Consider the following 57,671-nt stretch of genomic DNA (forward strand, 5'->3'; position numbering starts at 1 on the left):
TTCGATCGTACCTTCGAAAAGCATGGCCTGAAAATGAAAAGCTATGTGGCTGTCCAAAAGAAAATTCTAACCACCATCTACGCATTATGGAAAAACAACACCCCATTTGAAGATGATTATAAACCCCAAATATCCAAAGAACAGGAGCTGGAGCTTCCCTCTCCGGTCAGCTTTGCAAAAGCTGAAAAAAGTAGTGCCGATCAAGTCGGCACTACACAAGGTAAACATCCAAGTGAACGATCACTGTATGCTTCCTCTCCGGTATCGTAAAGGTAAAAATTTTCACAAAACTCTTGTTTCGAAAGATAGTACCTTGCGCCAATCAAGTTATTTCATTTTCAAATTTTTCAATCTCCCTCCCAATTCCGTACCTTTGCAGCTTACCAGCCAAAGGACATGATTTTCTTCTTTGAATCCCCTCAAAAAACCGTTTACGCTGTACAATCTCCACAACCTTTCGCGCCCGAAGACCTAGAAAAGCTGACCTGGCTTTTTGGCGGAGCAACAGCCATCTCTACACCTTCACTTTCGGGGAAATACTCAGGACCACGCAAGGAAATGATTACCCCATGGTCAACTAACGCCGTGGAAATCACTGCAAACATGGGGATCCCCGGCGTGATCCGTATCGAGGAGTTTTTTCCGCTCAACGAAGGAGATCAGATCGACCCCATGCTCCAGCATGCCTTTGAAGGGCTGGATCAGGAGATTTTTGACATCCACTTGCAGCCGGAAGCAATCGTAGAAATCCACGATATCGCTGCCTATAATAAAGAACACGGATTGGCGCTTAGCCAGGTAGAAGTGGATTACCTGGACAATGTCTCCAAGCAATTGGAACGTCCACTGACGGATTCTGAGGTTTTCGGGTTTTCCCAGGTGAACTCAGAGCATTGCCGACACAAGATTTTCAACGGTACTTTTATTATAGACGGAGTAGAAAAGCCGCAGACGCTTTTTCAACTCATCAAAGAAACATCCAAAGCGCATCCCAACCGGATCGCTTCAGCTTACAAGGACAACGTGGCCTTTGTAGCCGGACCAAAAGCCCAGCAATTTGCACCGAAAACAGCCCATCAAGCCGATTTCTTCGAAACCCGCGAGATCGACACGGTTATTTCCCTAAAAGCTGAAACACACAACTTCCCAACTACCGTGGAGCCTTTCAACGGCGCCGCAACCGGAGCTGGTGGAGAAATCAGAGACCGTATGGCGGGCGGAACGGCCTCCATTCCTTTGGCAGGAACGGCGGTATATATGACTTCTTATCCTAGATCTGAAAAAGGAAGATCCTGGGAAAGCAAACTGGAAGAGCGACCTTGGCTGTACCAAACGCCAATGGATATCCTGATCAAAGCTTCCAATGGGGCTTCTGATTTCGGAAACAAATTCGGTCAGCCGCTGATCTCCGGATCTTTGTTGACTTTCGAACATGAGGAAGACGGCAAGCATCATGGGTTTGACAAAGTAATCATGCTGGCTGGTGGTGTAGGTTTCACCAATGCCAACTACACGAAAAAAGACGCACCAAAAGCTGGTGATCAGATTGTGATCATGGGCGGTGACAACTATAGAATCGGCATGGGCGGTTCGGCGGTTTCTTCCCTCAACACCGGTGAACTTTCCAACGCCATCGAGCTAAATGCCATTCAGCGATCCAATCCTGAGATGCAAAAGCGTGTGTCCAATGTGATCCGCGCAATGGCTGAGAGCGAAAACAACCCAATCATTTCAATCCACGATCATGGAGCTGGCGGACATTTGAACTGCCTTTCTGAATTGGTGGAAGATGCCGGGGGAACAATCCACATCGACAAATTGCCGGTGGGTGACCCTACCCTTTCCGCTAAGGAAATCATCGGAAACGAATCCCAGGAGCGTATGGGGCTGGTGATCGGCAAAAAAGACGTAGATACCTTACATCAGATCTCTGACCGGGAGCGTGCACCATTCTACGTGGTGGGCGAGACGACCGGAGATATGCATTTCAAATTCGAAAATGGCAAAACCGGAGAAAAACCGGTGGACTGGAACCTGAGCTACATGTTCGGTTCTTCGCCTAAGACCATTTTGGAAGACGATACGACCAACGCAACTTTTGCGGAAGCAAACTACGAAGCTGACCTGATCCAAGCCTATGTACGCGAAGTACTTCAGCTGGAAGCGGTGGCGTGTAAGGATTGGTTGACCAATAAGGTAGATAGATCCGTGACGGGACGTGTGGCTACACAGCAGACCGTCGGTGAGATCCAACTTCCGCTGAATGACGTGGCTGTAATGGCCCTTGACTTCACCGGAAATAAAGGCATCGCCACTTCCATCGGTCATGCGCCGGTGGCAGCTTTGGCAAACCCTGAGGCAGGTAGCCGATTGGCGATTGCTGAGGCGATGACCAACTTGATTTTTGCACCTATTCAGGATGGTTTGCAGGGGATTTCCCTTTCTGCCAACTGGATGTGGCCTGCCAAAAACAAAGGCGAAAACGATAGATTATACAGAGCGGTAGAAGCAGTTTCGAAATTTGCCATAGATCTGGGTGTGAATATCCCTACGGGAAAAGACTCCCTTTCCATGACTCAGAAATACCCTGACGGAAAAACGGTGTACTCTCCAGGAACGGTGATTATCTCCTCCGTCGGCGAATGCTCTGATGTGAAGAAAACAGTTAAAACTGCTTTGAAGCCTATCAAAGGAAGCAGAATCCTCTACCTAGATTTCTCCAAGGACAATTTCAAACTGGCTGGTTCCAGTTTCTACCAGGCCTTGAACAAGGTAGGAACAGAAACTCCAGACGTAAAAGACCCGCAGTATTTAGCGAAAGCATTTACAGCTGTTCAGGACCTGATCGACCAGACTTGGGTGATGGCTGGCCACGATATCTCTTCAGGTGGATTGGTAACAGCGCTTTTGGAAATGTGTTTCCCGGTACAGAACATTGGATTGAAAGTAAAACTAGATCGTCTGCATGAGCCGGATATAGTGAAAGCCTTATTCGCTGAGAATCCAGGTATTCTGATTCAGGTAGCTGATGATCATGCGGTGGAAGCCTTATTGGTGGAAGCTGACGTGGATTATGTGGAGCTGGCGAAAGTGACTGATTCCGGAAATATTGAATTTGCAGGAAAAGACGTGACACTGGACATCGCTGAGCTTCGTGATGTATGGTTCAGATCCTCTTATTTATTGGACAGAAAGCAAAGCGGAGAGAAACTTGCAAAAGACCGCTTTGACAATTATAAAAAACAACCACTTGCATTTGAGTTTGCTGAAGGCTGGAAAGGTGACTTTGCCGCAGCAGGTCTCGATCCATTCAGAACTGCCAAAGGCAAAGCGAAAGCAGCGATTATCCGTGAAAAAGGGGTGAATGGCGATCGTGAGATGGCTTACTCACTGTGGTTGGCAGGATTCGAAGTAAAGGACATCCATATGACCGATCTGATCGCAGGTCGTGAAAACCTGGAAGATGTACAGCTGATCGTCTTCGTGGGTGGATTCTCCAACTCCGATGTACTGGGTTCGGCCAAAGGCTGGGCAGGTGCATTCCTCTACAACCCTAAGGCTAAGCAGGCGCTGGACAACTTCTACGCTAGACCTGACACCTTGAGTTTGGGCGTATGTAACGGTTGCCAACTGATGGTAGAGCTTGGCTTGGTCACTCCTGATCATGCCGACAAACCAAAGATGCTGCACAATGCATCCCATAAGTTTGAATCCACTTTCGTGAATGTAACCATCCCACAAAACGAATCTGTGATGCTAGGCTCACTTAGCGGACAGAGACTGGGCGTATGGGTAGCGCATGGAGAAGGAAAATTCTCACTTCCACAAGCTGAAAGCGACTACAACTTCGCGATGAAATACAGCTACGAAGCCTACCCAGGCAATCCTAACGGTTCCGATCATGCTACCGCAGGTATCGCTTCCGCAGACGGACGTCACTTGGCTATCATGCCACATATCGAGCGAAGCCTTAAGCCTTGGAACTGGGCACATTACCCTGATGATAGAAATGACGACTTTACACCATGGATGGAGGCTTTTGTGAATGCACGCGTATGGGTTGAGAACCATGGTTCTTAAACTTCGACATTCATTATTCGATGTTTATCATTCGATATTATTCAGATTGAGAAATTGGAATATTGGAATAACTAGTCCGCCCTGGCGGATTGAAAAAGTAAGGTGCAGCATCAATATTTTCGCTTCAAAGTCAATATTTCGTACTTCAAACATTCAAAAATCCCTTAGAATATTCTAAGGGATTTTTTTTGTTAAGATTTTAGGATATCTTGACCTAGGTATTTAGAAAGGAGGGCTAAATTTCAATCTTCTTCGGGAATATCCCCAAAACTTGGGTTTGACAAAAGGCAATACTTGTGTTATTATGAATTGGAAAAGAAAAGTTAAACATTACATATAGAACCACAAAAGTAACATCTAGGACGACCCTAATACAAAATTCGGTTAAATACTTACAAAAGAACAAACATAAACATTTAATAAATGGATAGTCAACTTCAATCAATTTCAAAAATATTTACTGAAAAAATATTTCGTATCCCAGATTATCAAAGAGGATATGCTTGGACGGAGAAACAGCTAAAAGACTTTTGGTCTGACATCATTCTATTAGAAGAAGACAAAAACCATTATGTTGGAGTACTAACTTTAGAAGGTGTCCCTCAAAAAACATACGATAATTGGGGTGATGATAATTGGATAATAAAATCAAAAAACTTCGAGCCATATTACATTGTTGATGGGCAGCAAAGATTAACAACTACAATCATACTAATTCAATCTTTAACAGAAGTAATTTCAGACCAAGAAGTACTTAATTACACAACTGTTGAAGAAATAAAGAAAAGATTTATTTTTGACTCAAAGGATAATGGTATTTCCAGGTCATATATTTTTGGTTATGAAAAAGATAACCCTTCATACGAGTTCCTGAAAACAAAAGTATTTAATGAAACCTCAACCAGTGGTTATAATAATGAAATAACTATTTACACACACAATTTAGAATATGCAAAAGAGTTCTTTGTAAATAAATTAAAAGAACTAACAAAAGAAGAACGAGAGATTATATTCACTAAAATAACCCAAAAATTATTATTTAATATTTACACAATTTCAAGTGATATTGATGTATTCATTGCCTTTGAAACGATGAATAATAGAGGAAAACCATTATCAAATTTAGAACTTCTGAAAAACAGACTTATATATTTATCTACTAAATTTAATACCGAAGATTCAGAAAGAAATAAATTGAGAAAGATAATAAATGATGGATGGAGAGGAATATATCACTACTTGGGATTAAATAAAGACAAACCCCTAAATGATGATTATTTTCTAAACAATCATTGTTCAATATACTATGGACATGAAATTTTTCCCTTTGATGAAATTGAAACGAATAGATTAAGAAGAATAAGCCACCACTTAAGGGAAAACTTGGAAGATTTTCTTCTAGAAAGTAAGTTTACACTTAAGAATATAACAACCGACAATAAACTCACAATAACTTCAATAAAAGAATATGTGGAAAGCTTACAAGACTCAGTTGTCGCCTGGTTCTATTTTTACAACCCTACATTATCCAAAGATTATACAGATAATGAAAAACTTATTTTAGATAGATTAAATAGGATTGGTCTTGCAAATTTTTCATCTTTAATTCTAGCGATCTACTTAAAAAAACCAAAAAATGACTTAAAAATTAAACTATTGGCTAGAATCGAAAAACTAGCGTTTCTATACCTACTTCTTTCTTACAGAGTATACGTTAATTATATAGATTTTTCCATGGTTGCTATTAAAATTCATAAAGGAGACATGTCGCTAACGGACTTATTGAAAAGTTTAGATCTTCAAATAAAAGAAATTTTAGATAAACCTGATTTACTTGATAGACTAATTGAAAATTTTAAGAGCCAAGGTTTTTATGGTTGGAGTGGGATTAGATATTTTCTTTATGAATATGAATTAAGCATAAAAGGAACTTCTAAAACTAGAAAAAATAAGATAGATTGGTTTGAGTTTAGAAATGAAAAAGATGATTATATCACTATAGAACATATTTATCCGCAAACACCTAGAACAGAATGTTGGACTAAAGACTTTAACTCATATTCTTTAAAAGAGCGAAAAATATTAAACAATTCCCTTGGAAATCTATTACCATTATCTAAACCTAAAAATTCAAGCTTACAGAATAAATGTTTTATTGATAAAATTGACAACGGGAAAAATTACGTTGGATATAAGTATGGATCTTATTCAGAAAATGAAATTTCAGGTTTAACAGAATGGACACCACAGAATATTTTAGATAGAGGGATGAAACTATTGAAATTCATGGAACAGCGTTGGGAGTTAAATTTTGAATCTGATGAAAGAAGAAAGGAGCTTTTAAATTTGACATTTATAAAAACGAATACACCAACTAGAAGACGTATAGTTAAAAAATCAAATTTAAATACCCCGTCTAAGTAGTCAGATCGCTCGTCTAGCGTAGTTCGCGCCGTCTGGGTGTAGGCAGTTTGCACGGGAATCACCCTCGCTGTTATATACTTACAACAGCCTCTATGCCGTAGTTTATTCTTTTCTCGATCAGTCGCAAAAAGGCGCTGGACTAGGGCTCTAAAAAGTCCAAAACCATGTTTTTTCAACTAAGTTTACGCTATTATTAAAATTGTTCATAAAATGGAAGATACCAATAATTTATCTTTAATAGAGACTGTAATTACACACACATCCAGTATGGCCTCTATTGCCAGCATCCCACTAACCCTTTACATTGCTAAATTGGAGTTGAGTAGAAAAAAAGAAGAAACCAAGAGAGAAATTATTCAAACCCTAATGAGCAGAATATCCAAATCATCATTGGATTTTGATGAATTTTTTAACATAATTTCCTCAATCCTAGAAAACAACAACATTTCAAATAAGTCATTAAGACTTTTAGACATTCATTCCAATTTTGTTCTAGAAATAAGCAGAAATTCCTTTATTTCCGAAAAAAAAAGAAGCCAAGTGCTATCAAATTTAAAGGATTTGGGTGAACAAATTAAACAAAAATTAGACATGAAAACCGGAGTTGCTAGAGCTTATGGACATATGACCTCTGGAAACGGAAAACATACGACATATTCAGAATCAAGATCAGTAAGTTTCAGTTCGAATTATAGTTATTTATTCAATTCTAGAAAGACCAGTCTTTTGCCGAGCAAAATAATCCATTATTTTATTTCGTGGATACTTGGATCAGCATTTTCTATTTTGTTTGATTTTGAAATTTTTAATAAGATTCTAGGAATTCTGACTATAACCTCCATATACTTGCTAATTATAGGGAAAGTGGAAAATGGGCTGCCAAAAAATACGAGAAAACAGTGACTCCTGCTGTGCGTAGTCAACTCTCCCGCCTTGGAAGTAATCTTTACCACCTGAGCGTAGTTTGATAACAGTGCCCTAAGCGTAGTTCCGTACAGTTCTCGGAAGTAACTACGCCTTACTATTATATAGAATTTATAATTCTCAGCATAACCAAAAAAACTACTAGATCCAAGAAATACGCTGTTCCTATTTCTCCATCATCTTCTTCAACAACTCCACCTTTTCTTTTTCAGATTCCAAGAGTCGCTCGTATAGTTTCTTATTTTCGTCAAGTGCTTCGACCCACTTTTCAATTGGATTCACATTGAATGTGGTATGATAATTTACACCACTGAATTGACCATTGAATGAAGAATTAAAAAAATTGATGGCGGATTCCTCATTAAAACTCTTAATTGCCTCCGCCGGAACCTTTAAAATCTCAGCTACCTGACGCAAGAGCTCCTCCTCCACTTCTTCCTTTTGCTCCAGCAGGCTTATTTTCTTCTGGGACCAGTCAGGTCCGAGTTCGAAGGCCAGTGACTCCTGCTTGATGCCCATCATCTCACGAAAACGCTTGATATTCCTGCCGTGGTGGATTTTTTCGTTCATAGTCTGAAGTATTAGAAAGGGAAATTAACAAAATCTCCCCAAAGTCCTTGGACTAATTTATTCCTTAGGGAGGAGATCAGCAAGGAATTCTAGGTATTGCCTGATAAATCGAGACAAAATGTGTCGGGATAGATGATTCTTCCTTGCGAGTTTGGCTGCTTAAAGGGCTGAGGATGACGAGGCGATATCATGCTCCTGATGATATCGGCCATGCCTACGGCATTCTGCATACTATCATCCATCTTTAATTCCAGCCATTGAAATGGCTGGCTAGGTGATCGGTCATGCCTACGGCATTGATTGGAATGGAAATCGTCATTATTATCTGATCATATTCACTCGGCTAACTAAATTATAGTCCATGACTAATCACAATATCACAAGATCTATTTCTTATCAGTCCCATAGGGACGGCTCATCTCCTAGCCAGAGGTTTCAACCTCTGGAATTTGAATGATAACATAGCCCGCAAAGTCCCAGCGGGACGGCCGATCTATTAATCACCAAATCCAATATTAGATTGTCATTTGCAAATATCGGTTATGCCTATGGCATTTGTAAACCATGCTATCATCATTTTACCAGCCATTGATGGTTCGACCTCGCTCACCAACCATGGCTGGCTAAAAGATCGGGCATGCCTAATGGCATTGATTAGAACAAAATCTCTCATTCTTGCCAATCTCCAGTACAGAGATCATGAATATTGTAAAATTATCCGGCAAATTAATCAAACTTAACCCACCCTACAGGCTGGCTGCTCACTAGATTTGTCCACTGGACAAATCTTTAACGCTCGCCCCTCAGCGGGACGAACCATCTTATAGCCAAAGGTTTCAACCTCAGGAATTTGAATGACAACATCGCCTGCATAGTCCCAGAGGGACGGTCGATATCTATGCATCACCACATCCAATATTGGATTGTCATTTACCAATATCGGTCATGCCGATGGCATTTCACAACCCATTATCCAACTTAAATTCCAGCCATTGAAATGACTGGCTAGATGATCGGTCATGCCTACGGCATTGATTGGAATGGAAATCCTCATTATTATCTGACCATATTCACTCGGCTAACTAAATTATAGTCCATGACTAATCACAATATCACAAGATCTATTTCTTATCAGTCCCATAGGGACGGTCCATATCCTAGCCAGAGGTTTTAACCTCTGGAATTTGAATGACAACATAGCCCGCAAAGTCCCAGCGGGACGGACGATATATACCTGTTAATAATTGGCCATCAGTTTTCAAACTCGAATAAAATATTCGCTTTCCAGAATGAGCTATTCCTTTCTAGAATAGTTCATCCCGGTGAATCCTATGAATTTGAGTGCATGTTCAATTCAAAAATCCAACTCTATGAACAATGTCACTAATTACAACATAGGAAATGGGAGCAGAACAATTATTGCTTCTGAAGTCAACACTTATACTACTGTGCAGTTGTTTATTCCACAGCACCTATCTAAGGAAGAACAACAAAACCCAATACAGGTATTCTCCCAGTTCTTTGAGAAGGAATATCCACTACCTAGGGCAAAAATGGCTATAGAAGATATGGCTTTAAAAGTTGCTTATGACATCCCACCCCTTTCGTGGAAAGTAAAAGAAGAAAGCATCTATTTCATTCTCCAATTTTCACGTCTTTTGGAGGCTGCTTATCTTATCCGAAATGAATCAAGACCATGCTGGAAAGTTGAAAAAATTTCCAAAGAAAATATGGTTCCAAAGGAAGTTCTTAACAAAGGCAGGAAACTTGAAACAATTTTCCCTTATATACTGAATTCTCATGACCCACAAGACGCAAAAGATCCCTGCCTAAATCTGCAAGTCCTATTCTATGACACCCCGATTCAAGAACTACTGGACACCTTTAAAACTTGGGGCAAATGTGTCTCGGCTAATTTAAAAGTGGATAAAACCCATCACTGGAATTCACATTTAGATTTAAGAATCTTTACTATTATCCTAGAATCCTGCCACCTTATCTATGTGCGAAGTCAAAATGGTAACGATAAAGTTCCTCCAGGCTAAGCTAGCACTATTCATTCTCCTCCCTTACCTGCCATCTCTCCTACCAGTGCTTTATAAATCCAGCCATCAAAAGGGATACATTTCGTATAATAAAACCATATCATGACCAATACAAAACCAATATTTTAACAATCTTAGATCATTACATTATTGCTCTTTAAATGTATATACTATGCTAAAAATTAATTTTTATTTAGCTTTTATTGGCTAATATTCTTGAGAGATGCTATATTATACTGTAAATCAACTACTAAGCATATGGCACGAATTACTAACACAATCCTAGCTGGGCTATCGGGTAATTTGGGAGATCTGGTTTTTTATAAAGTGGGCGGAGTAACATATGCCCGCAGGAAGCCCGGCAAGCAAAGTAAAACTACCAAAGCAAGAACTTCTGAAAGAAAGCGTAATTCCCAATCGGTGAGTACCCAGACGCAAAAATTCCTGAAGAACATCAAGCATATCTTACGCTTTGGCTATCAAAGCTTCGAAAACGGAGCAAGCAGACCTTATCATGCGGCAGTATCTTATACTATGAAAAATTCCTTCAAATTTGTAGGAACCTCAGCATCAAAAGTACTGGATATCAGTTTGGTGAAAGTGAGTAGAGGAAGCCTGCTGGGCCCTCAAGATCCTAAAGTAGAACGGGTTCCTGAGGGAATAAAATTCACCTGGACAGACAATTCCTGGCAGGCAGCTGCAACACCCTATGATAATGTGTTTGTATTCCTCCTCTCTGCTGAAGAAAACGGCAGCAGTACAGAATGGGAGTTTCTGGGCAATACAAGAGATAAAGGAAGCCACACGCTACTACCTCCTAACACTTCTACCAAATGGCATGCCTGGATTGCCTTCAGCCAGAAAAATCCCTGGACGAAAAAAAGGGAGTTGTCGGATTCTGTTTATTTGGGGGTAGTGTAAATTGAATAAACACGCCTAGGTACAGTCAGATCGTTAGTCTAATTGTGAATTTCAACTACGCCCTCATATTCCACCCAATTTGAATTAATTATGATATTTGGATGAATTTGCAAACTGCACCCAGTGACTGTTACAACCACATCTATTCCACAGGACATGTACCTAGATCAAAAAGAAGCCGAACATAAGGAAAAGATTAAACGAAGGGGTAGCAGAGTAATCATGTTTTCTTTTATAGGAATCTTCATTCTTATCATGGTCTTATTTAGAACCGGAACACCACTCCAACGAGATACGGAAATCAAAGGAAGAGTGCTTTTTAGTTTATATAATCATGGAGACTATTTAATCGTTTTAACGAACCAGATAATTTCGGCTCAATCTATGGGGGATGAACTCCAAGGGAACTTTATTATAGGGGATCAACTTCAAAAAAACTCAGGTTTTGACACTTTAGTAGTCAACTCTAAATCACGAATTTGGCTGAACTTTAAAAACAAAGAGAAATGATTAAAATACCCTCTCGGCGTAGTATTATAGCTCGTGGGAATGGGTGTAATTAGCCTGCCCCCTCTAGGCGTAGTTTACTCTCTTTCAGTTTGAAGTTAACATAGGCGCTGGAAATATAAGGGGTTTTTATTGTTCAGAATTTAGAAATATTGACTCAGGATATCGGCCATGCCTACGGCATTGTGTAAACCCATTATCCAACTTTAATTCCAGCCATTAAAATGACTGGCTAGAGAATCGGTCATGCCTACGGCATTATTTCGGGAATAATTTCTTATCAGTCCCAGCGGGACGGTCCATATCCTAGCCAGAGGTTTTAACCTCTGGAAAATGTGATGAAGATAAGGTTTAGCAAAGTCCCATAGGGACGAACGATATCTATTCCAACTCCTTAAAAAGGTATTCTGGCGAAAAATCGATTTTATGAGCCTTTAGCATCATAAGGTATTCCTCTCTAAAGGTCATTGTTTGATGGTGCTTTTCCTGATTTTTCACATAATCAAAAATACTGGCCACCTCCCTTTCACTGTAAGTAAAAGCGCCAAATGCAACCTGCCATTCAAACCTATGATCAAGCAACTTGGATTCATTTAACCACTTGGAAGATTTTGATTTTGAACTTTTCATGATCTCAGAAACAGCTTGCTTGGGGTAAAACTGGAATAGGCAATGAACATGGTCAAAATGACCGTTAACAATAAGAGTCTTCGCTCCCGTCTCATTGATCAGATTTCCTATCACTCCATATAACTCGCTCTTAAAATTATCCTGAATAACTGCTTTTCTGTATTTGACCGCAAAAACTGCCTGACAATACATCTTTGAATAGGTGTTTGGCATAATAGATCATATTTATAATTCAAACTAATTTAATCAATATCGGCCATGCCTACGGCATTTTATGATCCCATTATCCAACTTAAATTCCAGCCATTGAAATGACTGGCTATATGATCGGCCATGCCTACGGCATTATTTGAGAAAAATTCCTTATCAGTCCCAGCGGGACGAACCATCTTATAGCCAGAGGTTTCAACCTCTGGACTATTTGAGCATCATGTGCTCTGGCAAAGTCCCAGCGGGACGGACGATATGAATTCAACAATAAATTTGTTTTGAGGAAGTCAGTGGCCAATGCATTACCTGTTAAAGCGATCCGACAGCACCCACATTCACACAATTAAATTTTGATTAAGATATTAGCAAAAAATTAAAATCCTCAGCAATTCCCACCCATGCCACTCGAACAAACTATACACCAACTTGGCGAGCTCTACGCACCTTTATCCGCAGCATGCCAGCAAGATCTTATTGCCAATTCCAAACTCAGCACATTTAAGAGAGGTGAGATCGTAGTCCGGGAAGGGCAATATTCTGAAAAGGCATATTTGATCGTGGAAGGATGCGCCAGGGCGTATTATTTAAAAGACGGAAAGGATATTTCTGATTGGTTTACCTTCGAAAATCAGTTTATGGCTCCCATCGTCAGCTTTTTCAGTGCCAAACCTAGCCCGCATTACGTAGAGTTTGTGGAAGATTCAGTGGCTTACGAGTTCTCAAAGGCTACGTTTGACAGTCTTTCTCAGAAGCATCATGACTTTGAGCACTTTGTGAGCAAAGTAGTCACCGAAACCATGCTGGGGCTATGCGAAAGGCTTTACACCATCCAATTCAACAGAGCCGAGGATAGATTTAAGCACCTGATCAGCATCTACCCGGATATCACCAACAGAATCCCGCTTACCCATATTGCCTCCTATCTGGGAATCACTTTGGAGACCCTGAGTAGAATTAGAAACAAAAAATCCACCACTTGATCTAGATCAAATGATTACGCTTCCATTTGGATAATCTTTGTCAAAAGGATCAAAAAATGGAAGAAAACAAGCAACCCAAATCGATTTGGGGGAAATATTGGGAGCCTATCCGTAAGTGGTTTTATCCCGGCTGGCTCGCCTACGAAATCACAGTTAGTTTTTACGACTACTCGAAAGCTGTTTATCACTTTTTTACAAAGCAGCAGGATTTTATTGCGGTCTATATTGGCAAGCTTGGCAGCCTAGTGCTAACTGCTTTTAGTAGCCTCGCCACTTTTGCGGTTTGTACTGCCTTCCTAACTATCCCAGCATGTTTTGCCCTTTACCAATTTTTCAAAAAAGAAAATTTGACAGGAGCTGCCTTTGAATCAAAATTTAAACCCTTGTTCTAATCACTATGCAAAAAATACTGATCATCAACGGCCACCCGGATGCAGAAAGCTTCAATTTTGCACTTTCAGAAGCCTATAAGAAAGGAGCTGCTAAAGCTGGCGCTGAAATCAAGCAAATCAATATCAGAGAGTTGGATTTTAACCCAAACCTACAATTCGGATATAGGAAAAGGACTGAACTGGAACCGGATTTATTGGAAGCACAAGAAAAATTGAAATGGGCTGAGCACCTCGTCTGGATATATCCAGTCTGGTGGGGTTCTGTACCAGCAATGATGAAAGGTTTCCTGGACAGGGTCATGCTTCCAGGTTTTGCCTTTCAAAAAAGAGAGAATTCCCTATGGTGGGACAAGAGCCTTACTGGCAAAACCGCAAGAATCATCTGCACCTTAGACCAGCCGGAATGGTACTACAGATTGGTTTACCGAAGCCCAAGCCATCATGCCATGAAAAGGGTGACTTTGAATTACATAGGAGTGAAAAAAGTACGGATAACAGCCATCGGCCCCATTCGGCTTTCCAAAAAGGAGTTTAGAGAAAAATGGCTGAAGAAAGTCCAAAAGCTAGGAGAAATGCTGAAGTAAACTGAGACTGTGGAATCTTAGAATTAATAGGTGAAGTTCTGAAAAAGAAAACATCCAACCCTATTCGATAAAAATCCGTATCTAGTGCTGCCTTTTTTGATGGCTTATGCACACATTGGGAAATTTACTAATATTGCAACGTGATTCTTATCCTAAGAAATAGCGCATTTGTAAAACTTTTATGGGTACTGATGGGGCTATATATTTTCAACCTCAGTGCAGATACTCCTGACCCTGAATCCGCGCATATCGCTGAAGATCTATCTATCAACGATCAGGAAAGTATGGTTGAAGTTTTGGTAGAATCTATTTTAGGTTTTGAAGATACTTTTGAGGAGTATGAAGATCCTGATGGGGACGATCAAAATAAGAAAACCACCCAAAAGGTAGTCTTGGCACTTCATAACCCTTTTTATCAAGGACTGCTTTTCGATTCATCTTATACAGCTGAAAACAAATTTCCAGACCCTAGAATAGTTCTAACTCTAGGATTTTATCGACTAGATTCCCCACCTCCTAACAGTTGATTGATAGTTCCAAAAATCACATTCAACTACCATTCAGGATAAGTCTCAACTTAGAAAACACAATTATCTCTTGAGGCTGACTCTTAAATGCAATTCCACATTTCTTTGAATTGACCGGTTTGCTACCTGTCAGGGGGTTGAATGACTAATTCTATATCAACCAACAAATTCGATCACGCGGTGAAAATTAAATATATAATTACCATCGTAACTCTTTGGGTTACGATCAGCTATTCCTTTGCTCAAATTACAAATACAGAAAAAGACAGTCTCTATATCCTCCAGACTGAGGAACTGAAAGAACCTGACAAGGTGCTCCATGCCGAGCCTCTCTACATAGACTTGATACGCGACCTAGGCGCACGGAAAGGTGAAAAAGAATGGAATCTTGGATTAGGATTGACTGACAATCTGAGTTTTGACTCGTATGAAGCTCTTGTAGAATACGAATGGGCACCCGTCAACAGACTCGGTCTGGAAGTGGAATTGCCTTTTACGTTCTATGCGCCTATGAAAGGTACAGAGAGAGATTCAGTCCCATCCAATCAATTAAACAGTCTTAAACTTGCTGCGCAGTGGACCTTTCTTGTGAATGCTGCTCATGCTACTTCGATGGCAGTGGGATACATCAACGAATTTGAGCTCTCTGATTTCAGAAATTTTGGCAGTCCCATGATAAGGGGAAATGTGTACAACCCCTTCCTAGTAGTTGCTAAGCGCTGGGGTAGTAATTACCATACGCTTATCTACACTGGGCCAATGTTTCATCAGAATTTTAGCAATAAAAAAATGTACACTACCTATGACATCAATACCAGTTTTCACTACATGATTACCGGTACGAGAAATTTCATTGGAGTTGAATTAAACCAGACGCTTGACAATAAAGAGCTCAAAACCGTGATGCGTCCTCAGATGCGCCTGGGAATCAGTGAAAACCTAATGGTTGGAATTGTGGCCGGCATCCCTGTTCAGAAAGGAAATGAGCGCCTCAGTTCTTTTGTGAGGTTAATTTGGGAACCAAAGCATAACTAGAAAAAGTGGTTACCCCTAAAGATACCAATAGGCTCAATTTTCTTAATTAGCAGGGAAGATTGCAGATGACTCTCTCAGTGTCATGACAGGCTTAAGTGGCCTCAGGCCTTACTTTAACCTTCCCCTCTTGCTTTTGCCTCCTTACTAGTTGAATTACGAATAAAGCAAAAGGCTATTATTGTGATCGGTAATTATAGCGCAATTTATATAGCTCCAGAACTAAAAGCATGCTAGGATAAACGTAGGGATTATAGCCTAAAAAATTCCATTTCCCTCCGCTTCGGCGGAGGGAACTTCAAAATTAAACTTCTAGCAATAAGTCAACTTAATTGCGTGCAACTAAGCAGATAAATACAATTATTTAAATCCTCCAATTGCAATCACAGTAGTCACCCACACAATCACGCAAGAGATGAAAATCCCGATGGTATTTGCCAAAAAGGCCTTCCTCTTTTGCATACCAAAAAGATAACCTGCGATAGTACCGGCATAGACCCCAGTTCCCGGGATGGGAAGTAAAACAAAAAACATCAATCCCCAAAAACCATATTTCTGAACGTTTTTGCCTGCTCCCGACTTAGCCCTGCGGCCCACAAAAATTGCGGCTTTTTTGTAAGGGTGCCATTTAAAAAAATAACGATTGACTACATTCAAAAAAAATGACATGATGGGAAATACCAGCACATTCGCTAAGAAGCATAGTGCAAAGGCCAGATAAATATTGATATCATTCAGAAGGGCGTAGGGGATCCCTACTTTCGCCTCTCCAAAAGGAGAAATACTCCATAAAATGGAGATTACTATGTCCAGAAACATGGTGTGGTGATTAGAAGCTGCAAAAGTAATCAAAATCGTTAGTGCTATCACAGCGTATAACTCTAAATTATCCCTACAAACGCTTTCCCGCTAAAAAGGATTTTATTTTTAACAGGAAAATTCTTCTACATAGCTTTCATTTATATGTATATGCGCCTTTCTGCCAGTAAGGAAGCAAAAGCAGCATAGGATATGCTAAACTTAAGAATTGAGGGCACTTCAGCCTGTCCCGCTCCTGCGGGAGTCTTCGGTCACCCGATAGCTATCGGGAGGTCTTCTGGCCGCTTGAGCAGAGAAATATTGGTTACTGGCGTCATTCCGTATATTCAAATTCATTTATTTCACAAAAAAAGCTGCTTCCGATTGAAAGCAGCTTTCCTAAAAATTACCTTAAACCCACATATTAATCTTTCTCAAATACCCTAACATAATCCACCGCCAATTGTTGGGGGAAGACGGTTGAATTATCAGGACTTCCAGGCCAATTGCCTCCAACAGCCAAATTGATCAGAAGAAAGAATGGTTTTCTGAACTCATCCATCGCTGCAGCAGAAATATCCATTTCATGAAATGCCTCATTGTCCACCAGCCAAGTGATGGTAGTTTCATCCCAAATAATGGAATAAACGTGGAAATTGTCTGCATACTTGGCTCCGCCAGAAAGCGTCTTTGTACCGGTTTCGTAGGCATAGTTGCCATTATTATCCCAATGTAAGGTCCCATGGACGGAGTTATCTCTTCCGCTTGCATCTCCTCCTATCATCTCCATGATATCAATCTCCCCACTAGCCGGCCAGCTGATCTCCGAAATATTAGCGCCCAACATCCATAGTGCAGGCCATATTCCCTGACCTTTTGGCAAGGCAGCACGAATGTCAATTCTACCATATTGAAACTCTTGTTTCCCTTGAGTTTTCAGCCTAGAAGAAGTATAATTCTTACCTCCCATACTCTCCTGCTTGGCAGTGATGACTAAGTTGCCATCCCTTAGCTCCGTATTTTCTCTGCGGTAAAACTGAAGTTCATTATTTCCCCAGCCGCATATTCCCGGACAGCCATCACCCAACTCAAAAACCCAATCGGATGACAAGGTTTCTGAATTGAATTCATCATTCCAAGACAAGGTATATCCCTCATATTCCAGAGGAGATTCAAAGCCTGTGGTAGGCAATCCGATTCCCAAGATTTGCTCGGTGATAAGGACCTGTTCCTCTGCTTTGATGAAATCTGCTTCAGTACTATGTGCTTGTACAGTGATAATATATTCTCCAGGCTCTGTGTAGCGATAGGTAGCCTGACCACCCGTCGCAAGAGCTGGAAGCTGTGAGTCCACTCCAAAGCCCACCCGGTAGAAATTGGCTTTATCCGCGGAAAAATTCACATTCACGACACCGTTTTCAGCTATTTCTACATTCACTTCCAAATTAGTAGGAAGTACAATTTGCTGTTCAGCATCTTCCTGGGTACAGGAAGATGCCGACATCAGCATAAATAAAACTCCTATAGTATGATAAATCTTCGTTAACATCAACATATCTAGTTATTGTCTGGAATAAGTACGAAGGTCCAGAAAACTCCACCAGAGTCTGTAACATCAATGGTAATGGTTAGTTCCTCTACTCCGTCCTCGTTTTTGTATCCTATTACATCATAAGTGACTGCCTTATCAGCTTCGGGAGGCCCTGCGCTGTATTCACCTGCATTGAAGGCTTTAGGCAAGGCAATGAAAGCCCCGGTTCCAGTCACTGTGATTTTTGCATTAGAAGACTCGGTGCCTTCGGCAAAGCTAAACTCATGTGTTCCTGCTCCCCATGCAGCTCCAGGTGTTCCGGCCAGATTATCCACTGACTGGCAGCCTTCTGCCTCCACGCCCATGTATAGCTCTGCGAAGATATCTCCCTGAGGATCGTAGGAATAGGTACCATCTTGGTTGAAAATGAACAGGTCATTGAATAAACATGCTCTATCCCCTGAAATATCAGTTCCATTAGGGAAATACTCGTCACTTCCTGCACTTGGACCTACACCAAATGCTCCTGCTGCTGGCTTTAGTTTCCAGGCTTTGGTTCCGTCACCGACTAAGTCCTGAAGTCTAAACTCTCCCGGCACCACAGGTTCTGGCTCCGGTTCTGGCTCAGGTGTTTCCATATCCGGTACAAAACCCTCTGGAATCAACCTGATATACCATGCAAGTTCGTTATTAGCCTGGTCCACAAACCTCAGTAACATCTCATTTTCTTCAATGTTAACAATCTGGTAGGTTCTTCCGCCAGCGAAATATCCCAAAAATCCTCCCTGAGAAATTGTCAACTCTGGATACCCGCCTTCTGGCTCTGCCATACTCCATTTTAATCCATCCGGAGCTTCATAAGGCGCAGAAAGATCACCAACTCCTGGATCAAATGCACCTGGGAAATTGGATCCTTGGGCTGCATTCAAATACACGAAGCCGTTTGTCTCCATCGTAAAGTTAAAGCTGTCCAAGAAGAAGGTGTATCGGTCTGTGTACATTCCAGAACCCGCCTTTTCGTTGGGCTGCGCCTGATACCACTCTGGGAAATCCCCCGCAGCTGAAGAGGGGTTTGGTCCTACGCCAAAGTGTCCCACGCGGGTAGCATCTACCTGCCAGGTTTTGCCTTCTACTGCCTCAGCACCGCCTGTAAGGTTATTGAAAAGCGGCTTATCCAGCAGTAGCGGATCGGTTTCATCGATGATGATTTCTCTACTAGCGCTTACACTGCCTCCCTTGTTGAACACCGTTAAGGTGACGGTATAAGTACCTGCTGTCGGGTAAGTGCCAGTCACTGTTTTGCCAGAACCAGAACTCCCATTTCCCAAATCCCAATTCATCAGGAAAAAGTCACCGTCAGCAGTAAATTGAAGGATATTATCACTTTCTGCTGTAGGCTGAAAGCTAAATCCCGCCTGCTCTGCTGTTGGAGGAGTATCATCTAGTGTATATTCCTCCATGCATGCTGCCAATGCGAACAAGGGCAGAACATACATGATGTATCTTATAAATTTCTTCATTTGAGTTTATGTTTAATATCCAGGATTTTGACTCCAATTTCCACCAGCCAAGTCAATCTCTACTTGTGGAATAGGAAACAATTCATTCTTTCCTACTACAAAGCCATCGATACGATCGGCAGCTTGCCCTGTTCTCACCAAATCGAAGAATCTGTAACCTTCTCCAGAAAGCTCAAACCTTCTTTCTTCCAAAATCGCCTGATACAAAGCATCACCTGAACTAGTGATCGCTGGCATATCCACCCTTGCTCTCACTTTGTTCAACTCAATTCTTGCTCTGTCGTCATTGCCTGCTTGTTGGAAGGCCTCTGCAGCCATCAGCAAGACATCTGCCCAACGGATCACGCGATAGTTCAGAGGACTGGTCAAATCATCATCCGGCAAACCTACTTCTCCTTGTCTTTTGATGTATTTGTTGTTGAAAAACCCAGTATGACCACCAGCACCAATCCCGTAAGTAATCTCATCTGCATTTGGCTGAGCCGCGATAAACTCGTCCAAATTCAAAACGGAGGCATCACGTCTTATATCTCCTTCTGCAAAGGCATCATACAAATCCTGAGTAGGCAAGTTATAGGCGTTGCCATCTGCATAGAAAGGTCCGGTATATTGCCTGATACCCTGAAAGCCTACTGCAGCATTCCCGTTCAAACAAATCAAACAACCATAATCTCCACCTTGCAAACCACTGAACTGTACAGTGAATACATCTTCGGAGATATTTTGGTTTGCGGCGTAAAACAGAGTAGTATAATCATCAAACAAAGCATATCCACCAGGATTGCTATCGATCAGATTGCCAAGAACTGTACTGGCTTCAGCGAATTTCTGCTGATACAATAAAGCCTTGCCGAGGAGAGCCATCGCTGCCCCAGAAGTCAATCGTCCTACTTCACTAGCGGTAGCAGGTAGCACATCCACTGCCTCTTGCAAATCAGATTCTATCTGCGCATAGATTTCAGCTCTTGGTGCTCTTGGAGTGCTTGGAATTTCGTTGATAGAAATTCTTCTATCCACCACCAGCGGCATATCTCCAAAATAGGTCACCAGATTGAAGTAGAAATATGCACGCATGAATTTGGCCTCTGCCAAAATCAGATCTTTACCTTCGAAATCAATTTTATCCTGGTTTTCGAAGATGTAATTAGCCCGAGAAATCCCGGTGTAATTCACCCGCATCACCGCTCTCAACTCCTGATTGACACCACCGTGGGTCATGTTTTCGATTTCGTGAAGTCCTCTGGTATCATTGACACTTTCTCCTCCAGCGATGGAGTTGTCAGAGGCAATTTCCCCAATCCAGATATTCAAGTAAGCCGGCTGCATCATGTCATAGACACCGATGATTGCCCTGTCAAAATCCTCTTTGGTGTTGAAGAAATTTTCTGCATCCTGTGTGAACTCAGGATCAATATTCAATAAGCTATCGCAAGCGGTTGCCATCCACAAAGTCATGAATAGAAACCATTTTGTTATGTTTTTCATACTTTCTAGAAATTAAAATTTAAACCGGCCATGAATGAGCGTGCCTGAGGGTAAACCCCACTATCCACGCCTGCAAAAAGAGGATTTCCTGATCCCACATCCGGGTCAAATCCTTGATACCTCGTCAAAGTGACTACGTTGTTGGCGGCTAAATAAAACCTGAAAGACTGAACGCCAATTCGTTTGGTAATAGCATTAGGAATAGTGTATCCCAATTGCACATTTCTCAGTCTCAAATAGGATCCATCTTCTACATAGAAATCCGAGAAAACGTTGTTTCTGGTCGCTCCGGTAGTCAATCTAGGTATCTCAGTACTGGTGCCTGGACCCGTCCAGCGATCAATGTTATAGGACAACTGATTAGCAAAAGTCTGCTGCCGCTCATAGTTTCTGATGATTTCCTGACCCAAAGCCGCATACACATTGGCTCCCAGATCAAACCCTTTGAAATCTACGCTCATGTTGAAACCCATGACCACGTCCGGTATAGGAGAACCTATCATTCTTCTGTCAGAGTCATCACCGAAGTTGATCACTCCGTCTCCATTTTGATCCACAAATCTCAAATCTCCTGGCTGTGCACCTGGCTGAGATACTGGATTGGAATTGATTTCCTCCTGGGTTTGATAGATTCCATCTGTCTGATATCCGATAAAGTATCCGATTGGAAAACCTTTTTCAAAACGGGTGGCTACATTTCCTCCCACGCTAAATCCAGCTCCGGGAATAAATTCAAAACCTGCCGGAACTGCCGTTACCTCGTTTTTGACGAACGTGACATTGTACCCAAATCTAAAATTGGCCCCTGTGCTGTTGTTTGTTGCGTAGTTCAATTCCAATTCAAGTCCTGAGTTTCTTACGTCGCCTGCATTGATGACAGGAGGTGAACCGCCTGGACCATAAGAACCTAAAATCGCGGACACATCAGGCTGAAAAAGCAAGTCTTTCGTGTTTTTTATAAAGTAATTTGCCGTGAAATCGAAGTTATTGAACAGGGAGAAATCAAGTCCAATATTGGTCTGATAGGTCGTTTCCCATTTCAGGTCAGGATTGCTGGTATTGCCAATGGCAGCTCCGTTGATAATGAAATCATTGAACACATAAGTAGCCGATCCATTCAACAAGCCTCTGTATCGGAACAACCCGATTTGATCATTTCCTGAAATCCCGAAACTTGTTCTAAGTTTCAAGAAATCGATGGCATCTACGTTGAAAAAGGATTCGTCAGATATCAACCAAGCTCCTGAAAGTGCTGGAAAATAGCCTATTCGGTTGTTTGGGCCAAAGTTAGACGATCCATCTCTTCTTAAGATCGCGGAAATAAAGTAGCGCTTCTTGTAATCGTATTCTCCTCTGACAAAAGCTGAGGTTAGACGCTGTGAACTTTGGAAGGAACCTGTATTGTTCAGAAATCCTCCTGTAGCTTGATTTGCAGATATATCTGCGAAGTTCAGGTCGTTGTTCGGAATATTGAAACCTGTTCCGTTCAGCCCTTCGCTTCTATTTCCCACGAGGGAAAGTCCAAAAGTCCCTTTAACACTGTGGTCCTCAGCAAACGTTTGGTTATAGTTCAGGAAGGTTTCCAGGTTAAAATCCAAATAAGTATTTCTGGATTCATACACATTGGCTCCTCTTTCGATTTGAACCCCTCCAACATCCACCAATACCGGATCCAGGTTTTCGTTTGCAGCTGAATTGGCAAATTTCCCCTGACCATACCAAACCAGTGGATTAAATGCTTTGTAGTCCACCATGGCAAAATTATATCCTGCGCGTCCTGTCCAGGTGAATCTATCGTTGATTTCAAATTCGATTTCCTCTTTTCCTACTAGCTTATTGACCCAAGAGTCATTGTAGGTATTTTCCATTTGAGCCAATGGATTGATAATATCATTCACATTGTCCAAATAAGAATATCTATCACCGACGCGAATCGGCTCAGTAGGATAGGCATTGATGGTATTATATAATACAGAACCTATGCCTCCCTGCGCCAAACTGTTACTCAATTCCCGGGTAAAAAGTGTCACATTGGTGAATTTCAGCCTAGGAGCAATTTCAGTGATGAAATTGATTCTGGCATTCATCCGCTCAAAACTAGCTTTTGGACCACCCACTATTCCTTCCTGTGCAAAATAAGATGCCCCGATGGAATACGAGGTTTTTTCAGATCCTCCATTCAGCGTCAGGTTGTATTCCTGAATAGGTGCGTCCTGAAAAACGGCATCCTGCCAGTTGGTCCCTTCGCCTAGTTCCACATTGTTGAATGGCATGGCCTGACCACCTGCTGCGAACGCTTCATTCTTTAAAATTGCATATTCGCGGGCATTCAGCAAATCCAGTTTCCTTGCAGTTTGCTGTATTCCGTAGTAAGCATCAAACCCAAGTCTTGGTTTTGTACCGAGACTGCCTTTTTTGGTTTCGATCAGGATCACACCATTGGCAGCCCTAACTCCATAAATACCCGCAGTACCATCTTTCAGTACATTGACTGATTCGATATCATTTGGGTTTAGTGAATTCAGACCAGCAGCATCGTAAATGACACCATCCACCAAAATCAAGGGATCATTGTCTCCGAAAGTACCTATGCCTCGTATTCGGATGTTTGACGTACCGCCTGGGGCACCTGAGTTAGTGGAGATATTCACGCCAGCAATCTGCCCTTGCAGGGCCTGATCGACTCGGGGCATATTCATCTTTTGCACATCCTCACCGCCGACTTGAGAAGTAGCCCCTGTGAGTTCCCTTTTAGTAGCAGAACCATAACCAATCACCACTACTTCATCCAGATTGGTCAAGTCGTCTGTCAATACAACATTGATCTCAGTAGAACTGCCAACCTGAATGGTTTGAGCTTGGAAACCTAAAAAGGAAAAACGCAATTCATCACCAGTTCCAGCGCTGATGGAGTACAACCCATCAAGATCTGTAACTGTACCCTCGGTGGAATTCACCTTTAAGATACTCACTCCAGGCAGTGGTTCGCCTGTGGCATCCACTACTTTGCCTGTGATCACAGTTGATTGCGCCCAAACCCCAAAATGGAGCGCTAGCGCAAAGCACAGCAATAAAATTTTTTTCATAAGTTTTGGATTTATTGTGTCACTAAGGTGAAAGTAAATTCACAACAAGCAAAAATCCCAAGTACAACAATACTACATCATGCACATTTTTGGACTTTCACAAAAACTCAACATCCAAGAGATAAATATTGTTTTAGAGTTATCTAAAGGCACTTTTTGTTTTGATCAAAATCTCATTGCTTTTAAAAACCAATTACATCAATTTGAAAAAACCTATATTGCCAATCTCAACATGAGGTACACAATCCGTGAAAAGACTTTCTTTTAGCTTGGTTCTGTTTTTCCTAGTCAATTGCGCTTTTGCACAATCGATAGGCTTGCCGTTTTCCAGGTATTATTCCAGTCAGGAGTACCAAGGAGGAATTCAGAATTACGCCATCACCCAGAATGCTGCCGGGATGATCTATGTTGCAAATAACTATGGCCTGATAGAGTTCGATGGTACCACCTGGAGAAGATATGCCTTGCCAAATGGTGCAAAAGTGAGGCATGTTCAAGTAGATGCCGATGGCGCCATTTTCATTTCTGGTCAAGGTGATTTCGGAGCCTTTCTCCCTGATGCCTCCGGACAATTAAGCTTCGAATCGCTAAAAACTGGACTTCCTGAGGAAATAAGGAACCTGGAAGAAGTCTGGAAGGTGTTCATCACGGAAGAAAATCTGTTTTTCTGTACCTACGAGCGCATACTGGTTTTCGATAGAAACAGAACCTTCCAATACAGCTTGGAAAGTGAAAGTAGCTTCGAAAGCTTTCACCTAAGCCACAATATCCTAATGGTAAATGAAACCGGCTCTGGGATCAAAAAACTACAGGACGGAGCACTAGTCGGCTTAAATAATGTAGATTTTTTTGGGAATTTGCTAGTTACCGGAATCCTCCAATTAACCCAAAACAAGCAGTTGATCTTTACCCGGGATAACGGCATCTTCACCACGAATGGTGCAGAAGAAGAACCCTGGGGCACTAGTTTAAACTTGACCATCAATGCTGCTTTGATGCTGAGGAATGGCACGATTGCACTTGCCACGCAGCTCGATGGGCTTATACTGCTGGATCCCAACGGGAAGGAAATCATGCGGCTGGATAATGAAAATGGACTCAATAACAATTCTATCATTTCACTTTTCGAAGATCTAAGCGGAAACCTCTGGCTGGGGCATAACAATGGGATTACACTAGTACAGCTCAGCTTGCCCTTCACCAAAGTCAATCAGTTTTCTGGTCTTAATGGCACAGGATATCACGCCACATTTTTTGACAACAAGTTCTACTATGGTACCAACAATGGCGTCTATGTACAGGAAAAAAGTACGAGCGGCCTATCTGATATCTCACAGATCGCAAATTCCGCTGGTCAGGTCTATCAGATCAAAGCCATTCAAAACAAGCTCCTGATTGCACATAATGATGGCGCATTTCAAATTGAGCAAAACGCTGCCCGTAGGATCGAAGGTCCAGGTGGGATCTGGAATTTTCAGACGCTACGCGGACATCAGGATTTGTTGCTTGTAGGCTCGTATATTGGACTTCATTTATTTGAAATCAATGGAGAAAAGGTAATATACCTGCGGCAAATCAAAGGCTTCAACGAGTCCAGTAGGATTATCGAGCAAGATGAGAAAGGCAATATCTGGGTTGCGCATGGCTACAAGGGGCTTTTCAAACTCCAGCTGGACTCAGCACTGGAAAAGGCCACTGTGACGTACTTTGGACATGATTCCGGATTGCCCACCACTATGCTGAATAACGTCTGGAAGATTAATAACCGGCTGGTTTTCACTACTCAAGCAGGTATTTTTAAATACAATGAGGTTGAGAACAAATTTGAAAGGGATGATTTTTTTACACCCTACTTTGATGAGGGATTTTTGGCTCATTACCTCATAGAAGACCAAATGGGGAATATTTTTTACATCGGTGAAAGTGAAAGCGGGGTTTTGGAGAAAAAAGTGGATGGTAGCTATACCAAGCATTTTCAGGTTTTCAACAAGCTGCTGCCCATCCTCAATGATGATTTACAGAATATTTCTACCATCCAGGGAAATGAGGTTCTTTTCGGAGCCAACGAGGGCTTTATCCGATTTAGCCTCAACGAGAATACCTATCAGCCATCCACTTTCCCTACGCTGATTCGGGCAGTCTATTTAACGGGTGTCACGGATTCTCTGATTTTTGGAGGAAACAACTACCCAATCCATACCAAAAGCCAAAATGAAATTCTAAAAATCCCGTATCAAAAGGCTAATATTCGCTTTGAAAGCAGCAATCCCGTCCCGAATAATGAGAAGGACCTACAATTCCAATATTGGCTGGAAGGGCTGGAGTCGGGCTATGGAGACTGGATAGACAAGCGCGAAAAAGCCTATACCAATCTCCGTGAAGGCAACTATACTTTCCACGCAAAAAGCAAAAATCTCTATGGAGAAATCAGCGAAGTAGCTTCCTTTTCATTTGAAATTTTGCCCCCTTGGTACCGGAGCAAAGCTGCTTATTTCGTGTATTTCCTAATCCTTGGGTTGCTCTCCTTTGTGGTTTATAAAATCATAGAAAAACGCTACCAGAAAAAGGAACAAATGATCAAATCTGCTTCTACTAAAGTCATTCAGGAAAAAGAAACTGAGCTTAAGAATACCCAGGCTGAGTTTGAAAAACTGAAGACCGAGAAATTAAAGCAGGAAATTCAACTCAAAGACAAGGAGCTTGCGACCGCTACCATGCATTTGATCACTAAAAATGGATTTATCGATCATATGCGAAACAACCTCAATGCGATCACCAAAAAGAGTAAAAACCAGGAGGTCAAAAACGAAATCCAGAAAGTAATCAAAAACATAGAAAAGAACTTTGCAGGGGACCAAGACTGGGAGCAGTTTGAAATTCACTTCGATCAGGTTCATGGGGATTTTATGAGCAGATTCAAAAAGGAATACCCTAGTTTAAGTCCGCAGGAAATCAAACTGAGCGCGTACTTGAGAATGAATCTCTCGACCAAGGAAATCGCTTACCTAATGAACATTTCTGTTAGAGGAGTGGAAATCGCCCGCTATCGCCTTCGTAAAAAACTCCATCTGGAAAGAGCTGAAAATCTACAGGAATACATTTTGAAGTTTTAAGGGTTTTAATCGTGATTTAATTATCCTTTTGGAATGATCGCTAGGTAGTAATTCTATGTGCTTTGGTGGACCGATGAGCGAAGCAATTTAAAAGCCAGCCTTAAACCTCCTACTTCCCTCCTCTAAACTTCCAACTTCCTGACCTTAAAATAGAGAATGCCTCTCCCTGTTTTCGGAATCGCAATGAAAGAACTAAAAACTGACTAGTGGAGAGATTTTTTTTTATCCACCATTTATATACTTTCGGTATCAGGATATATCCAAAACCTCTAACGTTTAACCCATTACCGGATGCAGGATCAGGAGCGTACGACGTTTTGCAAAAAATGTGAAACCAAACTAATTGGCACTTATTGTTTCAACTGTGGCACAGCCGTAGAGCTAAGGAGAATAGATAGGCAATACGTTTTCAGTGAGATTGGCAGCGTGCTTAATTTTGACAGGGGTATTCTCTATACGATCAAAGAGCTATTGATACGTCCAGGAAAAACCGTACAGGAATTTATCCAAAAGGACAGGAATCGAATCGTAAAACCCATCGTCTTCATCATCATCAGTTCATTGGTTTACACTCTTATTCAACAGCTCTTAAATTTTGAAGATGGGTATGTCAACTATTCTGAAGCAGACGGATCTACCAACTCAAAGATTTTTGAATGGGTGTCAAACAACTATGGCTATGCCAATATCATAATGGCATTATTTATAGCGCTTTGGATCAAAATTTTCTTTAAAAAATACGGGTATAACTATTTTGAAATCCTGATTCTTCTCTGCTTTACCATGGGAATGGGAATGCTTTTTTTCGCGTTTTTTGGAATAATCGACAGTTTGGTGAGTGTGAAAATAATAGACAAAGGCATGCTTTTGGGTATTATTTACATTGCCTGGGCCATCGGTCAGTTCTTCGATAAAAAGAAGATCTTCAACTACATAAAAGCATTTATTGCATATCTCCTGGGCTTCCTAACTTTTGCAATCACAGTATTACTGATCGGTTTCCTGATTGATTATGTGAAGTAAACAAAGTTGAATCCACATTTCAACCAAAAACCTCCTATCCTCCAAACTTCCAACCTCCTACTCCAAGCTCTTCTTAGACTTTCTATAGGTATAATTTGGGTAAATGGCTCGCTTGGCAAAGCGGTTGATTTTGTCGCTATTGATCATTTTTTGGAAAACCTGTGGCGTCACGCCAAAGTATTCGTAGGTATTTCCATCCACAAAAGTGACCTCCAAGACCATTCCTTTGTGATGATAATCAGCAATTCCGGCAACGTTTATCGTCTCAGTATAAGATTCTAAGTTGGCTGCATGGGTCTCGGGCGCGATACTCACCAAAAAATGATACCCATCAATAATCCTTCTGCTTTGCAACTCCGCCTCCACTTTCATCGCATCTCCATCCTGGAATTTGTCAGGATGCCACTCCTTCACCAAGTTGCGGTAAGTCTTCTTTAGCGTAGCCAAGTCGATTTCTTTTTCCACTCCAAAGAGCTTCTTGTATTCGTTGATGCGTTTCATGTACCTTCAATTAATGCGGGCGCAAAAGTAGGTCTTTATTTATCGGTAATTCCTATTCCTTAAACATTATATTGTGACTGAACTCGATTACCAAAACCCTTAATTGCTGCAGGCAATTCATCAGATCCAAAGTTCCCATAGTCCACCCAAGATTTCAACCTTGAAATACTTATATTAATAGCCCTGTAGTTAGAGGAAAAATAAGTTTTGATAAACAACAATTCTTCATCAAGGTTTGAAACCTAAAAACCAAAAGAATAATGAACCTTTAACTGAAGATTAGTTGGAAAAAGATTTACTGAAACCTGACTTTTAACAAAAAAAATATGAAGGATTTTTTCATCAGCTATACTGCTAACGACGTGAATTGGGCTATCTGGATCAGCAAAATCCTAGAGGAATCCGGTTTCTCCACAGTTTTGCAGGCAAAAGATTTTCGTCCGGGGGCAAACTTTGTCTATGAAATGTTCAAGGCAGTAGAAGCCGAAAGGACAATCGCTGTTTACTCAGCCGACTATTTTGCCTCATTATTTACTATGGCAGAGTGGGGTGCGGCGTTTCAAGCAGACCCAAGAGGAGAAAAGAGACCTATCATTCCCATCAAAGTAAAGCCCTGCGAGGTCCCCAAAATGCTGAAGTCTATCGTCTTTGTGGATGTAGTTGGCAAGGATCAGGAAACTTCCAAGCAATTGATCTTGGATGCTGTGGCCAATGAAAACCCCTTTGATTTAAGTAAAGCTGAGTTTCCAGGATCAAAAGTGAGCCATCAGAACCATCTTGCTCCCGATCTATCAACTAAGGAAGCCGCGAAAAGTTTGTTAGAAATTCTGGATACGGCCTGGGCTACTTTCCAAGCCCAGGTAAAACTCCGAAACAAACTTGCCCAAAAGGTCAAAGACCGAATTCAGAATACCAAGCACCTTCAGTACGAGGAATTCTTTCATGAGTATTTTGATCAGATGACAGCGGATGAACTCATTCTTCATCGCACGATTCGTGCTTATACCTCCACTGTTTTAGCGGAATACAACCAATCGGCTTTGGATCTAATCAAACAAAACAGGGCACTCAGTTCTGAACTCCCCCGACTTAACGAACTAAAGTCGCACTTAGAATTATGGCTTGCCAAATTCCACGGGATATTCGAAAGCACTCCCTCCAGCTGTTTGATTTATGTAGGCGTGGAAGAGAAAAAAGGCTTTCCTGTAGGGATAGAAGAGGAATTGCGGGCTTACTTGGGTTAACAAGAAAAGAATTTTCAATGCTTGATTTTTGCTGAGTCCACTAGATACGTAACTTTTGAAATCCATGTAACTAAGTAAAACTTAAAAAAACGCACCTTTTCTCCTTACCTACGTTTCAATCAATGTGAAAAAATTTATTATTCCTATTATCGCATTCTTAGTTTTCATAGCCGGACTCGTGTGTCTGGCGCTACCATTCATCCCACTGGGATGGTTGCTTATTGCACTTACCGCCTTGCTATTAGCACCTTACCTTAAGTTCATGCGTACCTTTATCGGATGGCTTGTGAAAATAGACAAGACAGGATTTGTGGAGAAAGCTGGAGAAAAAGCTGCCAATTTATTCGAGTGGGCAGGTGATACCAAAAGAGGAGAAAAGCTCGAAACTATAATAGAAGAAAACAGCAAAAAACCCACTAGTACAAAAAACTAGTGAGTTCATAACAACTGCTTTTTATAGCCTTGTACATGCTGGTACTAGAACTAGATTTAGTGCTAGCCTATCGGATCATTGATTTTAGCGCTTGTTTTTATCACGCTCTTCATTGTCAACTGTTTCTTCCTGCACATCTTTCTCACGGTCATTTTCCCGTTCTATTTCATTGAAATCTTCCTTTTTAGGAGGCCTTGCTCCACCTGAGTCTCCTGGTGTTTTTCTGGTAGTTCCTTTATCTACATCCTCTTCTTTCTTTTTGCCAAAAAAGTAGCATGTGGGAGTAGAATTTGAGGATTTTATGGATTGTTGCATGTTAAGAAGGTTTAGTGGTTTACTTTTTAATTTCTAAGAGTTTACTTTCTAAAGGTCAAAACCTTGTATCTCATCTACAGCCACACGTTTGATAAATTCATCATAGAATTGATTATCCTCATCGGAATAGGTGCCGTAAGCGTTCAAAAGAAAGCCTTTATCATCGTTCAAACCGTGAAGCAAATAGATCACGGCCATATCTGAAGGATCAGACTCACCCTCAAACCTATAGGTTTTAACAATTTTCAAATGGTCTGGCTGATAGAGAGTCTCCGAATTATCGAATCTTGCTCCCGCTCGGAGTATATGTAGCTCACTGCCATAACCTCTGGAAGGAAGCATGTTCAACACTTGGGAATAGGTAGTCATTGATTTTGAAGTGCTCATGGTTTCTAGGGTTTAACGTGAATAATACTTCTACATATAAACCCATGCAAGTCCAAGACCAAAAGGTGAAAAATAGGGATTGGGCATACTAGAGCCCCTTCAAGCTATCTGAACCTTGATTTCTAAAAAATTTTGATCAATAAATTGCGGTTATCTCACCCCTAAGTGAGGCAATCTAGTGAATACTTGTTTTACCGGAAGCACATTGATGACTATGCATCCAGAATCTCACTTTAATCCGGATTGCCTACATTAAAATACAAGTAATCTCCCGAAGGTTCTACCATTCTCCACCCAACAAAAAGACCGCCCCACTAAGGACGGCCTTTACTAGGATTAATTCGTCGTCAAACACTTCAATCCTTAACTAATGGCATTTATCTTTTCTTACTTTCTTCACCTTGAAGATTAATGTAAGCGATCGTCTGCTCCACCCAATCTGATTCCTGGTTCAGCTTCACATCGGGCTGAACCCCCACCTCTTCATAGTCGATAAATTCACGCTGTCGCATATCCGTGGGATAAAAATTAAACAGACCAGAAGGGGAATTATAGCTTCTACCATAATTTGATCCATAGCTAATTGCACCGTAGGTTCTCTGTCCCAGTTGGATGGCATCAAACTCATCCTTCAGGCGTACAGTGGTCATTTCGGCATTGGATCCGGTGAAGAAATTGGTAATCACATAGATGTTAGCTTTCTTTTTCTTCAGTTCCTTAAGTATGGGAAGGGAGATTTTATCCGCTCCGCCTCCATTATTCCTAAGATCAACAATCAGATTTTTTGCGGTAAGATCGGTCTGGATCTGTGCGATAAGCTCATCCCGTTGCTCAGACTTGGTCACTCGGTTGAAACTGTTGAGCCATATGTATTGAATATCATCGGTCAAGTTTGAAAGCTGATATGATTCCTCCTCATCCTTATCTATCCAAGCGTAATTGTTTTCAAGATCCTCCTTCAACACAGAAGGGAAAAGCATCCCATGGTCGAAGAATTGGGCTTTCGAAAACTTGAGATTTTTCTGACTCGTTCCATAGTGAATGATGTCGTAATGCGACTCGATGTTGGAATGCTTGAGGTAAGCGAAGATTTGCCCGGGCTCCCAAGTCTCCACTTGGGATATTAGAATTACCCCCACCAAACTATCGGAGGAGACGCGATACACTCCCATCTTTAGCTTGCTGCCTATAGTATAAATGCCTTCTACCTCATCCAGGCTTTTCCCTTCCAGACTTTTAGTCAATTCAGCCACACTTCTGTCGGTCTTAGGAAAATTTTTGAATCCCTCACTTTCTCTATACCCAGCTATAAAACTAGAATCCTGAAGACTTTCCTCGGTAAGATCTGAGGGATTCTCGGTGAGCGTGGCATGTTTATCCTGGACCATGGCCATGAGTTGATTCAGTTTCCAAAAGCAATCCAACTTACTCTGCTTATTAGTCATCTGAGCTCTTAGGTCTTGGTACCTCTCCTCAAATCTGGCTCTATTCTCGCCTTTAATCTGATCCTTGAATGAGGCAGTTGTCTGGACTTGCTCATAAACAAAATTCAGTTCGGATGCGCAATCGCAGTTGACTTGTGCAGCAAGTTTTAAGTTAGAACTTAGAAGCAGAATTAAGATGAATACCTTTTTCATAGAGATTGATTTTTGTGTTTGACTGATTCAAACCTACAAACTCAAATCGACCTCTGGAGGCAATAAATAAGCATTGTGGTGAAACTGCGCTATTCTGTGGTGAAATTTACCGCCGCTTTCAATCCCTCTAGGTAAGTCTTGGATACGGGAACTTCTATCCCTTCACTCAGGCGGACAAATAATTTTCTATTGCCTGTTTTCCATTGAGTGAAATGGACTGGATTTATCAAAAAAGAACGATGCGTTCGGATCAGTTCTGGGAGTTGCTCCTCTATGGTGGAAAGCTTATTTCGGATCAATTGCGTTTTTATTTTTTCCCCTTCTTTGAAAAATACCTCCACGTAATTATCCGAAGATTGTATGTAAATCAAATCCTTCCATTGCAATCGCAGCCCTTCAAAATTCCCAACTCCACGAATTTCGATTTTATCTTTTTCAAGTTGCTTCTCTTTGTATTTACCAAAAGACCAACGGCCGATTGCTAGGATAGGAAATACCGTCAAAACAGCAGGCAGATAGATGGCTTTCGCAAAATAGTCAAGGGTGTAAGCGTAAGGGTTTGCATCCATCACTATATAAAAATAAACCAACCATGCAGCTGCAAAGCCGATCAAAATCAACGTGAACATGAAGATAACCTCTGAGCGAAGAAGCCATTTTCTTTCCTTTCTAGCCAGCCAAGATTGAATAGGAAGGCAGAGTAAATATCCAGCCGCTCCAAAGAGCCCGTAAATTGGCAGAAATTTCAGTTGATCGAGATCATCAAGCTGCCCAACATCAAGTGGCTCAGTGAAATACAAAAAAATAAATATCCAGACTGCCAGGCCAAGAGCGATTATCAGGTGATGTTTGATGGAAGGGTCGAAAGGATAGACGTTTTTCAATTTTCTCTTTAAGCTAAACTACTATTTAATTACCTAAGACGGAGTTTACAAAAAATTCTTAGGTGAGGGTGTTACACATCCAGTGTCCACCTTGCCTTTTCATCTATCCTGAGTAGAGTTTCCTCAGTGATATACTTTTTCTGATCAATCTGCTGAGGTTGCTCCCTGCTACAGAAATAGCTGTGGATACTCCTTCGCACCTTTTCAGTTTCATTCGTGGTACCTCCATGCCACACGTGTGAATTAAAGATAAATACCGAACCTGCCGGGGCAATTATTCTAATTTCCTCTGAATGTTTATCTAGAGGATCCGACATGACTTCATCGGGCAAGGAGCTCAATTTATGAGATTTTGGAACGATGCGGGTGGAACCATTATGTTCGGTAAAGTCGTCCAATAGCCAAATGCTATTACAGACTTTGTACGCTCCATTGACTACCGTATTTTTCCAATCTACATGAAGTTTCTGAAGCCCCAATCCAGGCTTCGCAGCCCGGTAATTGAGCGAAGACAACTTGTATTCCTGTCCCAATACCGCTTCAATACCTGCAAGCACTCGAGGATGGGTATAAAAAATATCGAAAATATCCCCCTTATTCACCAAATCGGCTAATCGATCCGCTCCCTCTTCCTTAGGATGCCGAATGTATTTTGACGCTGCTAATTCAGCACCGGCATTTTCTCCCTCCACGTGCATCAAATCAGCTATTCTATCATTGATTAACTCGACTTCATCGGCAGTCAGAAGCTGACCCAAATTAAGATAGCCATAGATGTCTAGAAATTTGATTTCTTGGGTTGTAAGCATAGTTAATCATAGTAAGGTATTTTATTCTAAAATAATCAGATAAAATCAAGAAAGTACCACCGCTTGAATATTATGCTGAATCTGAAAAAAGCTTTTTGGATTTACTATCTTATCTTCACTTTTCCCACCACAACCAACACCCATGAAAATTACCTGTAGCTTATTTGCCGCTCTCTTATTTTTTATCGCCTGCTCATCACCAGAAAAATACGATGTACTAATCAAAAATGGTCAGATCGTAGATGGCTCTGGCAGCGACTCATTTATTGGAGATATAGGAATCCGCGCAGACACAGTCGCGGCAATCGGAGATTTGTCCGGTGCCAAAGCAAAATCAGAAATTGATGCCACTGGTTTGGTGGTAGCTCCGGGATTCATCAATATGCTCAGCTGGGCAACTGAATCTCTGATCGAAGACGGAAGATCTCAAAGTGATATTCGGCAAGGTGTGACTTTGGAAGTATTTGGTGAGGGCTGGTCCATGGGGCCACTCAGTGAGGAGATGAAAGTAGATGAGGAAAAATCCCAAGGAGATATCAAGTTTCCAGTTTCCTGGACAAGTTTGAGTGAATACCTGGATTTCTTGGTGGAGAAAGGTGTTTCCACCAATGTTGCCTCTTTCGTAGGTGCTACCACAGTGAGAATCCATGAGCTCGGGTATGAAGATCGAGCCCCAACAGTCGAAGAAATCGAATCCATGAAATCCTTGGTAAAACAGGCCATGGAAGAAGGTGCATTGGGAGTGGGATCATCCTTGATATATGCACCTGCCTTTTACGCAAGTACAGAAGAACTTATAGAGCTCTGCAAAGTGGCCGCAGCCTACGATGGCATGTACATTTCTCATATGAGAAGTGAAGGAGGAAGGCTTTTGGAAAGCATGGACGAGTTGATTCGGATTGCTGATGAAGCCAAAATCAGAGCGGAAATTTACCATCTGAAAGAAAGTGGCAAAGCCAATTGGGGAAAATATGATGCAGTAGTATCCAAGATAGATTCAGCCAGATCGGCTGGATTGCACATCACCACAGACATGTATAATTATGTTGCCGGAGCCACAGGCTTAGACGCCGCCATGCCGCCTTGGGTGCAGGAAGGTGGATACGACAAATGGGCCGAGCGCCTGCAAGATCCGGCTATTCGCAAAAAGGTTTTGGAGGAAATGAAAACTCCTACAGATGAGTGGGAAAGTCTGATGCAAGCTGTGGAAGGCCCTGAGAAAATGATATTGGTTGGGTTTAAAAATGACAGTTTGAAATACCTCACTGGAAATACCTTAGCGGAGGTAGCAGAATTGAGAAATCTTTCCCCTGAAGAAACAGCAATGGATTTAGTGATTCAGGATGGAAGCCGGGTTGGAACGATTTACTTTTTGATGTCTGAGGAAAATGTAAAAAAACAGATTGCATTGCCTTATATGAGTTTTGGCTCTGATGCTGGCTCCTACTCTATTGAAGGAGTATTTCTCAAGTCTAGTTATCATCCTAGAGCATTTGGGAATTTTGCGCGGATTCTGGGCAAATATGTTCGTGAGGAGAAGGTCATTTCTTTGGAAGAGGCTATTTACAAATTGACTACTTTACCGGCCACAAATCTAAAAATCAAAAAGCGCGGTGCTTTAAAAGAAGGGTATTTTGCTGATTTGGCGATTTTTGACCCGAATAAAATTCAAGATCATGCGACTTTTGAAGAACCTATGCAATATGCCACAGGGATGGTTCATGTATTTGTAAATGGAACTCCGGTGCTCAAAGATGGGGAGCATACTGGCGCATTACCGGGACAGGTGGTCAGAGGGCCGGGATATAAAGAATAAAGCCTGATTTACTGAATGACAAAGGACTGATTCATAAAAATTAATGCCCAATTCTAGCAATAACTAGCAGGAACTAAAACTGTGGCGATATTCGGCAATCGTTGTTTCATCTTATCACCCTCTTGTCTTCAGTGATTTTATCTACCACCAACGCAATGGCTCCATCCCCTGTCACATTACAAGCTGTACCAAAACTGTCCATCGCAATGTAAAGTGCGATCATCAAACCGATCATTTCCTCACTGAAACCAAGCATCGACTGTAGCACTCCAATGGCGGCCATAATGGCCCCTCCTGGCACTCCCGGAGCTGCAACCATCGCAACACCCAACATAAAAATAAAGCCAGCAAACATCCCAAAATCAAAGGGTACACCTTCCAAAATCATCAATGCCATCGCACAAGCTGTGATTTTCATGATACTACCAGAAAGGTGAATGGTGGCGCAAAGCGGAATCACGAAGCCTGCGATTTTAGGCGAAACCCCATTTTTCTCTGCTTGCTCTAAGGTCACTGGGATGGTGGCAGCAGAGGATTGGGTTCCCAAAGCTGTGAAATACGCAGGCATCATAGTAGCCAACAGTCGAATCGGATTCTTTTTGACAATCGCCCCGGTGATCACATATTGCAGGATCAGCAAGAAAATATGCATCGCGAAGATTACGCCGATGATGTTTAAGAAAACAGAGAGTATAGAATAGACCTGTCCACTATAAGCCATATTGGCAAAAATGCCCAAAATGAAAATTGGTAAAAAAGGAATGATCACATTCTCGATCACCTGCATGATGATAGTTTCAAAGTCCTTCACCACTTTTTTCAAAGTAGAATTCTCCTGATAAGAAAGCCCCAAACCAATCACAAAAGCCAAGACCAAAGCGGACATCACGTCAATCACAGCTGGAATCGTAATACTGAAATAGGGCACTAGATCGTTACCACCTTCCGCGACTTCTGCGGCTTCACTGACATGTGAGGCTAGAAGAGACGGGAAAATAGTAGAAGAGGTGAAATAACTCATAAAACCCGAAAACAACGTAGATCCATAGGCGATCGCAGCGGTGATCAACAATAACTTTCCAGCTCCTTTCCCAAGATCAGAAATTGCTGGCATGATCAACCCCAAAATGATTAGAGGAATCGCAAAATTCAGGAATTGCCCAAAAAAGGCATTAAAGGTTGCGAAAATTCTATTAACAGACTCTGGTAAAAATAGACCGAAAACAATTCCTAAAACAATAGCGATAAATACTTTAAATAGGAGATTGGAGAATAGTTGTTTCATTTATACTTGGGCTTCATATTGGAAAGGATGATTACCTTTTAATTTTTTGAAATGCTAAGATATAAGAATAGGATGTTAGAAATGTGCCGATTAAAATTTATTCAAGAATCCAGATATGTGTTGAAAGAAATAGCCCTTTCGGTTTCGCCTAGAATCTCAAATACGAAGGACATGCCAGATTTTAGCTTTTCAATCCTATATAGGCAGGAAAATTAACTACTCTTCCTTTGGGTCAGCCTTATTTCTTAAAAACCAGATAATGTTGTATAGGCAAAAAATCGCCATTTTTCACTAATTCAAACCCATTGGCTTTCAACTCTTTTACCGTCTGTTTTTCGGTCATTTTATGAAGGGGCTTGATCGGGATGCTAGGATCCTCACCCTTATATTCGAGTAACAAGATTTTCCCATCGGGTTTCAGGGATTTATAAATCGCCGAAAGCATCTCCTGTGGGTAGGACAGCTCATGATACACGTCCACCATAATCACCAGATCCAATTCTCCTTCAGGAAGATTTGGGGATTTCTCAGTCCCTTGTAGGGGGATTACGTTTACTACCCCAAGCTCTTTGCTTCGATCCCGGATATATTCTACTGCCTCTTCCTGAATATCCACAGCATAGACTTTACCTTCAGGGACTAAAGGGGCGATTTTAAAGGTATAATATCCAGAACCTGCCCCAATATCTGCTACAACGCTTGTTGAATTGATAGGCAGGTTTTCCAAAGCTGCTGAAACACCTTCTTCCCTTGCTCGCTCAGATCGCTCCAGCCAGGCCTTTCCTGCAAAACCCATGACATGTGAGATTTCCCTTCCCAGATAAACTTTACCAGTTCCATCCCTGCTGGGTTCTTTAAACGTGTATGATTCGCCAGTGGTAGTCTGAGCCTGACATGAAAAATTAATGCTAAAGAATGAAATGAGAAGAAGAATGATGGTTGACTTTTTCATCTGTTTATAATTAGTCTTTTAAAGGCCATATGGAATCTCGCAGAGATTATAAATTTTCCAGTGTGCGACTTTTTAGTCCTTCTCGATTTCATACGGAACCTTTTTAAGTCTAACTCCTATTAGGGAGTCTTGTTACAAAGCTTGAGAAAAAGAAAATCCCGACTCCTTTCAGAATCGGGATTATGATTTTTGTAAGCTAACTACCGTGGTCTGTGAGGACACAGACCACGGTAGTTAGCCTATTTATTTCCTCATTTTTTTATAGGTATTTATCAGACCATTGGTAGAGCCATCGTGTGCTGAGATTTCTTCGTCGCCTTTTAGCTCAGGAAGAATGCCAGATGCCAGCACTTTGCCTAGCTCCACTCCCCACTGATCGAAGCTGAAAATATCCCAAATCACACCTTGAACGAAGATTTTATGCTCGTACATCGCGATCAACGCTCCGAGTGTGTAAGGAGTGATTTCCTTTACCAGGATTGAATTCGTAGGACGGTTGCCTTCGAAAACTCTGTGCGGAGCAATCTCAGATATTTGCTCATCCGATTTCCCGGCAGCTTTCATCTCAGTTTTCACATCTTCCAGAGACTTTCCTTTCATCAAAGCTTCTGTCTGCGCAAAGAAGTTGGAAAGCAGCTTTTGGTGATGATCACCAATAGGATTATGGGAAATCGCCGGAGCGATAAAATCACAAGGAATCAAATGTGTGCCTTGGTGAATCAATTGATAAAAAGCATGCTGACCATTGGTTCCAGGCTCTCCCCAGATGATAGGGCCAGTAGTGTAATTCACTTTTTTTCCTGAGCGGCTTACGTATTTGCCATTGCTTTCCATATTTCCTTGCTGGAAATACGCTGCAAATCGATGCATGTACTGATCGTAAGGAAGGATGGCCTCGGAGCTCGCTCCCAAGAAGTTGGTATTCCAGATGCCAATCATAGCCAGGACAACCGGGATATTTCGATCAAACTGAGCATGACGGAAATGCTTGTCCATCGCATGCGCACCTGCAAGCAGTTGCTCGAAGTTATCAAACCCAATCGTGCAGGCAATCGGTAAACCGATCGCTGACCAAAGGGAATATCTTCCTCCAACCCAATCCCAGAATTCAAACATGTTCGCAGTATCAATTCCGAATGCTTCCACGGACTTTGCATTGGTGGAAAGAGCCACAAAATGCTTGGCTACTGCCGCTTCATCCTTAGCATGCTCCAAGAACCAATTCCTCGCGGTATGCGCATTGGTCATGGTTTCTTGAGTAGTAAAAGTCTTGGAGGCAATAAAGAAAAGCGTGGTTTCAGGATCTACTTTTTTGAGGGTTTCCGCCATATGTGTTCCGTCCACATTGGAAACAAAGAAGCACTCGATGTCCGGATTTTGATAAGGCTTTAATGCCTCAGTCACCATCACCGGACCAAGGTCAGATCCACCGATACCAATATTCACCAGTGATTTGATTGGCTTACCCGTGTAGCCCAACCATTGTTTATTTTGGATTTTGTCTGCGAAAATCTTCATCTTTTTCAAGACTGCAGAGATATCCTCCATGATGTTATGACCGTCAAGGTAAACAGCCTCATCAGCTGGATTTCTTAATGCAGTATGCAAAACAGCTCTTCCTTCCGTGACATTGATCGGCTTACCAGTAAACATATCCTCTATTGCTACATGCAGCTTGCACTCACGTGCCAGATCAAAAAGTGCGTCAAGGATATCTTGATTTACTCTGTTTTTAGAAAAATCAACCAGAATATCTTCCATGGTAATACTCAATCTATCAAAGCGCTCCCGCTCATCGAATTGAGAAAGAATGGTCATGTCTTTATGATCTTCGGCAAGTTGCTGTAATCTTGCCCAGGCTTGAGTGGTCGTAGGATTAATTGCGTTCATTAGTTCTTATATTAATAGGAATGAGCCACAAAAATAAGGTTTATCCGCTGGGATGAAAGGTTTTTGTAGGAAAGGAAAGGCTGGTAAATATGCAATTGGTTCTTGAATTTGGATGAGTATTTTTTTGAAAAAAACTTAAAAAGCAAAATGAAACTGGCAAAAACACCAAAACCCGCCATTTGTGACGGGTTTTGCTTTTAATATTAAAATGCCAAGTTCAACACTTGCTGAAACAACATCGGTCATCGGACATCTATCAAACTCAATCCTTCAAGAAGTCCCTCAGCACGTAATTCAATATCCCTCCATGCTTGTAATAAGCAATCTCTACTTCTGAATCCAAACGGGATTGCACCTGTATTTTCTTTTCCTGAGCATCAGATGTTACAATAACCTCAAATTTCTGAGAAGGGGTTAATCCTGATTCAATCCCCAGAATACTGAATTCCTCTTTACCAGTTAGCCCTAGACTTTCGGCATTTTCTCCAGGCATAAACTGAAGTGGAAGTACGCCCATTCCCACCAAATTACTTCGGTGAATACGCTCGTAGCTTTCTGCAATCACAGCTTTAATTCCCAGCAAGTTAGTCCCTTTCGCTGCCCAGTCACGGGAAGATCCTGAACCATACTCTTTCCCAGCCAATACTACCAAAGGAACATTAGCAGCTTGATATTTCTCTGAAGCATCGAATACAGACATTTCTTCGTTGCTAGGAATAAAGGTAGTAAAACCTCCCTCCTGTGTGCTGAGCTGGTTTTTGATTCGCACATTGGCGAAAGTACCCCGAACCATCACCTCATCATTTCCTCTTCGGGAACCATAAGAATTGAAATCCGGTCGTTCCACTCCTCGTCCGTTCAGGTATTTTCCTGCAGGACTGTCTTGCCTGAATGAACCTGCTGGAGATATATGATCTGTAGTAATAGAATCACCCAATTTCAAAAGAACTCTGGCGTTGCTGATGTTTTTAGGTTCTGGAACATCAACAGAAATCCCTTTGAAGAAAGGAGCTTCCTTGATATAAGTACTGTTATCGTCCCAAGGATAGATTTCTCCTTCGCCCGACTGAAGTTCTTTCCAGATATCATTTCCTTCGAAAATTTCTCCGTAGCTCTTTTGGTAATCATCCGGTGTGAGGACTTTTCTTGCTACCTCCGCTATTTCCTCATTTGTCGGCCAGATATCTTTCATATACACTGGTTCCAAATTTGGGTCATACCCAATTGGCTCATTATATAAATCCACATCCACACGACCCGCAATGGCATAAACCACTACCAACATCGGCGACATGAGGTAATTCATTTTCACCTGAGGATGCACACGGGCTTCAAAGTTTCTATTTCCTGAAAGCACAGATGCTACGACTAGGTCATTGTCTTCAACAGCTTGAGCTATATGTCGTGGAAGTGGTCCTGAATTCCCAATACATGAAGTACAGCCATAGCCTACGGTATGGAATTTCAGCGCTTCTAAATCTTCCAAAAGCTCTGATTTTTCTAAGTAATCTGTCACCACTTTTGAGCCTGGAGCCAAAGAGGTTTTGACCCAAGGCTTCACATCCAATCCCAATTCCCGGGCTTTCCTCGCCACCAAACCCGCACCCAGCATTACTGATGGATTGGAAGTATTGGTACAGGAAGTGATCGCAGCGATGACGATAGAGCCATCATACAGCTCAAACTTGTCATTATGAAGCTTGACAGAAACAGACTTCAGTCCATTCTTGATACGCGTTTTGATCTCTGTTTCCGCAGGTGCTTTAGCATCTGACTGATCATCCGTCTGCCCTCCTCCTTCTTCTACAAAGCGCGCAACTTCTTCTCTTTTATCAATTGGAATGTACTGTCGTCCATGAACTGACTCCAATAACTCACCGAATTTTGGCTTGAAATCCTTCACTAGAATCTTATCCTGAGGACGTTTTGGTCCGGAAACAGTAGATTCCACCGTACCCAAATCCAGTTCTACCACAGAGCTATACTTAATGAGGTCTTCGTCCTTCCTCCATAGCATATTAGCTTTGCAATAATCCTCCACGAGCTTAATCTGATCTTCGGATCTATTGGTTTTGCCCATATAATCCAGTGTACGATCATCAATTGGGAAGTAGGTTACTGTACAACCAAACTCCGGAGACATGTTCGAAATCGTAGCCCGATCCGGTACAGAAAGGTGATCCAATCCAGGACCATAGACTTCAACAAATTTGCCCACTACGCCATGCTTTCTCAGCAATTCGGTAATGGTCAAAACCATATCAGTAGCTGTAGTTCCTGCAGGCAGCTTACCGGTAAGCTTCAAGCCCACTACTTCTGGCATAATAAAGTATATAGGCTGCCCAAGAATAGCCGCCTCCGCTTCTATTCCTCCTACTCCCCATCCTACTACACCTATTCCATTCACCATAGGAGTATGCGAATCCGTACCGACTAGGGTGTCCGGAAACACTAAGCCATCACGTTTGATCACGCCTTGGGCTAAATACTCTAGATTTACCTGGTGACATATCCCCATCCCTGGAGGCACCACCGAAAAGTTATTAAAAGTCTTTTGCGCCCATTTTAGGAATTTATAGCGTTCAGAATTCCGCTCGTATTCCTTCTCCACATTTTTCTGATAGCTATAATTGGTACCAAAATAATCCACCTGCACCGAGTGATCTATGACCAGATCCACTGGAATCAGAGGATTAATGGTACTTGCATCCTTGCCTTTTCTATGGGCCTCAGATCTGAGTGAAGCAATATCCACTACCGCCGGCACTCCTGTAAAATCCTGCATCAACACCCTCGCCGGCTTGTAAGGAATATCCTTATCAGATGGCTGGGGAGACCAATTCATCAATGTTTCCAAGTGCTCCTTGGTAATCGCAAAGTCATCGAAATTTCTTAAGGCATTTTCTAATAAGATCCGGATAGAAAAAGGCAGATGTTTTACTGGATGACCAGCAGCTTCGAGTTTTTCTAAACTCCAATACGTATGATCGCCTGACGAAGTATTCAGTGTAGATTTAATCTGGTATGGGTCTTGGCTCATGATAAAAAGAGGATTAAGTGAAAAAAAAGGATTCATGCGTATAACCCGATTAGGGCATATGAAATTCCATTAAGTATTAATAGAAGCCCAAAGTCTTGCCAATAATCAGCTTATTTGCACATCTTTAAGTTAACACAAGAAATCAGAAAATAAATGGGAGAGCTACTCTTAAAAATTTTTAGCACGTTTTTTATCTTCGCCACATTTTTCCCCTTAGTGAAACTGGATGACTGGTGGGTCAGAATTTTTGATTATCCCAGACTACAGAAACTTGTCATCATCTTGATTCTCTGGATCATTTGGCTCTCAACGCTAGATATGGATAACGATGTAGAAGCTTACATTTGGCTGGGACTACTTGGGGTTTGCATCGTCTATTTATTCAGTAAGGTACTGCCATTCACTATCTTGGGAAAGAAAATGATCGATACTGTCCCCTTCGATGAGGGGAGTGGAATCCATATTCTTGTGGGCAATGTGTACCAATACAACACGAACTATCAGAAAGCAGTGGATCTGGTCACATCAACAAAACCTGATCTGGTTTTTCTGGTGGAAACAGACAAAGCCTGGGAAAATGGAGTATCCAGTATAGAAAAAGACTATGCTTATTGCATCAAAATACCACTGGACAATACCTATGGATTGCTTTTTTATTCCAAACTAGAAATCATCAAACAGGAAATTCATCACCTCATCGATGAGGAAATCCCATCACTGGAACTCGATATAAAGCTTCGAAATGGGGAAATAATTACCGTTTATGCGATCCACCCCACCCCTCCTGTACCGGGCGAAAATACGGAGAGCACAGAGCGAGATGCCGAAATACTGATGGTTGGCAAAAAGTCCAAGGAAAATAAACGACCGACTCTGGTCATAGGGGATCTCAATGACGTTGCTTGGAGTTATACCACAGAACTATTTCTAAAAATTTCTGAAATGGCCGATCCGAGACGTGGACGAGGGCTTTTCAATACTTTTCATGCCAAGGTACCTCTTTTCAGATGGCCACTGGACCATATCTTTCTCAGTAAACACTTTGGACTGGCTGGTCTAAAAGTAGAAAAGGGAATTGGCTCGGATCACTTTCCTATTTCCATAAAAGCTGTTTTGACAGTGCAGAATAATACCGAAACCATGCAGGCAAACGGTGAAGAAAAAGAAGAAGCCAACAAGAAAATAACCAACGGAAAGGAAAAACAGGATTAACCTAACGTACAAAAGCAATGAAGCGAGCGTTTCAATTCATTTCAGCCATCATACTTACGGTCTCCACAGGAGTCGTTGCTAAGTCCCAATCAAGCTATACAGCAAAGGAAGCTACTGAGGATTATGAGTTTCTGATCAAACAGATCCAAACCTACAATCCTGCTCTGGAAATTTACAATCCGGATTTTGCAGCAAAATCAAATCCCCTAATCTCCGCTACTCTCGAAGAAGTTAATGCATTCGACCACTTCAAAACCATCTCGAAAATAGCCGCACTGAGCAATGAAGGCCATTTTTTGCTCGGGAACTGGGAAGATGAGGTGCATCTGCCTATTGTAGAGGATCGATTGCCTTATTTACCATTTGAGGTTTGGGTGATAGACAAACGGCTTTTTATCAGGCTAGACTTGACTAATGACGGCTCATTTACTCCTGGAGACGAAATAGTACAGATAAATGGCAAGCCCAGCGAGGAGGTTTTAAATGAACTTTACGAATGCTACCCTTCAGACGGAGATATAGTCACTTACCAGCGAGAGAAAATAGAATCCAACTTTGCCTGGATGTACACACTTTACATCAGTCAGAATCCGAATTTGGAACTAGAGATCAAAAAATCAAATGACAGCGCAGTGCGTACCGTCCAAACTGCCGCATTGGTTCGTACGGTGAGATTGGAAAACTACCGGAAAAGATATCCAGATAGAGCTAATAGCAACCAGGAGGAGTCCATCCAGGACTTTTACGAACTGAAAATAACTAATGAGCTTGCGACTTTAAAGTTGAAGACTTTTGACTTTAGGTTCATAGAAAAATATGAGCTTAAAGCACCTGATTTTTATGAGGATATCTTCCAAGAAATACATGAAACCCAGATCTCAACACTCTTGGTGGACCTGAGGGGAAATACAGGAGGCAGGAATGAATTTGCTGATGAAATGATCCCTTTTATACTACAATCAGAAGGTGATGAGCTGCTGAAAACCACCACTTCTTGGGAGGGAAAAGTGAGAAAATATGCTTTCCCAAAGAAAGACAAGATTGCTTTCGGTGGCGCAATTTTTCTGCTAGTAGATGGAGAGACTTATTCTGCCGGTGCATCTTTGGCCAGATATCTCAAAGAATATGGCAAGGCAACAGTAATTGGCGAGGAGACTGGAACTAGGTATGAGGGATTCGTGGCTGGGTCCACCCAGGTAGTTACACTTCCTGCAAGTGGCATTAAGATCGGAATGCCCCGCTACCATATCCAATACCCTGATTCTAAGCAGCAAGAAACACAAAATAGAGGATTGATACCGGACTACACCGTATCCAAAAGTTTGGATGATTTGCTGGGTGATTTTGACCCTGTTTGGGATAAAGCGATGTACCTGATCAAAGCAAATAAAAAGCCCTGAATTTCTCCAGGGCTTGATTTATTAGTTGTTTTCCTTTTCTTCGGCTTTCTGCTTACGTTTGAAGCCTTTGTTGAATGGCCAGGTATATTCCAAGGCTTCCATTCCACGGTTCAAGTTATAAGTGGCTGAATCTGTATTTTCTAACGTACTTTTCAGCGTTTCAGCAAACTCAGGATCATTCAATAGCATCCCAAGTGAATTATTAGGATCATTAAACTTGTCCGTGATCGTGCTCAGTTTTCTAGTCATTTCCTCTGAATTGGCTGCTGTTTGCTTGAAGCTTTCCATGGTCTGCTTTAGCTCATTGGCCATAGTGGTGTCTGTCACTAATTCATTAAAAAGGTTTCCTTCCTGATTCAGTTTACTGGAGAAGCTTTGAAGCTCAGCGATCATTCGGTTGCTGTTTATCGCAGCTTGATCGAGGTTTTTCACAATAGCGCGGAAATTTTCAGCCAAAAGCGAATCTGTCAACGCAGCTCCAACCATTCCATCTCCTGCAGCAAGTTTGCTCGTAAGGTTTTTAAGGTTCCCGGTGATTTCCACCAGGTTCTCATTGTTTACCTGAAGCGTTTCCATCATCTGATCGGTATCCAGCGGCATCACAGACTCCAGTCTGTCACCATCTTCTACCGGTGGTGCCAAGGTAGTTCCGCCATAGATCATAATGATCTTGTTCCCGATCAGACCATCGGAACTGATGGTAGCTTTAGAATCCTTTCTGATAAATTCCACCACCTCTTGCTCTACGTTCATCTCTATCTCCACTTGGGAATCACCATAAAAATTGATCTTGCGGACGGTTCCGATTTTCACACCTGAAAACCAGATGTTATTGCCCGTCTGAAGACCTCCGATATCATCGAATACGGCCTTGAGCTGTATGGATTTTACAAACTTTTTCTGCTGGCCACCAAGTGTCAATACACCTGCAACCAGGATAGCTATGCCTATAAAGACAAATATGCCAACTATGACTGATCTTTTATTTTCCCCTCTCATGAGTTGATGAAATTATAATCGTAAAATGATTTTATGCGTTTGTCTTCTGCTTGAGGAAAAACCTCTTCAAAAGTTCCGACAGCGTCAAACTGTCCATCCAATAACACTGCCATACGGTCTCCTGTATCTTTGGCACAGGTCAAATCGTGGGTAATGACTATGGATGAAGTATTATATTCTTCCCTTACTTGTTTGATCAAGGTATTGATCTCCCCACAAGTGATGGGATCCAAACCTGCAGTAGGCTCATCGTAAAGCATTATTTCAGGCTCCAAAATCAGCGTTCGTGCCACTCCTATTCTTTTCTTTTGACCACCGGAAAGCTCAGAAGGCATCTGGTTAATTGACTGTGGTAAGCCCACACTATCCAGCAAACCTTCAATCTTCATGGTAATCTCTTTCTTCGTGAGGTTCTTAATATTTCTAACCAATGGAAACTCCATGTTTTCCCGCACGGTCATACTATCGTAAAGTGCTGAGTTTTGGAAGGAAAACCCGATTCTCAACCGCAATTCATTCAACTCCCTGGTCTTCAGCTTAGAGACCTCCTTACCCAGCACATGCATGGATCCTGAGTCCTGCTTCAGGAGTCCAACCATGATTTTGATCAAGACCGACTTACCGGAACCTGATTTGCCCAAAACCACCAGATTTTCTCCTTTATAAAGATCCAGATCAACACCTTTCAATACATCCAAGTCACCAAAAGACTTCTCCAATCCACGAATTTCTACAACCTTTTCTTCCATGATTAAAATGCTCGGATTGCGTTTACAATCTGAAGAACCAGCAGCTCTTCAATAAATATCAGGAACATGGCCATGACCACAGCTGCATTTGCCGCCCGGCCTACACCTTCTGTTCCTTTGGATGAATTATACCCCTTGTAGCATCCTACGATGCCTATGGTGAATCCAAATAAGATGGACTTCAGAACGGAAGAAATGATATCCAGAAAGGAAATGGATTCGAAGACCTGTACAAAAAAGGTCACCAAACTCACCTTCTCGTTGGCACTTACGCTGAGAAATGAGCCCATCAAAGCGACAAAATCTGTGTACATCACCAGCATGGGAATCATCAGCGTAGTTGCAATCACCCGGGTTACGACTAGGAAATTGAAGGGATTGGTAGCCGAAACTTCCATGGCATCAATCTGCTCTGTCACTTTCATAGAGCCGATTTCAGCTCCTATGCTGGATCCAACCTTACCAGCTGCAATCAAGGCCGTAACCAGTGGCCCCATGGCTCTAACTACAGCAATGGATATCAAGGAAGGCAACCAAGAAGTAGCACCAAATTCAGAGAGTGATGGTCTGGATTGGTTGGTGAATACGATCCCTACAATAAATCCCGTGAGGGAAATCAAAGGCAAGGATTCCACGCCAATCCTATAGCATTGGTGGATTATCTCTTTGAATTCGTATGGAGGAACAAAAACTTCTTTAAAGAATCTCCTCACAAAGTTCCAAGCGTCCGCCAAACCGGTAAAAAACTTATCTATTTTCTTTGAAAGCAGGGGCTTTCTGTCTTCTGCTTTTTCAGTCATACATTCTTTCTGATGGCTCGAAATTAATTAAATTATTCAAAAGGATCGTTCTAATATTCCTCAAAGTCCGAGTATTGATCTTAAGTCAGATTCGCTTAGGGGTTTTTCGAAAATATCGCTGATTCTAACATCCGAATTGGCACGGTGTAATTCTTCCTTTTCCACTGATCCAGACTGTAAGATTACCTTCGATTTTGAGCTTACTTTTTCTACCTCATCTACAAATTCCCACCCACTCATTTCGGGCAAATTCAAATCCACTAAAAGCACGTCAACTTGCTCGGTCTTGAGATAGTCCAAAGCCTTGCTTGGCAGATCAAAATATACAAATTCGATTCCCGAATTAATTTTCAATAACCTCTTCTCTGTTAAAATTTTTTGAATCCTGTCGTCATCGAGTAAAAGAATTCTATGGATCGGTGTTGATAGCATTTAGAAATTAAATAATTGAGGAGTTGAAATAATAGTACGAAGATTAAAAAAATCTGACTCAAAATTTAATACCCAAGCCATTACTCTTAAAGCTAATTGGTCTGCCAGCATCGGTTGAGTTCAGTTTACTGCGGACAATCCCAAAACAAAGGACAATCTCAAACCATAGCTATAGTTAAAATGTGTACAAGGCGAACAGCTTATTTTTAGCCACCACTAAACTTTTTAGGTGTGCCAAATTACGGTGTAGCTAAATCTATTTTATAACTCAGTAAATCAGCAGGTTAACCCAATCAAAAAAAAGCAAAGCTTACTGACCCTATAGCCCTTCTCAAAGCATTCAGAAAAACCTCAAATTCAGACCGCTTTCCAGCCACAGTAGATTATTCCGCTACTAAACCTGTCGATTTTACGCTGAAAATTGTATGTTTTCGGAATTTTTTATCCCTACCACTACTCCCAAATCCTGCTAAAAAAGATAATCTCAAAAAGGATCTGGAAGGCCTTGTTAACTCCTCACCTTTTGAAACCCTATGGGAATTTGAAAAGCAATTGAGTAAGAATTCGGGCTAGCTGAATAGGAACGCTAGAGCAAAAATTAAGTAATCCTCTCGCTCAAACCTTTAGCTTTTGGTTTGTTAAAAGTTCTGAACCACCTCGAAATTTCAAGCATACAGGATATAATATTACACTTGGCTCTTGCTCATTTAGCCCCTGAGATGTCCCAATTTGGGGATAAGGATCAAAGCAAGAATCACTGAATCCTAGCTTACCGATGCCACAAGAAGAGGACGGAAAACAGCCATTTTTTCTACGATCTCAGCCTTCTAAATTCTCTACATTTCTCCCGAAGAAATCATCTCAAACCAGACCCTTTTTTGGACAACAAATTCTGCATAAGAGCCACCTCCAAGAAAGAGAAAAAAGAGGTTACTGAAGGCGAAATTTCGATGGGAGTTTAAGAACTTTTTTTCCCTGAGCAAGGAAACTTTTTAGCACCCGGCTCCCCAATTCAAAATCGTAAATTGGATGGTCTTCGATTAGACTCTTTCCATTGCTGAGCATTACTAATAATTTCTATTTGTTAGTTCTTTTTCGTTTGCCTGTATTGAAACCATAGCCTGCAAAGACTCCAATAAAACTTCCTCTTGTGACCTCGGTGACAGTTCCTATCTGAGCTTGATCTGATATTAACGGGTTAGTATATCGGTTCATCTCAGTTAGTCCTTGCTGATATCTTAGCCCTACCACAAAGTAGTCATCCTTCTTAGTCATGAATTTAGTACCCACATCCATCCTAAAGCCCAGTGCTACCTTATTGGATTGCTCTAGCAATGATGACCCTGAGGGAGAATTGAACTCATTAGCTGCACCAAGAGAACTGCCGGTAGAAAGTACCAAACCAGGCTGCACAAAGAAATTCTGATTCTTGATGCTGAAATTGTATCTGGCCCCTAATGAAAATGACGGGATCACCCTAGGTATCTGCGCTGGACGGGGATAAAACACACCAAAATCAGTGTCAGAAGTATTAATACCATTTCTAAGAGCATTAGGATAAAAACCAACTTCCGAATACAGTTGCCAACTCCTAGATACGGGAAACAAGACACTTAAGCCAGCATTTGGGCCTAGTCTAGAGTACGTGGGAACATTTCCGCCATCTACAGAATTTGTGGCTTTTGAGAAGGCACTGGCTGCCCCAGCAGTGATTTCTATGGCAATATTTTCCTGAGCCATCGACACTGTTGACATCATAAGAAATAGAAAGAATAATAGAAGATTTTTCATAATTAAAGATCTTAGATTGAACTGATTAACCAAAAATACCTAATCCCTTCATTTGAATTGAAAAAAGAATGTAAATTTTTCTTAATCAATTAGTTAAAAAACCTTACTAACAAATTCCTTACTTTTAACGGCTTATTAAATCCCCTTATAACCAAATTCGACAATGAAAAATCTACTCTTAATTCTGACCCTTGCCTTTTCAGTTAGTTCCTATTCTTTTGCCCAAACATCAACTTACGACGAAGTCTTAGCCAAAGAAGTCGGAGCTGACGAATACGGCATGAAAAAATATGTGATCGCCTTTCTCTATAGAGGTGATCGCGTACAGGAATATACCGAGGAGCAGCGCACAGATATTCAAGCTGGACATATGGCTAATATCAACAAGCTGGCAGAAGCAGGTCAACTAGTTATGGCAGGACCTTTTTTCGGAAAGGATGACTTGCGCGGACTATTCATTTTTGCGGTAGAAAGTCTGGAAGAAGCGGAAAAGCTGACGGCTACGGATCCGGCAGTAAAGGCTGGTGTACTGAAAATGGATCTCAAAGAATGGTATGGTTCTGCTGCTTTGATGCTAATGGGTGATTTACATAGCAAAGTGGCTAAGGTAGAAATCTAGAACAGGGAGAAGGCCAATTTATCTGTCAAGAGCTCCAGCGCCCGGATCGCTTTGACAGAATTTCCCTTTTCATTAAGCTCAGGACTCCAAACGGCAATGCTGAACTTATGCGGCATCACTGCTGCCACTCCTCCTCCTACTCCACTTTTGCCAGGCAATCCTACCTTAAATGCGAATTCTCCAGCCTCATCATAAAATCCGCAGGTTAGCATCAGCGCATTAACTCTTCGGGATTGGCTTTCTGTTAAAATCTGTCGATCCGCAAAGATGGAGTAACCGTCATTGGCTAAAAAAGAGAAGGATTTTGCCAGATCCACACAGCTCATCTCCATGGCGCAATGTGAAAAATACACGTCCAGCACCTCATCTATAGGATTATTGAAGTTTTTAAAAGATTTGAGAAAATAAGCCAATGCTGTATTTCGCTCTCCATGATTCTTTTCGGAAGCCTGCACTTCTGGGTTGATTTTGACGCATGTATCTCCAGCGAGTTCATTGATAAAGTCGGAAATCCGTTCAATGGGGTTTTCAAACTTGCTGCACAAGGCATCGGTGATGACAAGTGCTCCAGCATTGATAAATGGGTTTCTGGGAATACCCTTTTCGTATTCCAGTTGGGCGATTGAGTTGAAAGGATCGCCACTAGGCTCCACATTCACCCGCGACCAAAGTTTGGAATTAAACACATTGAAAACCATTGTCAGCGTATGAACTTTGCTGATACTTTGGATAGAAAATGGCACCTGATGATCTCCAACGCCGTAAACATTACCTTTGAGATCCACCAGAGCGATGCCAAATTGGTCCGGATTTACATTTCCAATCTCAGGAATGTAATCGGCGACTTTGCCTTTCAGATTCTCTGCTTGCACCTCTTGGTACACTTCTTCTATTAGCTGCTGGTAGTCCATGCTGGAAAAGTGTGGAAAATTGGTAGAGAATGAAAGTGTTTTTTTAGATAAATAGCCCGATGTCCGATGTCGGGTGTTCGATGTGCCGCTTCGGGCATCGGACATCGGGCATCTGACCGGCTGAGCAAAGAAATTTCGTCTATTGGCATCCTTTGAAGATCAAAAAATTTCTTATACCTCAGATTCTTATGTATATAATATTTTTATATATTTGAAGAAGCTAGGTAATACAGCAATCTCATGTCGAACAACAATCTGATCAAAGGCTCGCTCCAAACCATCATACTCAAACTTCTGGAGGAGAATGAAAAAATGTATGGTTATGAAATCACCCAAAGGGTTAAGGAACTCACTGCTGGAGAAATCAAAATCACCGAAGGAGCACTCTACCCCGCCCTGCACAAATTGGAGGCTGAAGGATTGCTTAGCACCGAGATCCAGCAGGTAGATAACCGTGTGCGGAAGTATTACAGCCTAACAAAGGACGGGCAAAAGCAAGTCACCAGTAAAATGTCTGAGTTGCAAGGGTTCGTAGAAAACCTGCAACGAATCCTGACTCCAGATCTAAAACCAGGTTTTAACATCTGATTTTTTAAACGTGACAACTATGAGAAAACTTACACAACAGGAACTAGATCAGGTCAAAAAGGCGATTGCAGCTAAAGATTTGACCTCAGCGGAAATTCTAGTGGAGATCTATGACCACTATGTAAGTCATTTAGAGAGTAAATCAATTGGTGAATTTGAATATGAGCTATTCGAGTTGGAGCAGAAATTCACTTCACGATTTTGCAAAGAAATGCAATTGGATTTTCAGGAAAACGCAGAGAAAGAAATATCAAGTCTGCAATGGTCTATTTGGAAGAGCTACTTCACTTGGCCGAAAGTACTTGCAACAGCATCTTTTTTTACCATATTCCTACTAATCTGGATGTATGGGGTGAATCTCTCTAGAACGCTGGCTTTATGCCTCCCACTTGTTTTTGGAACATGTTTGAATGGTTGGCTTTGGTACAAATCCTACAAGAGAGTGAGCAAAATTCGGAAATTACTTAAAAGTCATACTACACTAGAATCGTCCTATTTGCCGAATTCGGTCAATCAATTTGTGATACTGTTTGTTACTTCTAATCTGATTTTCCAAGTTTCGAGAGGATCGGAACTATTTAATTCTTCGCAAAGTCTTATTTTCTCAATATCAGTCTTGGCAATCTTCGCAGCAATTGTGAACTATATGTATTCCTTCTATGAAGCGTGTAAACTTAAATCTAAAACCGCGTTGATATGAGACAACTATCAGAACAGGAACTTGATCAGGTAAAAAGGGCGATTGCTGCCAAAGAATTGACTTCAGCGGAAATTCTAATGGAGGTGTATGACCATTATGTAAGTCACTTGGAGAGTTATGGAGATTCAGAATTCGAAGGAGAATTATTTGAATTGGAACAGAAGTTTACCCATCACTATTGTAAAGCGCTCCAGGAAAAACACTATAACTCCACGCACAGAGGAATGAGAGTTCTACAGTGGAAAATATTCAAATCTCAACTTTCATGGCCAAATTTTATAGTTACAGCAACACTTTTTAGCTTAATTTCTTATTTGTGGACAACAATCGACGGCCGAACTAGGACAGTTGTGATTTTAGTTCCGTTAGGAATTATTCTTTTGCTAGTCGTCTGGATTTTAATAAAATCTACTGTTAAAGTCAGAAGCATTAAAAAGACACTAGGCGTTTCGAATTATATTCAATCTGACTATTTAAAAATCATTCTAGGACAATGGACCTTAATTCTCAGCACACTTACTTTAGGTGTTTTAGCTCCAAAAAACTTAGGTTTTACTGATCCTTTTACAAATCCATACTATACATACATTACTTTTTTTCTTGCTATTCTCTATTTGGGTTACTTTTTAACTCTCTTACAAGCCTGGAAGATCAAATCTAAAACCGCGTTGATATGAGACAGCTATCAGAACAGGAACTAGATCAGGTAAAAAAGGCGATTGCTGCCAAAGAATTGACTTCAGCGGAAATTCTCTTGGAAATCTATGATCACTATGTAAGCCATTTAGAGAGTTTTGAGGAATCAGAGTTTGATCCCCAATTAGCTGAACTCGAAGGACAATGGACTTCGGCACACTGTAAGAAACTTCAATATGATCTGGAAAAATCCATCAGTAGTTCTCTTCGCTCAACCCAATGGCAAGTGGTCAAAACATATTTCACTTGGCCTAGATTTATCTTTACCTTAGCTATGGTGGCCTTCCTCAGTTTATTGGTCAATTTATTGGCATTTAAAACTCAGATTGTACTTCTTTTTGGATTACCACTTGCCTATTTAGCTGGATTCGCACTGTTAGTAAATCTTCAAAACCGTGAGAGAATGGGGCCAATTAAGAATTTTTTAGGCAAGCATGTGAAAAAGATCACTTCCATTTTCAATGCTAAACTGACCTTATCAATTGTCTTCCCTCTTCACTTTTACAACCTTTTCCTTAATTTACCCAGGCTATTTGGATGGACAGATATGATCCCTGAGTCTATTCTAAATCTTCTCAGTGTAGGCTTTTGCTTTCTGATGGTCTTGCATTCTTTGAGCATTTATGAAGCTTGGAAAATCAAATCTAAAACTTTACTGATATGAGGCAGCTATCAGAACAGGAATTTGCATTGATCCATGCCAGATTGAAAAGTCTAAATATCCGGTACATAGAAGTGTATGAGGAGATTTTTGATCATTACTGTACTACACTGGAAAATGTTCCGGCTCTAGATTCCCAAACAACAATAGCTAAGCTTAATGAGACTTTTGCTTGTTCAGTGGTGAAAAACATGGATAAAGAGCTGGAGAAAAGTGTTTCCAAACAGGTATGGATAGCCCAACTGGAATTTCTGAAGTTCTGGAAGCATGGGGTGAAAGGTATTTTGATTGGATTGGTTGGATTTTTTGCACTGGCAATTTCCATATTACTCATACCTGCTTCTGAATTAATACTGGTTTTCCTAGTGCTTATCTTTTGCACGACTGGCGGTATTTATTTCATGAAAAGAGATGCAATGAACTTCAGCTTTCAGCACAAGTCTGTTTCAGTCTCATCTATAGCTGTAATCAAGAGAGTTGGACTGCTAAACTCACTTATGTGCTGGATCTGGATTATGCCGATTGTTTTAAGTGGTGGCAACATTCTATCAAATAATTTTTTTGCTATAGGAATGGCAGTCGCTACAATCCTAAGCATTATTTATTCAATAAGTCTAATTGCTGTTGCTTCCCGCTTACCTAAATCAACGCTGCTCTGATATGAAACTATCCCCTTCCCAAATTTCCAAAATCAAATCCTCTCTCTCTGGAGGGAATATTTACTATGATGATATTCGCACCGAATTAGTAGATCATTTTGCTACTGAAATAGAAGAAAACCTTGAAGAGGGTCAATCCTTCGAACTACTTCTTGATGAAAAACTGAGCAATTTTAACCAGAAGAAATTCCAGAGAAATCTACTTCTGCAAACACATCTGGGAATGCTGAAGGCAATTTTTAAGAAGATGCTTTTCTTTTGGTTGGCATTTAAAGTAATCGTAATGACTTTTTTTATTGGGTTCATTGTCAATGTATTTTCTACCTATACTCCAGAATTTGCAGAGCAGGTTTTAAAGACCAGCTTTATTTTAACCTTCTTGGCTATAGCAATGCTAGCTTTGATCAGAACAAGGTTTCTTAAGAACTCTCAAATCGTAGCCGCTGGAAACACCCTGTTTATGATAGCAATGCTAAGTCAGTTTGTATTGCAGTTGGAATGGTTGCAATGGACGGGACTAACAAATCAAAAACTACTCTATGGCTTCACTTTTTGGTTTTGTCTTTTGCTAGTGGCGGGATTTAGAGTACTTTCCGGAACAGTCAAAAGAGCTCATCTGGCATGAAACTCTCCCCACCCCAAATCGACACCCTCAAAAAACTGATTTCCTACAAAGGTTATCCAGAGATCGACTTGCAATATGAAATCCTGGATCATGTAGCTTGTAAGGTAGAAGTGCTTTTGGAAGAAAAGCCAACTATGTCGCTTGACGATGCTTTTCGAAAAGTGCATAGCGAATTCGGGATCTTTGGGTTTTCTGATTTGGCTGAATCTTATACAAAAAGTATAGAAAAACGCTATCGAAGATTTTTTTGGGAGGAGTTTATAGCGTTTTTCAAGAGCTACCGAATCATCTATCCAGCAGCGATAGGATTTATCCTGTATTGGCTGAGTGTAAATACAAGACCGTTTGGGTATGAACTGACATTACCCGTCTGGGCTGTTCTTTTCTTTTTCGCAGGACTAATTTTTATTGCTGCAAGCTACTATAGGGTGAATAAAAGCCTTAAGAACTACGTGGCATATAAAAGCACCAACAATTTTATGCTAATCCTGAATTTCTTTTTGCAACTCAATGTAAACGGTTTAAGATTTTTTGAGAACCCAGGATACGTAATAGATTTTACTTTCAAAGGAGTTTTTATGGCATTAGGACTGTTGCTAATAGCCATTTCTTTCTTATCAATTTTCCTCTTACCCAGAGTTCTCGACAGATCCATAGCAGAAACCAAAAAGCTGCAGGCGATATACGAATCTTAGAGTCGATTCCGCCGTGGTTTGTGTCTCACAAACCACTGTTTAGTATAAAAGATTTCTTCCTGATCTTATTTGGTACTTTCTCCTTCTTTTAACCTTGTCGATTGACCATTGAAAAATACCCATTCAATCCGTCACCAGCTCAATCTTCCCCCCTTTTCTAAACAAGTCGTGACCTATATAGTATCCATCTAATGGCTTGCCGTTGACTTTGATTTCCTGCAGCTTTCTCCCCCTATTCGGATTGACGATTACCAGATCATTTCCATTCTCTACCTTCCAGGTCACCTCGTCAAAAAGCGGTACCGTCACCAAATAATCTGCATCAGCAGGAGACATGGGATACAAACCTACTGCCGCAGCCACAAACCAAGATGACATCTCGCCAGCATCATCCATCCCCGACAGCGCCAATCCTTCCGGACCTATCCCATAGAGCTCCGTCATGATTTTATCCAGAATTGCCTGAGATTTCTCTGGCTTTCCCACATAGTAATACGCAAAGGGCGCCTCATGATCAGGCTGATTTCCCTGACAATACTGACCGATAAATGTTGACACA

General features: G+C 41.4%; 50 protein-coding genes and 1 pseudogene (1 of these 51 running past the window's edge). 27 read left to right on the plus strand and 24 right to left on the minus strand.

The window, feature by feature from the left end; genetic code table 11:
• The 4 genes and pseudogenes from BM386_RS23650 to BM386_RS12235 all read left to right on the plus strand — a co-directional run.
• Positions 1 to 270, plus strand: a pseudogene (locus BM386_RS23650) (hypothetical protein); the annotation flags it as partial.
• Between the two features lie 126 nt (positions 271 to 396).
• Complete coding sequence (gene purL / locus BM386_RS12225) at positions 397 to 4,080, plus strand: phosphoribosylformylglycinamidine synthase (RefSeq protein WP_091694542.1); 3,684 nt, start codon at positions 397 to 399, stop codon at positions 4,078 to 4,080.
• Between the two features lie 423 nt (positions 4,081 to 4,503).
• Positions 4,504 to 6,504, plus strand: coding sequence for a DUF262 domain-containing protein (locus BM386_RS12230; protein WP_091694545.1), 2,001 nt, complete (start codon positions 4,504 to 4,506; stop codon positions 6,502 to 6,504).
• A 210-nt stretch (positions 6,505 to 6,714) separates the two neighbouring features.
• Positions 6,715 to 7,407 carry a hypothetical protein gene (locus BM386_RS12235; protein WP_139235902.1) on the plus strand — a complete coding sequence of 231 codons (693 nt, stop codon included), beginning with the start codon at positions 6,715 to 6,717 and terminating at the stop codon, positions 7,405 to 7,407.
• 186 nt (positions 7,408 to 7,593) lie between these two features.
• Here BM386_RS12235 and BM386_RS12240 read toward each other — a convergent pair whose 3' ends face one another.
• Positions 7,594 to 7,998 (minus strand): helix-turn-helix domain-containing protein, encoded by a 405-nt coding sequence (locus BM386_RS12240; protein ID WP_091694550.1) that lies wholly within the window; start codon positions 7,996 to 7,998, stop codon positions 7,594 to 7,596.
• A gap of 1,370 nt (positions 7,999 to 9,368) precedes the next feature.
• On the opposite strand from BM386_RS12240, the gene BM386_RS12250 reads away from it, so the two are divergent.
• From BM386_RS12250 to BM386_RS12260, 3 genes are all read left to right on the plus strand, one after another.
• Entirely contained in the window at positions 9,369 to 10,043 is a 675-nt protein-coding gene (locus tag BM386_RS12250) for a hypothetical protein (RefSeq protein ID WP_091694555.1), read from the plus strand.
• A 258-nt stretch (positions 10,044 to 10,301) separates the two neighbouring features.
• The gene (locus tag BM386_RS12255) at positions 10,302 to 10,964 is read left to right on the plus strand and encodes a DUF6266 family protein (protein WP_091694558.1); all 663 of its coding nucleotides are present in this window, start codon (positions 10,302 to 10,304) and stop codon (positions 10,962 to 10,964) included.
• Positions 10,965 to 11,087: 123 nt separating this feature from the next.
• Positions 11,088 to 11,474, plus strand: a complete 387-nt coding sequence (locus BM386_RS12260; RefSeq protein WP_091694561.1) for a hypothetical protein — start codon at positions 11,088 to 11,090, stop codon at positions 11,472 to 11,474.
• Positions 11,475 to 11,852: 378 nt separating this feature from the next.
• On the opposite strand, the gene tnpA is transcribed toward BM386_RS12260, so the two are convergent.
• Complete coding sequence (gene tnpA, locus BM386_RS12265) at positions 11,853 to 12,314, minus strand: IS200/IS605 family transposase (protein ID WP_091694563.1); 462 nt, start codon at positions 12,312 to 12,314, stop codon at positions 11,853 to 11,855.
• A 395-nt stretch (positions 12,315 to 12,709) separates the two neighbouring features.
• Between tnpA and BM386_RS12270 the strand changes: the two genes are divergently transcribed.
• The 5 genes from BM386_RS12270 to BM386_RS12290 all read left to right on the plus strand — a co-directional run bounded on the left by BM386_RS12270 (position 12,710) and on the right by BM386_RS12290 (position 15,829).
• On the plus strand, positions 12,710 to 13,291 hold the full coding sequence (locus tag BM386_RS12270; protein WP_091694565.1) for a Crp/Fnr family transcriptional regulator: 582 nt from the start codon (positions 12,710 to 12,712) through the stop codon (positions 13,289 to 13,291).
• A gap of 56 nt (positions 13,292 to 13,347) precedes the next feature.
• Positions 13,348 to 13,683: a hypothetical protein gene (locus BM386_RS12275; RefSeq protein WP_091694568.1), complete on the plus strand. Its 336-nt coding sequence runs from the start codon at positions 13,348 to 13,350 to the stop codon at positions 13,681 to 13,683.
• Between the two features lie 5 nt (positions 13,684 to 13,688).
• Positions 13,689 to 14,267 carry an NAD(P)H-dependent oxidoreductase gene (locus BM386_RS12280; protein ID WP_091694570.1) on the plus strand — a complete coding sequence of 193 codons (579 nt, stop codon included), beginning with the start codon at positions 13,689 to 13,691 and terminating at the stop codon, positions 14,265 to 14,267.
• A 191-nt stretch (positions 14,268 to 14,458) separates the two neighbouring features.
• Positions 14,459 to 14,794: a hypothetical protein gene (locus tag BM386_RS12285; RefSeq protein ID WP_091694573.1), complete on the plus strand. Its 336-nt coding sequence runs from the start codon at positions 14,459 to 14,461 to the stop codon at positions 14,792 to 14,794.
• 180 nt (positions 14,795 to 14,974) lie between these two features.
• Entirely contained in the window at positions 14,975 to 15,829 is an 855-nt protein-coding gene (locus BM386_RS12290) for an HAEPLYID family protein (RefSeq protein ID WP_170857090.1), read from the plus strand.
• 357 nt (positions 15,830 to 16,186) lie between these two features.
• Here BM386_RS12290 and BM386_RS12295 read toward each other — a convergent pair whose 3' ends face one another.
• The 5 genes from BM386_RS12295 to BM386_RS12315 all read right to left on the minus strand — a co-directional run bounded on the left by BM386_RS12295 (position 16,187) and on the right by BM386_RS12315 (position 24,246).
• Entirely contained in the window at positions 16,187 to 16,645 is a 459-nt protein-coding gene (locus tag BM386_RS12295) for a COG2426 family protein (RefSeq protein WP_091694576.1), read from the minus strand.
• A gap of 403 nt (positions 16,646 to 17,048) precedes the next feature.
• Positions 17,049 to 18,173 (minus strand): glycoside hydrolase family 16 protein, encoded by a 1,125-nt coding sequence (locus BM386_RS12300; protein ID WP_342029142.1) that lies wholly within the window; start codon positions 18,171 to 18,173, stop codon positions 17,049 to 17,051.
• A gap of 8 nt (positions 18,174 to 18,181) precedes the next feature.
• On the minus strand, positions 18,182 to 19,675 hold the full coding sequence (locus tag BM386_RS12305; RefSeq protein WP_091694582.1) for a PKD domain-containing protein: 1,494 nt from the start codon (positions 19,673 to 19,675) through the stop codon (positions 18,182 to 18,184).
• A 12-nt stretch (positions 19,676 to 19,687) separates the two neighbouring features.
• Positions 19,688 to 21,160 carry a RagB/SusD family nutrient uptake outer membrane protein gene (locus BM386_RS12310; RefSeq protein ID WP_170857091.1) on the minus strand — a complete coding sequence of 491 codons (1,473 nt, stop codon included), beginning with the start codon at positions 21,158 to 21,160 and terminating at the stop codon, positions 19,688 to 19,690.
• 5 nt (positions 21,161 to 21,165) lie between these two features.
• Positions 21,166 to 24,246: a SusC/RagA family TonB-linked outer membrane protein gene (locus BM386_RS12315; protein ID WP_091694585.1), complete on the minus strand. Its 3,081-nt coding sequence runs from the start codon at positions 24,244 to 24,246 to the stop codon at positions 21,166 to 21,168.
• 248 nt (positions 24,247 to 24,494) lie between these two features.
• On the opposite strand from BM386_RS12315, the gene BM386_RS12320 reads away from it, so the two are divergent.
• Positions 24,495 to 27,359 (plus strand): ligand-binding sensor domain-containing protein, encoded by a 2,865-nt coding sequence (locus BM386_RS12320; RefSeq protein WP_244545516.1) that lies wholly within the window; start codon positions 24,495 to 24,497, stop codon positions 27,357 to 27,359.
• Positions 27,360 to 27,650: 291 nt separating this feature from the next.
• Positions 27,651 to 28,382 carry a DUF3667 domain-containing protein gene (locus BM386_RS12325; protein WP_091694588.1) on the plus strand — a complete coding sequence of 244 codons (732 nt, stop codon included), beginning with the start codon at positions 27,651 to 27,653 and terminating at the stop codon, positions 28,380 to 28,382.
• A 57-nt stretch (positions 28,383 to 28,439) separates the two neighbouring features.
• On the opposite strand, the gene BM386_RS12330 is transcribed toward BM386_RS12325, so the two are convergent.
• The gene (locus BM386_RS12330) at positions 28,440 to 28,883 is read right to left on the minus strand and encodes a KTSC domain-containing protein (RefSeq protein ID WP_091694590.1); all 444 of its coding nucleotides are present in this window, start codon (positions 28,881 to 28,883) and stop codon (positions 28,440 to 28,442) included.
• A 326-nt stretch (positions 28,884 to 29,209) separates the two neighbouring features.
• Between BM386_RS12330 and BM386_RS12335 the strand changes: the two genes are divergently transcribed.
• Positions 29,210 to 30,127 (plus strand): toll/interleukin-1 receptor domain-containing protein, encoded by a 918-nt coding sequence (locus BM386_RS12335; protein WP_091694594.1) that lies wholly within the window; start codon positions 29,210 to 29,212, stop codon positions 30,125 to 30,127.
• A gap of 124 nt (positions 30,128 to 30,251) precedes the next feature.
• Positions 30,252 to 30,560, plus strand: coding sequence for a hypothetical protein (locus tag BM386_RS12340; protein WP_091694597.1), 309 nt, complete (start codon positions 30,252 to 30,254; stop codon positions 30,558 to 30,560).
• A gap of 84 nt (positions 30,561 to 30,644) precedes the next feature.
• Here BM386_RS12340 and BM386_RS12345 read toward each other — a convergent pair whose 3' ends face one another.
• From BM386_RS12345 to BM386_RS12365, 5 genes are all read right to left on the minus strand, one after another.
• The gene (locus BM386_RS12345) at positions 30,645 to 30,875 is read right to left on the minus strand and encodes a hypothetical protein (protein WP_091694599.1); all 231 of its coding nucleotides are present in this window, start codon (positions 30,873 to 30,875) and stop codon (positions 30,645 to 30,647) included.
• Between the two features lie 48 nt (positions 30,876 to 30,923).
• On the minus strand, positions 30,924 to 31,262 hold the full coding sequence (locus BM386_RS12350; RefSeq protein ID WP_091694602.1) for a hypothetical protein: 339 nt from the start codon (positions 31,260 to 31,262) through the stop codon (positions 30,924 to 30,926).
• Positions 31,263 to 31,639: 377 nt separating this feature from the next.
• Entirely contained in the window at positions 31,640 to 32,899 is a 1,260-nt protein-coding gene (locus tag BM386_RS12355; protein ID WP_091694605.1) for a S41 family peptidase, read from the minus strand.
• Between the two features lie 89 nt (positions 32,900 to 32,988).
• Positions 32,989 to 33,783, minus strand: coding sequence for a LytTR family DNA-binding domain-containing protein (locus BM386_RS12360; RefSeq protein ID WP_091694607.1), 795 nt, complete (start codon positions 33,781 to 33,783; stop codon positions 32,989 to 32,991).
• 71 nt (positions 33,784 to 33,854) lie between these two features.
• Complete coding sequence (locus BM386_RS12365; RefSeq protein ID WP_091694610.1) at positions 33,855 to 34,592, minus strand: phytanoyl-CoA dioxygenase family protein; 738 nt, start codon at positions 34,590 to 34,592, stop codon at positions 33,855 to 33,857.
• 142 nt (positions 34,593 to 34,734) lie between these two features.
• On the opposite strand from BM386_RS12365, the gene BM386_RS12370 reads away from it, so the two are divergent.
• Positions 34,735 to 36,408 carry an N-acyl-D-amino-acid deacylase family protein gene (locus BM386_RS12370; RefSeq protein WP_091694612.1) on the plus strand — a complete coding sequence of 558 codons (1,674 nt, stop codon included), beginning with the start codon at positions 34,735 to 34,737 and terminating at the stop codon, positions 36,406 to 36,408.
• A 106-nt stretch (positions 36,409 to 36,514) separates the two neighbouring features.
• Here BM386_RS12370 and BM386_RS12375 read toward each other — a convergent pair whose 3' ends face one another.
• From BM386_RS12375 to acnA, 4 genes are all read right to left on the minus strand, one after another.
• The gene (locus BM386_RS12375; protein WP_091694615.1) at positions 36,515 to 37,693 is read right to left on the minus strand and encodes a dicarboxylate/amino acid:cation symporter; all 1,179 of its coding nucleotides are present in this window, start codon (positions 37,691 to 37,693) and stop codon (positions 36,515 to 36,517) included.
• Between the two features lie 238 nt (positions 37,694 to 37,931).
• The gene (locus BM386_RS12380) at positions 37,932 to 38,645 is read right to left on the minus strand and encodes a class I SAM-dependent methyltransferase (RefSeq protein ID WP_091694617.1); all 714 of its coding nucleotides are present in this window, start codon (positions 38,643 to 38,645) and stop codon (positions 37,932 to 37,934) included.
• A 243-nt stretch (positions 38,646 to 38,888) separates the two neighbouring features.
• Positions 38,889 to 40,535 (minus strand): glucose-6-phosphate isomerase, encoded by a 1,647-nt coding sequence (gene pgi, locus BM386_RS12385; protein ID WP_091694620.1) that lies wholly within the window; start codon positions 40,533 to 40,535, stop codon positions 38,889 to 38,891.
• 262 nt (positions 40,536 to 40,797) lie between these two features.
• Positions 40,798 to 43,575: an aconitate hydratase AcnA gene (acnA, locus tag BM386_RS12390; RefSeq protein ID WP_091695472.1), complete on the minus strand. Its 2,778-nt coding sequence runs from the start codon at positions 43,573 to 43,575 to the stop codon at positions 40,798 to 40,800.
• Positions 43,576 to 43,728: 153 nt separating this feature from the next.
• Between acnA and BM386_RS12395 the strand changes: the two genes are divergently transcribed.
• Positions 43,729 to 44,787 carry an endonuclease/exonuclease/phosphatase family protein gene (locus tag BM386_RS12395; RefSeq protein WP_091694623.1) on the plus strand — a complete coding sequence of 353 codons (1,059 nt, stop codon included), beginning with the start codon at positions 43,729 to 43,731 and terminating at the stop codon, positions 44,785 to 44,787.
• A gap of 17 nt (positions 44,788 to 44,804) precedes the next feature.
• A complete protein-coding gene (locus BM386_RS12400; RefSeq protein ID WP_091694625.1) occupies positions 44,805 to 46,187 on the plus strand; it encodes a S41 family peptidase in 1,383 nt (460 codons plus the stop codon).
• Positions 46,188 to 46,208: 21 nt separating this feature from the next.
• On the opposite strand, the gene BM386_RS12405 is transcribed toward BM386_RS12400, so the two are convergent.
• The 5 genes from BM386_RS12405 to BM386_RS12425 all read right to left on the minus strand — a co-directional run bounded on the left by BM386_RS12405 (position 46,209) and on the right by BM386_RS12425 (position 50,958).
• On the minus strand, positions 46,209 to 47,186 hold the full coding sequence (locus BM386_RS12405; protein WP_091694628.1) for an MlaD family protein: 978 nt from the start codon (positions 47,184 to 47,186) through the stop codon (positions 46,209 to 46,211).
• The gene (locus tag BM386_RS12410) at positions 47,183 to 47,935 is read right to left on the minus strand and encodes an ABC transporter ATP-binding protein (RefSeq protein ID WP_091694630.1); all 753 of its coding nucleotides are present in this window, start codon (positions 47,933 to 47,935) and stop codon (positions 47,183 to 47,185) included. Before BM386_RS12410 ends, BM386_RS12405 begins: the two co-directional genes overlap by 4 nt.
• A 2-nt stretch (positions 47,936 to 47,937) precedes the next feature.
• Positions 47,938 to 48,735, minus strand: a complete 798-nt coding sequence (locus BM386_RS12415) for an MlaE family ABC transporter permease (protein WP_091694633.1) — start codon at positions 48,733 to 48,735, stop codon at positions 47,938 to 47,940.
• Between the two features lie 60 nt (positions 48,736 to 48,795).
• Positions 48,796 to 49,167 carry a response regulator gene (locus BM386_RS12420; RefSeq protein WP_091694635.1) on the minus strand — a complete coding sequence of 124 codons (372 nt, stop codon included), beginning with the start codon at positions 49,165 to 49,167 and terminating at the stop codon, positions 48,796 to 48,798.
• 1,077 nt (positions 49,168 to 50,244) lie between these two features.
• Positions 50,245 to 50,958, minus strand: coding sequence for a PorT family protein (locus BM386_RS12425; protein ID WP_139235903.1), 714 nt, complete (start codon positions 50,956 to 50,958; stop codon positions 50,245 to 50,247).
• Positions 50,959 to 51,121: 163 nt separating this feature from the next.
• Between BM386_RS12425 and BM386_RS12430 the strand changes: the two genes are divergently transcribed.
• On the plus strand, positions 51,122 to 51,577 hold the full coding sequence (locus BM386_RS12430) for a YciI family protein (RefSeq protein WP_091694641.1): 456 nt from the start codon (positions 51,122 to 51,124) through the stop codon (positions 51,575 to 51,577).
• On the opposite strand, the gene BM386_RS12435 is transcribed toward BM386_RS12430, so the two are convergent.
• The gene (locus tag BM386_RS12435) at positions 51,574 to 52,488 is read right to left on the minus strand and encodes a glutaminase (RefSeq protein ID WP_091694644.1); all 915 of its coding nucleotides are present in this window, start codon (positions 52,486 to 52,488) and stop codon (positions 51,574 to 51,576) included. The genes BM386_RS12430 and BM386_RS12435 overlap by 4 nt on opposite strands.
• Before the next feature lie 240 nt (positions 52,489 to 52,728).
• Between BM386_RS12435 and BM386_RS12440 the strand changes: the two genes are divergently transcribed.
• From BM386_RS12440 to BM386_RS23810, 7 genes are read left to right on the plus strand one after another with little or no spacing between them, the layout of a single operon-like run.
• On the plus strand, positions 52,729 to 53,076 hold the full coding sequence (locus tag BM386_RS12440; protein WP_091694647.1) for a PadR family transcriptional regulator: 348 nt from the start codon (positions 52,729 to 52,731) through the stop codon (positions 53,074 to 53,076).
• Positions 53,077 to 53,095: 19 nt separating this feature from the next.
• Positions 53,096 to 53,776 carry a hypothetical protein gene (locus tag BM386_RS12445; RefSeq protein ID WP_091694650.1) on the plus strand — a complete coding sequence of 227 codons (681 nt, stop codon included), beginning with the start codon at positions 53,096 to 53,098 and terminating at the stop codon, positions 53,774 to 53,776.
• On the plus strand, positions 53,773 to 54,453 hold the full coding sequence (locus tag BM386_RS12450; RefSeq protein WP_091694652.1) for a hypothetical protein: 681 nt from the start codon (positions 53,773 to 53,775) through the stop codon (positions 54,451 to 54,453). Before BM386_RS12445 ends, BM386_RS12450 begins: the two co-directional genes overlap by 4 nt.
• Positions 54,450 to 55,136 carry a hypothetical protein gene (locus BM386_RS12455; protein WP_091694655.1) on the plus strand — a complete coding sequence of 229 codons (687 nt, stop codon included), beginning with the start codon at positions 54,450 to 54,452 and terminating at the stop codon, positions 55,134 to 55,136. Before BM386_RS12450 ends, BM386_RS12455 begins: the two co-directional genes overlap by 4 nt.
• Entirely contained in the window at positions 55,133 to 55,792 is a 660-nt protein-coding gene (locus BM386_RS12460; RefSeq protein ID WP_091694658.1) for a hypothetical protein, read from the plus strand. The genes BM386_RS12455 and BM386_RS12460 overlap by 4 nt, the downstream gene beginning before the upstream one ends.
• Before the next feature lies 1 nt (position 55,793).
• Positions 55,794 to 56,417 (plus strand): hypothetical protein, encoded by a 624-nt coding sequence (locus BM386_RS12465; RefSeq protein WP_091694660.1) that lies wholly within the window; start codon positions 55,794 to 55,796, stop codon positions 56,415 to 56,417.
• Entirely contained in the window at positions 56,414 to 57,112 is a 699-nt protein-coding gene (locus tag BM386_RS23810; protein ID WP_211482908.1) for a hypothetical protein, read from the plus strand. The genes BM386_RS12465 and BM386_RS23810 overlap by 4 nt, the downstream gene beginning before the upstream one ends.
• Positions 57,113 to 57,235: 123 nt before the next feature.
• Here the strand turns inward: BM386_RS23810 and BM386_RS12475 are convergent, their stop codons facing one another.
• Positions 57,236 to 57,671: the 3' end of a GH92 family glycosyl hydrolase gene (locus tag BM386_RS12475; protein ID WP_091694663.1), read on the minus strand. 1,715 nt of this gene lie beyond the right edge of the window; 436 of the gene's 2,151 nt are visible here — the last part of the coding sequence; the start codon falls outside the window, past its right edge; the stop codon is at positions 57,236 to 57,238.

Origin of the sequence: Algoriphagus locisalis (assembly GCF_900116615.1) — a bacterium.
In the GTDB taxonomy this organism is placed as follows: Bacteria; Bacteroidota; Bacteroidia; order Cytophagales; family Cyclobacteriaceae; genus Algoriphagus; species Algoriphagus locisalis.

Coding starts and splice junctions, on each gene's coding strand:
- purL (WP_091694542.1), top strand. CDS start 397: ATGATTTTCTTCTTTGAATCCCCTCAAAAAACCGTTTACGCTGTACAA.
- BM386_RS12230 (WP_091694545.1), top strand. CDS start 4,504: ATGGATAGTCAACTTCAATCAATTTCAAAAATATTTACTGAAAAAATA.
- BM386_RS12235 (WP_139235902.1), top strand. CDS start 6,715: ATGGAAGATACCAATAATTTATCTTTAATAGAGACTGTAATTACACAC.
- BM386_RS12240 (WP_091694550.1), bottom strand. CDS start 7,998: ATGAACGAAAAAATCCACCACGGCAGGAATATCAAGCGTTTTCGTGAG.
- BM386_RS12250 (WP_091694555.1), top strand. CDS start 9,369: ATGAACAATGTCACTAATTACAACATAGGAAATGGGAGCAGAACAATT.
- BM386_RS12255 (WP_091694558.1), top strand. CDS start 10,302: ATGGCACGAATTACTAACACAATCCTAGCTGGGCTATCGGGTAATTTG.
- tnpA (WP_091694563.1), bottom strand. CDS start 12,314: ATGCCAAACACCTATTCAAAGATGTATTGTCAGGCAGTTTTTGCGGTC.
- BM386_RS12270 (WP_091694565.1), top strand. CDS start 12,710: ATGCCACTCGAACAAACTATACACCAACTTGGCGAGCTCTACGCACCT.
- BM386_RS12275 (WP_091694568.1), top strand. CDS start 13,348: ATGGAAGAAAACAAGCAACCCAAATCGATTTGGGGGAAATATTGGGAG.
- BM386_RS12280 (WP_091694570.1), top strand. CDS start 13,689: ATGCAAAAAATACTGATCATCAACGGCCACCCGGATGCAGAAAGCTTC.
- BM386_RS12285 (WP_091694573.1), top strand. CDS start 14,459: ATGGGGCTATATATTTTCAACCTCAGTGCAGATACTCCTGACCCTGAA.
- BM386_RS12295 (WP_091694576.1), bottom strand. CDS start 16,645: ATGTTTCTGGACATAGTAATCTCCATTTTATGGAGTATTTCTCCTTTT.
- BM386_RS12300 (WP_342029142.1), bottom strand. CDS start 18,173: ATGTTAACGAAGATTTATCATACTATAGGAGTTTTATTTATGCTGATG.
- BM386_RS12305 (WP_091694582.1), bottom strand. CDS start 19,675: ATGAAGAAATTTATAAGATACATCATGTATGTTCTGCCCTTGTTCGCA.
- BM386_RS12310 (WP_170857091.1), bottom strand. CDS start 21,160: ATGAAAAACATAACAAAATGGTTTCTATTCATGACTTTGTGGATGGCA.
- BM386_RS12315 (WP_091694585.1), bottom strand. CDS start 24,246: ATGAAAAAAATTTTATTGCTGTGCTTTGCGCTAGCGCTCCATTTTGGG.
- BM386_RS12325 (WP_091694588.1), top strand. CDS start 27,651: ATGCAGGATCAGGAGCGTACGACGTTTTGCAAAAAATGTGAAACCAAA.
- BM386_RS12330 (WP_091694590.1), bottom strand. CDS start 28,883: ATGAAACGCATCAACGAATACAAGAAGCTCTTTGGAGTGGAAAAAGAA.
- BM386_RS12335 (WP_091694594.1), top strand. CDS start 29,210: ATGAAGGATTTTTTCATCAGCTATACTGCTAACGACGTGAATTGGGCT.
- BM386_RS12345 (WP_091694599.1), bottom strand. CDS start 30,875: ATGCAACAATCCATAAAATCCTCAAATTCTACTCCCACATGCTACTTT.
- BM386_RS12350 (WP_091694602.1), bottom strand. CDS start 31,262: ATGAGCACTTCAAAATCAATGACTACCTATTCCCAAGTGTTGAACATG.
- BM386_RS12355 (WP_091694605.1), bottom strand. CDS start 32,899: ATGAAAAAGGTATTCATCTTAATTCTGCTTCTAAGTTCTAACTTAAAA.
- BM386_RS12365 (WP_091694610.1), bottom strand. CDS start 34,592: ATGCTTACAACCCAAGAAATCAAATTTCTAGACATCTATGGCTATCTT.
- BM386_RS12370 (WP_091694612.1), top strand. CDS start 34,735: ATGAAAATTACCTGTAGCTTATTTGCCGCTCTCTTATTTTTTATCGCC.
- BM386_RS12375 (WP_091694615.1), bottom strand. CDS start 37,693: ATGAAACAACTATTCTCCAATCTCCTATTTAAAGTATTTATCGCTATT.
- BM386_RS12380 (WP_091694617.1), bottom strand. CDS start 38,645: ATGAAAAAGTCAACCATCATTCTTCTTCTCATTTCATTCTTTAGCATT.
- pgi (WP_091694620.1), bottom strand. CDS start 40,535: ATGAACGCAATTAATCCTACGACCACTCAAGCCTGGGCAAGATTACAG.
- acnA (WP_091695472.1), bottom strand. CDS start 43,575: ATGAGCCAAGACCCATACCAGATTAAATCTACACTGAATACTTCGTCA.
- BM386_RS12395 (WP_091694623.1), top strand. CDS start 43,729: ATGGGAGAGCTACTCTTAAAAATTTTTAGCACGTTTTTTATCTTCGCC.
- BM386_RS12400 (WP_091694625.1), top strand. CDS start 44,805: ATGAAGCGAGCGTTTCAATTCATTTCAGCCATCATACTTACGGTCTCC.
- BM386_RS12405 (WP_091694628.1), bottom strand. CDS start 47,186: ATGAGAGGGGAAAATAAAAGATCAGTCATAGTTGGCATATTTGTCTTT.
- BM386_RS12410 (WP_091694630.1), bottom strand. CDS start 47,935: ATGGAAGAAAAGGTTGTAGAAATTCGTGGATTGGAGAAGTCTTTTGGT.
- BM386_RS12415 (WP_091694633.1), bottom strand. CDS start 48,735: ATGACTGAAAAAGCAGAAGACAGAAAGCCCCTGCTTTCAAAGAAAATA.
- BM386_RS12420 (WP_091694635.1), bottom strand. CDS start 49,167: ATGCTATCAACACCGATCCATAGAATTCTTTTACTCGATGACGACAGG.
- BM386_RS12425 (WP_139235903.1), bottom strand. CDS start 50,958: ATGAAAAATCTTCTATTATTCTTTCTATTTCTTATGATGTCAACAGTG.
- BM386_RS12430 (WP_091694641.1), top strand. CDS start 51,122: ATGAAAAATCTACTCTTAATTCTGACCCTTGCCTTTTCAGTTAGTTCC.
- BM386_RS12435 (WP_091694644.1), bottom strand. CDS start 52,488: ATGGACTACCAGCAGCTAATAGAAGAAGTGTACCAAGAGGTGCAAGCA.
- BM386_RS12440 (WP_091694647.1), top strand. CDS start 52,729: ATGTCGAACAACAATCTGATCAAAGGCTCGCTCCAAACCATCATACTC.
- BM386_RS12445 (WP_091694650.1), top strand. CDS start 53,096: ATGAGAAAACTTACACAACAGGAACTAGATCAGGTCAAAAAGGCGATT.
- BM386_RS12450 (WP_091694652.1), top strand. CDS start 53,773: ATGAGACAACTATCAGAACAGGAACTTGATCAGGTAAAAAGGGCGATT.
- BM386_RS12455 (WP_091694655.1), top strand. CDS start 54,450: ATGAGACAGCTATCAGAACAGGAACTAGATCAGGTAAAAAAGGCGATT.
- BM386_RS12460 (WP_091694658.1), top strand. CDS start 55,133: ATGAGGCAGCTATCAGAACAGGAATTTGCATTGATCCATGCCAGATTG.
- BM386_RS12465 (WP_091694660.1), top strand. CDS start 55,794: ATGAAACTATCCCCTTCCCAAATTTCCAAAATCAAATCCTCTCTCTCT.
- BM386_RS23810 (WP_211482908.1), top strand. CDS start 56,414: ATGAAACTCTCCCCACCCCAAATCGACACCCTCAAAAAACTGATTTCC.